This window comes from Clostridium estertheticum (genome assembly GCF_011065935.2).
GTDB lineage: Bacteria > Bacillota > Clostridia > Clostridiales > Clostridiaceae > Clostridium_AD > Clostridium_AD estertheticum_A.
Map to the genome: position 1 here is coordinate 2,913,225 of NZ_JAAMNH020000001.1, position 57,671 is coordinate 2,970,895.

Here is a 57,671-nt window from a genome sequence, read left to right on the forward strand (position 1 = left end):
TACAAACTTAACTATTGAGTCTGCACTAGAGGCAGTAAAAAATAATGTTAATTTACTAATAACACATCATGATGCTTGGGAGTGGATGTCTGGAATGAAGGAAGACGTACTTGATATTTTAAAACAAAGTCACATAACGCATTTCTATATTCATTTACCATTAGATGATGCTGAATTTGGTAACAATACTTCAATATTAAAAAAACTTGGATTTAAGGTTATAGATAAATTTTCAAATGATGATGGAATGTATTGTGGAAGGATAGGAGAAATAGATGAACCTATTGAGTTTGAAAAACTAGTGAATAGAATAGAACTGTTATTAGAAGAACCAATACGGAAATGGAGAAATAATGAACGATTAATAAAGAGAATAGGAGTAGTAACTGGTGCGGGTTTTTCTGCTATTGATATAAAAGATGCTGTTAAGTTAGGTTGTGATGCATATTTTACTGGAGAAAAGATACTCTATACTGTTCAATATGCACAATACAGTAAAATAAATCTTTTAGTTGGCAGTCATACATTTACTGAGATATTTGGATTGGAAAGTTTAGTTAAAATAATTAATGAAAGATATCCTATGGTAGACATTATAAGGATTAAAGAAGAGCATATTGAGTAAGTTCGACAACTAATAAGATCTTATTGATGCTATTACCTTTTATTCTTATGGTTGGATTTGTGGTTATGTTAATTAAAATAGAAAAAAGACACTTATTTCCCGCACTTGGGTTCAAAAAAGGCATATTGCCAAACAACTTTTGATCGCATTTCCTATTTCTGCAGCTACAGTACTTCTTTTTGTAGCCTCATAACTACCTCAAATAAGTAATTCTAAAATTCTAGGCTTTGGAAGTGGATTTGGTGTTACCGCAAATCATTTAGCAAAGAACGGGAGAATAAGCCAACTATATCAGATTTAATAGAATATTGGAATAGAGAATTTGTTAATTGCACAGTTGGAATGATGGGAATGGAAGAGGTTTAAAGACATAATTTGGATTTACCACAATTCATAGAAATGGTTGAAAAGCAAAAACCAATTGTTATAGTTAAGTGAAGTAAGGGGATTCTTACTTAAGCACCCATAAGTTTTATTAAATTAAGCTGGATTATTAACTTTTTTAAAGGAGTTGTTTTTTGAGTTTATATATGTTTATTGCATCTGATTTTCCAATGCCATTTGTAGATTATAGTAGAACTAAATATTTTAAATTTAAAAAAGGAGTTAAAATTAATGTTGATGATGATGGAATAATTTATCATTATACAAATGATAGCGATAGAAATTCTCCTGATTTATTAATACCTTGTCGTCAAGAAGAAGCAGATACCATTGTTGTTGATTCAGAAGAAAGTCTTCAGGAAATACAAATCTCTAAAGGATACAAATACGATTATACTCATGCATAATTAGGCGAATTAATCTTTATAAACTGAGGAGGAAAACTTATGGAGTATTTTGATATTTTAAATAAAGATGGAAGTAAAAGCGGTCAAATAGCACTAAAAGGTGCCCTAATGTCAAATGGTCAATATTATTTAGGCGTACATGCATATATACATAACTCAAAGGGAGATTTCTTGCTACAAAAAAGATCGGAAACAAAAGATTTTTTACCCGGTGGATGGGATATACATATGGGACATGTTATCGCTGGGGAAACAAGTGAAACAGCTATCACTAGAGAAATACAGGAAGAATTAGGTATAAAGATAGAAAATATAACCTTCATAAAAAGGATAACTTGGGAAAAACATAATCATTTTATTGATATCTATGCAGCATGTAAAGATATTAATATTTGTGATTTAACATTGCAAAAATCCGAGGTAGAAGATATTAAATATATTTCAAAAAATGAAATGATAAAATTAATAAAAAGCATGGATTACAGACCAGAAGAGTATAGAACTATAATGGAGAATTATGTTAGAGAAATTCATTAAGGATTTTGGATTATAGGTATATTACATAGCTAATTTGAATGGCAGAGGTGGGTAGTTATGAAGGAGGTTAGGTACGAGGGGGATTATTAAATGAAACATTTTATTTTAGAAAATGGAGATTCAGTTGTAATCAGGGAAGCAAAGGTTTCTGATGCAAATAAAATTTTAGAATATGTTAATACAATCAGTAGTGAATCAGATTTTTTAACTTTTGGACAAGGAGAATTTATAAAAAGCGTTGAACAGGAAGAAAAACATCTTGATAATACATTGAGACAAAACAACGCTATTTATATAATTGCTGAAATTGATAAGAAGGTAGTTGGAAGTTTAAATTTCTCAGCAGGTTCAAGACCAAGAATAGTACATACTGGAGAATTTGGTGTTAGTGTTTTAAAAGAATATTGGGGAAATCGGATTGGAACGGAACTAATAAAATATTTAATTGAATGGAGTAAACAGTCAGGGGTGATAAGAAAAATAAACTTGATAGTTAGGGATGATAATTTTTCAGCGATCCACGTATATAAAAAATTAGGATTTACTCAAGAAGGAATAATAAGTAGGAATTTACAGATTAACGATAGATTCTATGATGCTTTATATATGGGGTACAAAATTGACTAATATGATTATATATTTGATAAGAAATGGTAAAGATTATTTATGTTGCGGAGAGGATGATAAATATTTTGGAGAAAAGTTATGATATTTTGGGGAATACAGTTACAGTAACAGTTGATAGACCACTAGGTACATATCATCCCAAACATAGAACTATTTTTTACACTGTAAATTATGGCTATGTTGAAGGGGTTATTGCTGGTGATGGTGAGGAACAGGATGCGTATATTGTAGGGGTTAACGTTCCTGTGAAAAGTTTCAATGGCAAGGTAATTGCTGTGATTCATCGGTTAGATGATGTGGAGGACAAATGGGTTGTTGTCCCAGAAAATATGGTATTAACAGAAAATGAAATTAAGAAGGCAGTCCAATTTGTAGAAAAGTTTTTCCAATCAAAATATTATTGTTTATATACTTAACGCCACTAGTTTAGAAAAATTACTGAATAATAGAAAATAAGAAGAATATTTATTTATTACTTTTAATTTGGAGGTTAAAAATGCTGAGTTACCGTAAATTTGATAAAGAAAGTGATTATAATATAATGCGCCGTATAGTGCAACATAATTGTGTGCAAACTGGGCATCTATATCCCCAGTTACATGTAGGCAATCTGGATTTTGAAAGATATGCTTTCGAAGAAATTCCAGATATATTGTATAAGACAACTTTGCTTGTGACTGACGATAAAATAGAATTTGGGTTTATCACATTCCAGGAAGATGAGTTTTCCATAAGTGTTCTTTCGAATTTTGAACACTTTAAACAAGATATACTGGATTATATAGAACATAATTGTTATATGAAGGGGACCACTATTACAACAGAGGCTAATGCTGAAGATGACCTGTTAAGTAGTATTTTGGAAGAACGGGGGTATACCAAAACTGAATATTTCCGTTTTTGCGGTATATGTGATTTATCTAAAATACAGCCATATCCTTCATTGCCGCGTGGATTCAGCCTACGTCTAACGCAGAAGAAAGATGTATCAAGACGTGTAGAATTATTTGGCCTCGCTACTGGAGGAATAGGAACAACCTCAGAAAGATATGAAAGAATGATGAATTCTCCCTCATACGGTGATGCAATGGATTTTGTAGTTCAGATGTACAATGAAGAAATCATTGCTTACTGTACAATTTGGGACGACCCTGTCAGTAAGATAGCAATATTAGAACCTGTTGCCTGCGTAGAGGAACATCGCCGTAAAGGCATTATGAAAAGCACTTTATTATATGGGATGAATGTGTTGAAAGAGCGTGGAACTAAATATATATACGTAGGTACAGGAGGCAAAAACATTGCTTCACAGACGCTGTATAAGAGTGTTGGTTTTTTAGAATATGGGGCAGACTGTGAATGGCAGAAGACACTATAATATTTTAAAGTGATTGCATCTAAAGAACTATTTTCAATTTCTAAATCCGATATCGCAGATCACTTTAATATAGAAGATGAAATAATCACTGATATTATCCATAAATGATCTTGGAATTGAGGTTATACCTGAAAAACCAAATGGATATAAATTTGAAAGCTTTTTATTTGATATATTTGCTAATTTGAAGGATATGGCTGCTATATAAGTTAAGTGTGAAAAGAGTTTGATCCTCTAACTTCATATTTTGGTGAAAACATTGTCTTGGATAAAGCAATGGATAAGATTCTAATGGATAGTATTATAGAATTATAAACTCTACAATGTAGATAAAAAAGCAATTGATATTAAGCCTAAATAAGACACGGTGGCAACCACTTTGTTGCACCGATTTAATAAAGGGGGATTTACTATGGAAGATGGTAAAAAAATTTACTTTGCAGTTAAGGCATTTATATTAAATGAAGGTAATTTCTTGATTATGCATAAAAGTAGAGTAGAGGAAGATATTTGGGAACTACCAGGAGGTAGAATGGAGTTTGGAGAATCTGCTGAAGAAACTTTAATAAGAGAATTATTAGAAGAAACAGGACTTCTAGTTACTCCCATTAAATTGTTAGATACATGGAATTGTGTGTTTGACAATTATCAGATTACTGGAATTATCTATTTATGCAAAATTAAAAATACTGAACTCAAGTTGTCGGATGAACATGACAATTATAAATGGGTAAATGCAGATGCTGGATCTATAATTAACATGTATGATGTTTTTAAGGAGAAAATGATAAATTGGAATTGGGATGAGATTAAATCATTTAAATAATCTAAATTTATAGTTAAATCGCATAATTCTTAGAGTGTCCATCAAAATGATTTTGATGAATGAACATCTGTAGAATAAGACGTACAAAAAATATATAAATTAAATAGGAGTGAAACTAAATATGAAAAATTATGTTATTGAGGAAAGCACAAGAGAAGAATATAATTTAGTTGATAAAGGGATAGTTGAATATAATTTATCGAAAGTTCCTTTTACACAAGAACCATCTTTTATTCCAATTAATAAAGTTATAAAAGGAGCAAATGGAGAAGTGCTTGCAGGAATAAATAGTATATTATATTGTTGGAATTGCTTATATATAGATGTTTTGTGGGTTAAAAAGGAGTTTAGAGAAGAAGGTTATGGTACGGCACTTTTAAATGAGGTAGAGAAAATTGCAAAAGAAAGAGGGTGCAAATTAATTCATTTAGATACTTTTGATTTTCAAGCAAAAGATTTTTACCTTACACAAGGATATGTGGTTTTTGGTGTGTTAGACGATTGCCCATTGGAACATAAACGATATTATATGAAAAAAAATATATAATTCACATTTTTCCATATTGTGATGAGGTGTAGTATTCAAATTGTTTATTAATACAGAAAATTAATACAGAATGAAGGTGGTAAATCTATGGAAATAGAATTTTACGAGTTAGGAAAATTTGATGAAGAAAATTTGAAATTCGCAGTAATAAGCGCTGTATATCAGGGGAAATGGATTTACGTTAGAGAAAATCAGAGGAACTCTTGGGAGATTCCTGGCGGGCATAGAGAAATAGGTGAAAGCATTGAAGAAACAGCTAGAAGAGAGCTGTTTGAAGAAACTGGTGCGAAAAAATTCAATCTGAAACCTGTTTGTGAATATTCTATTTACAATTTTTCTATGAATAATTCTAATGAGAAATCTTATGGAAGGTTATTTTTTAGTGAGGTAGAGGAGATAGGAGATTTACCAATTTCAGAAATAAGTGAGATAAAATTATTTGACGGATTACCAGAAAATCTAACCTATCCTGAACTTAATTCACTTATGTATAAAAAAACACTTCATTTAAAATAAATACATAGAGGGGTTAACTAATAGGTATTTCCATGAAATGAAGACATAATTAAATATAATATAAAAAATAAGCTTAGAAGAAAGTGATTGCAAGAGAATGATTTGAAAATATATTATCAAAGAGGGGTAGAACATAATGAGTAAAATGAATTTTGAATTTGACAACTTTCCTCAACTTGAGAGTGAAAGATTTATCTTAAGAGAAGTGAAAGAACAAGATTATATATCACTTTATGAAATATATTCAGATGAAGATGCAGTAAAATATCAGCCGATATGTACTATGAATACAATAGAACAAGCAGAGAAATCTGTACAAGCCTTTTTACAAGGATTTAAAAATAAAAAATTTATCAGATGGTGCATAGCTACTAAAGAAAATGATACAGTTGTTGGTTTAATTACACTCCATGATTTTAATATTTGCAACTCTCAAGCAGAGATAGGATTTATGCTTAATAAAAAGTACTGGAGACAAAATACAATGGGAGAGGTATCACCTGAAATCATTAAATTTGCCTTTGAAATAATTGGACTAAATAGAATAGAAGCATTAATACATCCAGATAATATTGCTTCAATTAAATTAAGTGAAAAGTTAGGATTTCTGAGAGAAGGATTTAAAAAGGAATCTGCTTATAATAAGAGAACTGATGAATATGAAGATAGATTAATATTTGGGATAACTAAAAATAATATTAAATAAGGTTCAGTTTTAGAACGAACCGTCTTAGTAAAAAATGATTGCTCATAAGTTATTGGATTAATAAAAGGTTTTATCTTGGAGAAGAGGTGATTTGCTTTGGCATTTTCTGATGAGTATTTTATGCTAGCAGCAATTGAAATGGCACAATATGCTAGAGATAAAGGGGAGGATCCTTTTGGAGCTGTGCTTGTATATAATGCACAAATAGTTCATAAATCATATGATCGTAGCATTGAGTTGTGTGACCCCACGTTTCATGCAGAGTTAGCCTTAATTAGTGAATATTGTAGGTTAAATCACAAGTTTAATTTACAAGGATATTCACTCTATTCAAGTGCAGAACCCTGCGTTATGTGCTCAGGATCAATCAAATGGGCACGCATTTCCAAGGTGATATTTAGTGTATCTCAAAGTATGCTTCAACAAATGAGTGGTGGTAGGACAAAGCCAAGCTGTGACAGCATACTTAACACAGGTAAGAAAAAAATAGAGGTCATAGGTCCATTTATGTCAGATGAGGGTTTAAAAGTTTTTGATGGATATACATTTATACCAAAGAATGACCGGATTAAATAATAATTTCAATTAATCAGATTTAACTTAATAACTCATGGTATAAGTTATTTGCATCTTTGTATTTTCTCTTGCTTTCAAGATGTTTTATTAGTAAAAGCGTTATCTTATAATGAATATCTAAATATCCTGTATCTCTATATAATGGTAATATAATATCTGTTACTTGTTTATAAAATATATCTTCATTAAAGTTAAAAATACTTAAAGATAAACAATAAAGATAATTGTAATGCACTGAATTTTTATATGAATCAGTTAAGAATTTATCGAATATTTCTTTATAATTGAAAACATCATTTAATTTTTTATGGGCTTCTATGCAGATACAAGCACCAAGTATGGGTTGTTCACTTGCATGCCATGCAGATTTTGTCCAGCGTTTATCAGTTTCCCATGAGTTTAATGGCTTCATAGCAAGATGACAATATTCAATACTTTTATCATACTTACCCATTTCCAAATATAGTTTAGCCAGGTTAGTATATACAGCAAAAATATTTTTATCTAGAGTAAAATAGTCAGAACCATTAGCTACAGAGGTTAAATGAAATTCCGCCTGTTCGTACATTTTTAAAAAAATATAACTTGAACCTAAAAAACTATGACACTCTAGGGAATTCCTGTATCGTCCTGAAAGTGAATAACTATTTAATGCCTTCTCCAGATAAATAATACTTTTTAAATGCTGCCAGTTTAGAGAATAAGCCACACCCAAGCGATAATTAATCCATGGTGTTTCCTTGATTTTGTAAGCTTTCTCTAATCTTCTGATGCCTTCAGTGTGGCTTATATATTCATAGAGAAATCTTCCTGTACTTAACATATATACATATTGAAGATTTTGGTCTAAACTGCTGTAAACTTTATCTAGCATATTAATAGAAGATTCCAGTTCATTATAGCTTTTTCTTTCCACTAAAATATCGTACATTAGAGAATAAATATTAAATTCTATGTTATAAGGTGAATTACGTATAAGCGCTTCTAAAGTAGATAACTCATTATAAGTAATTTCAGCAGATTCATAGTCAAAACTTTCTACTTGAAACATCAATGTATGAAATTTTTGACGGATTAACCCAATATCCTTTGCGTCTGTTATATTAGTAATTCTTAGCTTTTTTAACAAAGCCTCTATTAACTCACTTCTAAGTTTCTTTTTACCATTTTCGAAATAGCTTAAGTGGCTGGTAGAACATATTCCACGGGCTAAAGCTTCTTGACTAATACCTTCTTTAATCCTATTGTATTTAATCCAAGCTGATAAAAAGTCGTATTCAAATTTATTACATAATATGTAAACAAAGTTATCCATAAACACCATACCCCTAAAATTTGATATATATGACTTAAAACAGTCATATTACATATAAATTATAACACTTAAATAAGATTTATTTAACTTATTTTTCAATATTAATGTTTTGCTATTGTAAGATTATTCTATTACAATTAAATTATAGAATTAAAAAGGTGGTTTTCGTATGATTAAAGATAGTAATTTCTCGAAAAATCAAAGTGAAACATTTGATTTGGCATCAGATTATTATGATAAATTTAGACCTAGTTATCCACAAGAACTTATAAACTGTATCATTAGTGAAACAGGTATTGACACTAATTCAAGAATACTTGAAATAGGTGCTGGAAGTGGGAAGGCAACAGAATTATTTGTTAACAAAGGGTTTAATATGTATTGCATAGAACCTGGAGAAAACTTAGCGGCAGTAGCAATGAAAAGATTTGGACCTACTAGCCTGGTTGAATATTGTACATGTCGTTTAGAAGCTTGGGAGGAGAGGAAGGGATATTTTGATTTAGCAATTTCAGCACAAGCCTTTCATTGGGTTCCAAAGCCTATAGGCTTTCTAAAGTGTGCAAGTGCATTAAAGTCTAACGGATTTATTGGATTGTTTTGGAATCTCTATCTAACCTATAATGAGCCAATCGACGCTGAACTTAGTGAAACAGGAATGTTTCTTTTACAGTCTGAAGCATCTTGTGAGGAACGTATCAAGTCTCATATAGAGGAAATAAAATCAAGTGGTTGTTTCAAAGAAGCTATAGTATATAGATTCCCATGGGCTCAAAGATATACAGCTGACGAGTATATAGGATTTATGAAAACAGGTAATACATATCTAAGTGCTAGTGAAAATGATAGGCAAGCAGCTGAGGTTAAGGTGAGGGAACTTATAAATAGATATGGTGGATTCATAGTAAGACAATATCTATGTGTGCTGTTTCTTGCGCAAAAACGTTAAATTATTTCTAATTCACTTTTATGACAAATTAACATTGAGGGGTGTAATATGAGAGAAAAATTTATTAGTGCACTAGAAAGTAACGATTTAGATGAAATGAGAAAATACCAAAAGGAGATTTACACAACCATAGCTCAATAGGTGGTAATAAAAGATACATCGAAGAATGGGCTGGTGTAAGTATACCAAAGCCGCCTAATTTTAAGGGTCTTGATGATATGCAGCAGTGGTATAGACAAAATATTAAACTCTTGCTAAAAGGAACGTTAGGTTATGAAAAACTAATAGAAGCAGCCTTTGTACAGGCAAAGATGGATGGTGTTAAGGTACTTAATATGAGTTTCGGTATTGGGGAAGTAGTTTGGTATGACAACTCTGTAGATAATATGGTACAAGCATTGAAAAGAATTCACCAAAGTTTTGCTCCAGAGATTCTTTTCATGCCAGAAATAGCATTGAGCTCATTTACACCTATTGATGAAATAAATGAAAGGCTAAATCAGTTTTTAGCTCAGAATTATTTCAAATCCATTGATATGTATGGAGATGAATTTGCTGTTCCAAGTTTTAAAAAAGTATATAGAAAAGCTAAAGATAAAGGCTTGATTTTGAAAGCACATGTAGGTGAATTTGGAACAGCTGAATTAATTAGAGAGGCTGTAGAAGAATTAGAACTTGACCAGGTACAACATGGAATAGCTGCCGCAAATTCTCAAAGTGTCATGAGATGGTTATGTGACAACAAAATACAGCTTAATGTATGTCCGACAAGTAATGTTTTACTTAGTAGGGTAGAAAGTTATAAAGTTCATCCCATTAGAAAACTATATGATAATGGGATTAAAGTAACTATAAATACTGATGATATGCTTATTTTTGATCAAAGTGTTTCTCAGGAATTTTTCAACCTTTATAATGCTGGTTTGTTTAAAGCAAATGAACTAAATGAAATAAAAGAAAATGGTCTAGCAGTAGTTTTCAAAACATAAATTAAATCCCAATCTTCATGTATTGCACCACTACTTATTAAGTAGTATGAATAATATTCAAAGATAACTGGAGTAGGACTGGCTTAAAGTGGTGGGCCTAAACTTTGTATAATAAAATATTGACGTCCGCCTTGACTGGTGGACTATTTTTATATAGTAATGTGTAAATTTATGACTTATAATCTATATATAGGTTAGTTAGTTGAGGAGCGAAGTGTTAGTAAAATAAGGCGAAGAATATTTATAATAAACATAGTATGAAAGGAGAATAACTATGACATTTGATGAATTATATGATATTGCAAAAAATACATTAAATCCTAAAAAACTTTCGAAAAAATCTTATTCAGGTTCAGTTGCTGCAGCAATTTTGAGTGAAAGTGGAAGAGTTTATACTGGTGTATGTATTGATACACCAAGTTCTATGGGGTTTTGTGCAGAGCATGCTGCCATTGCTACTATGATTACTGCTGGCGAGAGCAAAATAGTAAAAGTGATTGCAGTTTATAAAGATGGAACAATAATTCCACCTTGTGGAAGATGTAGAGAATTTATTTGTCAAATTCATGATGAAAATCATAAATGTGAGGTAATGATGAAAAAAAATATAATCCTTACTATTGATGACTTATTACCGTATCATTGCGAATAGTGAAATTTTCAAGCAAAATAGCTACAAATGAAATTGAGGATTCAAAAAATCTTCTTGAAATTGTATTGAAAAACTATGATAAAAACAAACAGGATTTTCAAGCTTTATTTTTAAAAGATTCTGTAAAATATATTGGGGAAGCTGGTATTTTAACTTATAACAACCAAAATAACAGAGCGGTAATTGGATACAATTTACTACCTGAATATTAGAGTAATGGGTATGCAACTGAAATAACAAAAGCTCTAGTGAAATATTTATTTGAAGATACTAAGACTGAACGAATTGAAGCCTTAGCAATGGAGGCTAATAAATCATCGACAAAGGTGTTGAAAAAGTCAGGTTTTGTTCTAGAGGGATTATTGAGACATTATGCTTATATTAATAAGCAATATTTTAATGTATGTTACTTTGGACTGATTAGGCATGATTATATATATTAGTAAATAACAAATCATACCCTTTGGTATGGCAACTCAATTATCTGCTAATATAAATTAACTTACAAGGTTACTTTTAATGATTTACAACAGATATCTTTTAACCAATTCGATGTTGAAGACTGTCGTCAATCTCGTCGTGCTAGGGAGTAGGAACATGGGCAACACGAACTACTAGACGAATCCTAAAAAAATTATTTAAATTTTGGAGGAATACAATGAACACTAGTAAGCCTTTAGTTATTGCAATTTCAGGTGGTGGAAAGACCACTATTACAACTCATTTGAACAAAATATTGACTAGCTCTAAAGCGTTATTCTTTGATGATTATGAATTTGATGGACCTGATGACATATGTGATTGGGTTGAGAGAGGAGCAGATTATAAAGAATGGAAATTGGCACCTTTGGTTAATGATTTATTCTTATTACTTTCTGATCCATTACAATCATTAGAGTACATATTACTTGATTATCCATTTGCTTATATACATAGTGAAATGTGCAAATATATAGATTTCACAATATTTATTGATGCACCGCTTGATATAGCGATGGCGAGACGAATATTGAGAGATTTTAAAGAAAGTTCTATAGAACATGTACTAAATGACCTAAATATTTATTTATCTCAGGGTAGATTCGCTTACTTAGAGATGTTAAATACAATAAAACCTAATTGTGACCTTATAATTGATGGTTCGTTACCCATAAATGTGATTGTAAATCAGATTTGTAAAAGAATCAATGTAATTTCTAAGCAAACAGAGAGTAATTATAATTGACACTTTGGTGGTAGCGGAACTGCATATAATAATATACTTCAGTTCGCTTTGCATTAGAAAACTATAAAGCCCTCTTGACATCCTAAGTTCGGTCACACTAAGGTTCGCAGGTGCCTGTAGTAAGAAACGTTATATGAAATATAAGCTTAGTAATTGAAATGATATAGTTTATGATTATTGCAGATAAGGAGTGAAGATACGATGGTAATTGTACATTTAATTGATAATAAAGAATGCATTAATGAGGTAGCTGGCTGGTTATATAAAGAATTTGTTCAGAATATTAGAAATGATATAGATTTAGATTACGTAATTCGAGCTTTACATAATCGTAGAAAAGATTCTATTCCTATTACCTTAATAGCTGTTGAAGATAATATTTGTCTTGGAACTATAACATTATTTCAGAATGATTTGAAGACAATGCAATTGACTCCATGGCTAGGTGCACTTTATGTTAAGGATATATATAGAGGTAGGGGAATAGCGGAAGAACTAATGAATGAATTAGAAGTGGTTACAAAGAAATTTGGATTTAAAGATTTATATTTGAGAACAGAGCATACAGCAGCTTATTATAGAAAACTAGGCTGGAAATATATATGTAAAACAAAAGATGAACTTGGAATAGATACAGAAGTTTTCAAGAAAGAATTATAAGATATATTTGATAACGTTATGTGAAGTTAATTTATATGGAGGTATTAAATATGAATTTGGAAGAATTAAACCCTAAGAAAAGATTTAGTAGTAGAACTCAAAATTATGCCAAATATAGACCAAGTTATCCTAATGAAATAATAAGTTATTTACATGAATTCACGGGGCTTAGCAAAACCTCAGTCATTGCTGATATAGGATCAGGGACAGGAATTTGTACTAAAACATTTTTAGATAATGGAAATACTGTGTATGCTGTGGAACCAAACGAAGATATGAGACAAGTAGCAGAACATTTACTCGAAACTTATGATAACTTTCACTCTATTGATGGATCTTCTGAGAATACTAAGTTAAAATCTGAATCAGTTGATATTATTATTGCTGCACAGGCCTTTCACTGGTTCGACCCAAAACCAACAAAGGAAGAGTTTTTAAAAATACTTAGACCTAATGGTGTAGTTGTTTTATTATGGAATATTAGAAATGTAAAATCAGATGGATTTATGCACGAGTATCTAGAACTTATAGAAAGATATGGAGAAAACTATACTAGTGAGTCAAATGGTGACATTATGCCAAAGTTTTTTGATTATAGAACTGTACATAAAAAAGTTTTTAATAATCCTCAATTAGCTGACTTTGATAGATTAAAGGGAGAACTAGCATCGTTTTCTTATATTCCAAATGAAAGTAATCCTAATTTTCAACCTATGATATCAGAGTTACAAGATTTATTTGATAAGTATAATAATAATGGAAATGTGGTTTTAGAATATGAAACCCATCTATACTACTGCAAAGTTAAATAAGAAAAGAAAGTTTACATGTTTCATATTTTACGAATAAAATCAAAGATTCATGTTGGGATAGTTAACGAATGTTATAAGCTGATTGTAAAAAAAAATTGGGGGAATAAAATGACAACTTTTTATTTAGTTAGGCACGGAGAGCCAACATATAAACCAGTTGATGAGAGAAAGTTTATTGGACATGGAAGAGATTTAGCACCATTAACTAAAAATGGAATTGAGGGAGTTAAAAAAACAGCTAACGATAGTCGACTTAAAAATTGTGAAATAATTGTTTCATCACCTTATACAAGAGCATTACAAACTGCTGCGATTTTATCAAAAGAATTAGGAATAGATTTAGAGGTTGATATAGATTTACACGAATGGGTGCCAGATATTATAAACTTTCAACATAAAACTTCTCAAGATTGTTTTGATTTATGTAAGGATTTTGATTTATATAATGGAACACCTCCAAAAGATGAACTTAAAGTATGGGAAACAGCAGAAAGTATGAAAAAAAGAATAGATAGCGTTTTAAAAAAATATACAAAGTATCAAAAGGTAATAGTGGTAAGTCACGGTATGCTTATAAGGACTATTAGAGATCAAGCTGTAATTGCACATGCAGAAATTATTGAATATTGTACATAGTAAACACAAAATCTTATTTAAATTATTATATTAATCATTATTTTTTTAGTTGCCGTCAAAGAAAGGAGATTTGAATATGAAAAAATTATCAAAAACTCTGTTAAATCAAATAAATAGCTTTATGAATACAGTAGCTAGACCATTGGAAAAATCTATATTCAATTATTATTTTAATAATTCAAGTGTTGATGATATCTTAGGTTCATTAGAAGCATTTCAAAACTTAGATGGAGGATTTGGTAAAGGTATCGAACCGGATTTTAAACTTATTGAGTCTTCACCCATGGCAACATCCATTGGCTTAAGATATTTAAGTAAGCTAGATAATAGTGATAAGGCACAAACTATGATAGCAAAAGCTATTGAATATCTTGAGTCAACTTTTGATAGTAATAGAAATGGTTGGTATAGCGTTCCAAGTAATGTTAATAGCTATCCTCATGCACCTTGGTGGGAATTTAAAAATGATATAAATATGACAGTTATTGATTATTCATGGGGAAATCCTACAGCTGAATTGATAGGCTATCTTTATAAGTATAAAGAATATCTTAATAATCTAGATATTTATTCATTAAAAAACTATGCTATATCTAATTTGAATAAACGTACAGAATTTAACTCAGAACATGAAATATTTTGTTATATTCATATGTATAATGTTCTAGACGAAGAATTTTCTAGCCAAATTGAAAATACACTAAAATTAGCTGTTTCTCAATTGGTTAACATAACCCAATCTGAATGGATAAATTATGTACCCACACCATTAAAATTTATAAACATTGATTCTATGAACTTTTTTGGAATAGAGCGTAAATTTATTGATCAGAACTTAGATTATTTAATAGATAAACTTGTAAAAAATGGTAAGATTTTGCCTGCATGGCAGTGGGACAAATATTTAGAAGAATGGGAAATTGCTAAGATTGAATGGATGGGAATCCTAACTCTTGATGCTTTATTATCGTTACGTAAGTTTAAGCGGATATAGATACAGTTAAATTAACTGTATCTAAAAAACAAGATTAAGTGTAAATCAACAGCATATTCTATGTAATTCTACTGGAGGATTTTATATGACAGTAAAAAAGATTCATATTATTGGGGGTTCTGGAAGCGGTAAAACATATATTTCTTAAAAAATTTCAAGGGATTTACACATAAAGCATTATGATTTAGATGAATTATATTGGGATAATTCAAGTGGCTCTTATGAAACAAAATCAGATATAAATAAAAGAAATGAAAATTTACAGATGATTTTATCAAAAGAATCATGGATAATTGAAGGAGTTTATTATAGTTATTAACTTCATCAGGGTTTGAAAATCCTAAAATAGGAAAAGAGTTCTTAAAGTTGATTAATAATAATCCATCAATTACCAAAATTTTATTTATTCCAACTGCTTCAAGAACAGAAGAAGAGTTATACTATGTAGAAAAGTCAAAGGAGGAACTTTTAGCAGTTGGAATAAAAGAAGAAAATATAATAATATATAATCTAGATTCCACAATTCCTGATGAAATATTAAATGAAATAAGTGTAGTGTATGTCTGTGGAATACTTTTTACCTACTTTATAAACTTAGAGAAGCAAAATTCGAAACCGTATTAACTAAGTTAATACAGCGTGGAATTTTATATGTAGGAGTAAGTGCTGGTAGTTTGCTAGCGGGACCCAATATTAATATACCTGATTATTCAGATTCAAATGATATTGGTATAAGTGATTTTAACGGATTAAACATTACTAACATAGTAGTCATACCTCATTATTCAGAAGAACAAAAGGAGATAATAAAGGAAGCGAGGCAAAAGACTAAGTATTCAATCATGCATTTAACAGATAGACAAGCCTTGCTTATAGTTGGTGATGATAAAACAATAATTGAATAGATTTAAATTCTTGACTATTCACTATTTTAAAATTTTTGTATAGTCAATTTTGTAAAATTTATAACCACAATATTTACGAATACAGCATTGTAAAATTGAAAGTGTGGCTAGGTTAAGGAACGAATGGAATTAGAAATGCTATATGGACTCTATAATTAGTTCTAATTTTAGATAATAGGAGGTTTTCATGGAATTATCAGTGCTTGTGGGTCAATTCCCAATAACATTTGATATCAATATCAATTTAAAGAATATAATTTCGATTTTAGACGAAGCAGAAATAGACGATTTAGTTGTTTTACCTGAGGGAGCATTATCTGGTTATTCTGATGATATTTCGTTCCTTAAAAATATTGATATACATAAACTTGAACATGCAATTGAAAAACTTAAGCAAGAAGTTCTAAATAGAAAGATTCACCTAATATATGGGTCTTGTATCTTTGAAAATGGTAATTGGCTTAATGCAGGTATATGTCACTCATATACTGGTGCAGATTTTATATATAAGAAAATAAATTTAGCGGTTCATGAAAGAGGATATTTTCAAGCGGGAAACGAATTGTCAGTGTGTGAATTACTTATTAAAAACAGTATTGTACATATAGGAATTCAACTATGCAGAGAGATAAGATTCCCTGAGCAGTGGAGATGGTTAGCATTAAATGGTGCAGAAGTATTTGTATATTTAACAAATGCCGTTGGTGGAAGTGACATTGCTGTATGGAGAAGCCATCTTGTTAGTAGGGCTACTGAAAATCTAAGATTTCTTATAAGTTCAAATAATGCAAATAAAAATCAACATTGCCCTACTATGCTGATTTCTCCAAGTGGTGAGATAATTGAAGAAATAGTTTCAGACAGAGCAAATGTTTTCAGAAGAAAAATAGAGTTAGATAAAATATCTAACTGGTATATAAATCAATGTAGAAATGACGTTGTAAAATTGGTTAAAGGAAACGTTGACGTTAAAAAACAAATTACTGGATCTAAGGTTGAGGTAAATATTTTAAATCACATGCAATTATCAAACAATAAATAAACAAAGCGAGGATTTAATATGAAGAATGATATAAATGTTGTATTTTTCGACTTGTTCTTTACACTGGTAACACCAAAGTATAGTGATTTGAGAAATGAAAATGATGTACTAAGCATAACAAAAACACAATGGGAAAAATATGCTGAAGACAATGAATTATATGTAAAAAGGGCAACAGGCAAGGAAAAAAGTCCTCAAAAGATAATTGAAAGTATTATTCGAAAAATGAAGATAACGGTTAATGCTTGTGAGAAAAAAGAAATTCTAAAATTAAGAGAAGAGAGATTTGAAAAGTCATTAATTGATGTAGATGTAACAATTCTTGATGTTCTTTTAGATATAAAAAAGAAGGGGACGAAGTTATGTTTGCTTAGTAATGCAGACATAATTGATGTTATGCATTGGGAAAAATCTCCTCTAAATAATTTATTCGATGATACAATATTTTCATATCAAGTAGGCTATTTAAAACCTCAAACTGAAATCTACGAAATTGCACTAAAGAAAATGAATGTTAATCCAGAAAACTGCATGTTTATTGGAGACGGTGGTTCTGATGAATTAAAAGGTGCAAAACAATTAGGAATAAAGACAATATTATCAGGCTATTTACTAAAAAGAGACAAAGAAGAACATAACACAATAAAAGAATTTGCGGATTATTATATCGAAGATTTTAAAGAAATTAAAAATATATTATTTGAATAAAATGCACTGTTGTAGTTATGGCTATCCAGTAATCAAAGTCTAGCAACTAAAACGTTATAGACGTATAAGATGGCCATATAATAAATTACATGGAGGGGTTAATGGTGTCTATTTTAGGTATTTTGGGGACAATTCATAGTGAGGAAATGAGAAAAGATTTTAATTATTCGCTTGAAAAAATGGGGGAACTTATTGAATGGTTTAACCCAGATATTATTTGTGGAGAAGTTCGACCAGAAGATTGGCAAAAACATTGTAATAATAATGAATATGAAGGTTATCTTGGTCCTAATGAATATAGAAGTTTAATAATACCTTTATGCGAGAAGCATAATATTAAATTTATTCCTGTTGACTGGTATGAAGATGACTTAATAAATGTGGACTATTTTCAAGGTAAATCAGATTTAGAAGTCAATGCTTTAGAAAAACAATTTGAATCAATAATGAGTGGCTACATGGAAGTTGCTAGAAAAAGTATAATACCATTTAATTCATCGGATTTTAATAATATTGTAGAGAAAAAACAGGATTTTCAAAATAGCATAAACCCGGATGTACATAATGTATATTGGACATGTAGAAATCAGATTATGGTTGAAAGGATAAAAAAGGCTTTAGATATTAATAAAGGGAAAAGAGTTCTTTGCACAGTAGGAGCAGAACACACCTATTTTTATTATAGGAACTTGAAAGAAACCAATAGGGAAATAATTTACCCGTTAAAGTAACCTCTATTCTCTTTGGGAAATGGCTGAGGTAATTTGAAATCCTTACCTATACTATATATGACAGATTTGAATAGTTTCATTAGGCAACCGATTATATTTACGATTAATACTTATAGCACAACAAGGGATATTTTTATATTCAGATAGAGGAGAAGGATTTATGAAGATGATAGTAGCCGATGTATATGATGTTAAATTCATTGCAAAGGTTTGTAGAGATGCGAAAGTATTATATGATCCAATAATGCTTGGGGCTTTTGAATGACAAGCTAAAAAATATGAAGATAGTGGATTGCCTAATTATTACTAGATTAGAATAATTCATGAAAATAATAAAATTGGTTTTTATGCTAGTATGAACTTAAATGAAGAAGTTATATATATAGTAGTACTTTACGTATTAACGGATTATCAACGTAAAGGTTATGGAGGAAAAGTGTTAGATGAGATAATAATTTAAGCAAAGAATATCGGAATTAGAAGGTTAGTATTATTAGTACATAATAAAGCCGATTGGGCTATAAACTTTTATTTAAAGAGTGGATTTGAATTGGTTGGCAAAACAGAAGATGAAGTAATAGCCTTTGAAAAAGATATGAAGTCTGTTTATATTCCTAACACTTTTTTAATGTGTTATACATTGTAAGTTTCTTATCAAAACTTATAACTAGATTATACAAAGGGGAAGTTATATGATTCAAATAATAAAATAAAGCTGGATTTTATCCCTTAGAAGAGATAAATGAATTATGGGGAGAAAAAAAACCATGTTTGATTATGATTAAGAGTTTATAGGATAAAAATAATCTAAGGATATTTATAAATTAAGTGGGGGTAGGAGAATTATGAAAACACTAATTATTAGTGGTTCTCCAAGAAAAAATGGAGACTCAATGACTTTAGTTAATGAAATGGTAAAATATCTTGATGGAGAAGTACAAGTAATTCACACTTACGACAATAATATTAGTCCGTGTGTAGATTGCAGATATTGCTGGCATAACAAAGGGTGCTCTATTAAAGATGGAATGCAAGAGGTATATCAACTCCTTAATGAAGTTGATAATGTAATAATAGCTTCTCCATTATATTTTTCTGAACTTACTGGACAACTTTTAAGCTTTGCAAGCAGATTACAGCTATTTTTTGTTTCAAGATCCATACGAAAAGACAGCGAATTTATACAGAAAAAGAAAAATGGTGTGCTTATTATTTCAGCAGGTGGAGATACACGAAATTATGAGCGTTCATCAAGAACTGCAAATATTATTTTTCGCCAAATGAATACAACGTCAATTGGTAGTGTAAGTACGATACATACAAATACTATACCCGCCAAAGACGATATAGATGCTTTAGTTAAAGCTAGGGAACTTGCATTGAAATTAAATGAGCTACATAATCTATCATAAAATGTTAGTGAAAAGAATTATGAGATATTCTCTTCTTCAACTAACAAAAATAGTCCTCCTTGACTGGTGGACTATTTTTGTGTAGCAATGTGTAAATTTATGACTTATAATCTATATATAGGTTAGTAGTTAAACAATTACCAAGGCACATTTAACAGTGTTAGTACAGTTTCTCTAAGGATAGTGATCGTTGACAACACGAAAGGTTAGTGCAAATTCATGAGTAAGTACAGTAGAATATAAAATTATTAGAGCGTATTAATATAATTATGTTCGACAAAGATTATTTATACTAGAAGAGGTGTTATGATGAATTATACTGATTCTAAACCTATAACTGTAGGAGGAGGCTAGGAACATGAAGAGTGAATTTTCCATTAAAAATACTGGAAATATATTAGGCATTATTTCTTTTACAATACCTTTAATTAATTTTATGTTCATATTGAATTGGTTCTTAAAAATAACTTCATATCAAAAATTAGAAGGCATGCCTTTAATGCTAACACCTTTAATCTGTCCAATAGGGATCTTATTTGGTGTTTTGTCAATAAAAACTATGCCTAATAACCTTGCAAAATGGAGTATTATTTTCAATGCTATATTAATATCACTACCTTTTTTATATTGGACGTTAGGAACTTTAGTTTTTGGGCCTTAAAATCTATGTCACAAAATTCTTATATAGTGTCAGAAGCAATTATAAAATAACATTGTTAAAAACAAATCAAATATCAGTTTTATATTGATATTAAATATGTAATAAATATATAATTATATAGTTAATAAATGATAGTGAAAAGGTTGAAGGAGGAATAGTAATGAGTATTAGAGAAGAAAAGAAAATATGTCCACTTTGTGGACAAGATAATAATTGTCAACATGGGCAAGGTGGATGTTGGTGTGATACAGTTAAATTTCCAAAGTATATATTAGATTTGATTCCTAATGACAAAAGGGGTAAAGCTTGCATATGTAAGTCTTGTTTAGAAAAGTATCAGAAATAAATGATATAAGATAGTTTCAAAAGATAATATTTTCTAAATAGTTGGCTGTATGGGGATTTAATGAAGACGGAATTGATTTTTATGAAAAGATGGGAATGTCAACAAGAAACAGAGGAATGGAATTGAATTTATAGTAATTCTTTATATTTTGGGGGTGAAATAATGAATTTAGAAGCAGGTAAACTTACAGAAATACAAGCAAAAGAAATATCTAATTGGAAATATGATGGAGATTATTCAATTTATAATCTTCCTTCTTGGGAAACAATGCTTCAAGAGAAATATTCCCTAAGTGATGATGCGAAAAGAGAAAGGTATATAAGTTATGTAAATGAAAATAGTGAATTAGTGGGGTTTGTTCATTTACTAGATGGAGCTGACTCTGTATTCTTTGGAATTGGTGTCAACCCAAATGTTTGTGGTATAGGCATAGGGAAGCTGATTACGAAGATGGCTTTAATTGAAATTCAAAATAGAGTTCCTAATAAACCTGTTGTATTAGAAGTTAGAACATGGAACAAAAGGGCAGTGTGTTGCTATAAATCTCAAGGTTTTGAAATCATTGCTACAAAGCAGCAAGAAACCAAGCTTGGATTTGGTGAGTTTTATGTTATGAAATATAATTCTTCTCAAAAATTGTAGAATAAGATTTTATAGTTTATATTTTAATAAGTGGAGGTACTTATGATTAGTATTCAAGGTGACAAGATTTGTTTAAGAACATTTACAAGAGAAGAATATCATGAATATTGGAAATCCTATGTTGCAGATTCCATTATGGACCCTGATCTTTATGTTTATGATAAAAAAAGAGTAGATATAGGTTATGATTCTATTAGTGAAAAGGAGTCATGGTATCCGAGAGTAGGGATTTTTTTACCAACTGGAACGCCAATAGGTGAATTGTCTTTAAAAAGAATTAATCATGAAAAAAGCCAATGCGAACTTGGTATTGTCCTTGTCAATGGCAATTACAATGGGTTGGGATACGGAACGGAAGCTGTAGAATTGGCAATAGATTATGTGTTTAATACCTTGGAACTTAAATTCATATATGCTGATACAATGGGTTCTAATTTTAAAATGCAAAGTATATTTGGAAAATTTGGGTTTGAATTTGTAAATAGAGAAGAGCATTGTTACGATATGCATGATAGATGGGAAGATAAATTAAACTATATACTAAGAAATCCTAACATCACAAAAGGAGCATTATATAGTACCAAATTATCAGTTAAAAGGAGAAAAAATAATGCAATGTAAGGTAAAAAATGTATCTATAAACTATGAAATAACAGGTAATGGAAAACCAATTGTTATGCTACATGGTTATTATGTAGACCACAGATTAATGACTGGATGTATGGAACCTATTTTTAGATCTAAAGTGGGTTATAAAAGGATATATCTCGACTTGCCAGGTATGGGAAAATCAGAGGGTGCAGAGTGGATTAAGAGCTCTGATGATATGCTTGATATTATAATTAGTTTTATTGAAAAAATCATCCCAAATGAAAATTTCCTACTTGTAGGTCAGTCATATGGCGGATATCTTTCAAGAGGTGTAATTCACAAAATGGCGAATAGAATAGACGGTGTTTTATTAATTTGTCCACTTATTATACCAGATTATGAAAAACGAAGTGTTGAAGAGCATGTTGTTTTAGTAAAAGACGATAAGTTATTATCTAAATTGACAACAGAGGATGCTGAAGATTTTAATTCTGGGTTCGTGGTTCAAAGTGAAAAAATCTATGAAAGAAATAAAAATGAAATAATGACTGGTGTTGAAATTGCAGATAATACATTTTTACAGAGGCTTCAACAAAATGGCTATGCACTCTCATTCGATGTAGATAAAATAAATAAAAAAGTTGATAAACCTACCCTTATTTTGTTAGGTAAACAAGACGATTGTGTTGGCTATAAGGATTCATGGAATATATTGGAAAATTATCCGAGAGCAACTTTCGCTATACTTGATGGAGCGGGACATTGTTTGCAGATAGAACAGGAAAAATTATTTAATTCATTAATTAGTGACTGGCTTGTAAGAGTTAATAAGCCCTAGTATTCGTATAGTACAGCTAATTTTAAGTGGAGCTGCAGTTGCATAAATAACAAATTCTAGGGAAAGTTTGGGAGGTTATGAAATGAGTAATAATTCGATATTAGATGGTAATATAAAAATTATTGTTCAAAGAGTAGTAGCAGAAGGTTGTGGGGCAATTTTACTTACTGGTCCATCAAGTTGTGGTAAAGGTGAAATAGCTAAGGAACTGAGCAGTTTTTTATCAATACCAAAGGAAAGACATCTCTCAATGGGGGATATTTTACGTAGGACAATAAGAAAAGCACGTGAAAATGAAAACTTTAGAGATAGGCTTGCTACTGCATACAACATAAGTGATAGAATATCAGTATTTGAAGAAGCCGAAAACAGAGCAGAAAATATTTCAAAAGCTATAAAATATAAAAGTGAATTAATATTATTCTACGGGGGTAGAGAAACAATAAGTCAATTGGATTGGTTAGAGTTTTGTGTCATAGAAGGCTTATTAGTGCCTGATGAATGGACTGTAAATATTATAAATGCTACATTTGAAGACTCGGAGGAGTTTCAGAAAGAAATATTTATTCTAGATGGGTATCCACGAACAATTAAAGCAGCAGAAGAGCTATTAAACACTTTTGGTGAGTTTAATATCCCGATTATAAAAGTAATACATTTATCAATATCCAAAGATGAGATGATTAAAAGGGCTTTAGTAAGAAAAAGATTTGATGATAAAAAAGATAGTTTAGAGAAAAGATACCAGTTTTACATAGAAAATGTACAACCAAGTATTGATTATTTGAAAGTTCGTTTAGGATCATCCAAAGTTTCCTTAATTGATGCACATCAACCAGTTTATAACGATCTAGATATCATAGATATAGAAAAGTCTATAAAACAAGTTACTCTAAATGTTTTACAGTCATTAGGCTTACCTAGTTATCTATTAGATATGAAGAACTAAGAAGAGCGTATCTCGCAAGGGCTCGAGAACGTTGGTAACACGGAAGGTTAAGTGAAATTAAAAAATATAAGACTAACAATTTTTCCGAAATGGGGTTAATTAATGGGAAGAATTATATCAATTGGTGGAGGAGATTTTGGACATCTCAAAACTTTTGAAATAGATAAATATATCGTAAAATCTACCAATAAAGAAAAACCAAGAGCATTATTTATTCCAACTGCAAGTTATGACGCACCAACATATATTGAAATATTTAATAAGGTTTATGGTGAAATGTTAGGATGCCATACAGATACATTGTATCTTATAAACAACAATATTAATGAAGATGAAATAAAGGAAAAGATATTTTCTTCTGACATAATATATGTTGGTGGAGGAGATACAAAAAATATGCTAAAAGTTTGGAAAGAGAATAAAGTTGATTATTACTTAAAGCAATCATTTAATGGAGAAACCATTCTTTGTGGACTTAGTGCTGGTTCAATCTGTTGGTTTGAATATGGATATAGTGACTCTTCAAGCGAAGGGGACGAGTGTAAAAATTATATTAAGTTAGAGGCATTGGGCTTACTAAAAGGATTTCATTGTCCTCATTTTAATGAAGATAATAGGAGAGAGGGTTTCATAGATATGTTAAAACATAATGATATTTTAGGGATTGGGCTTGATAATAATTGTGCTTTAGAGGTATTTGATGATAAATTCAGAATATTAAAATCAGATAGAAATGCAAAAGCCTATAAGATATTTAATAAAAATAACGTTGTGATAACTGAAGAATTAACTAATATTGAATCATATTACTCATTAAAAAATTTTTATAATATTTTTTAGTCTACAATATTCAAGCAGTTATCTGGCTCGAAATAGTGAAATAAAAAACGAGGAGCTTAATATGGAAAGAATTGCAATAATATCGGATATTCATGGAAATATGCCTGCATTAGAAGCTGTATTAATAGATATTAAAAATAGAAATATTAAGTCTATTTTTTGTCTTGGCGATTTAGCTGGCAAAGGTCCTAGTTCTGCAGAAGTAGTAGATAAAATTAGACAACATTGTGAAGTAGTAATTAAAGGCAATTGGGATTATTATATGTCTGAAATAGATGATAATGACGTTTTAAAGTGGCACCAGAACAAATTAGGAGTTGAACGATTAAAATATATGAAGCAGTTACCAATCTATAAAGAGTTTTATATAAGCGGAAAGTTATTAAGATTATGTCATGCTTCTCCAAACGACCTTTTTCATAGAGTATACCTTTCAACTAAGCAAAGTGAACGGATGAAGTTGTTTGCAGCAACACCCACTCTTAATGCAGAAGCAGATGTAATTGGATATGGGGATATACATGGTGCTCATATAGATAATTTTGATGGAAAAACTATTTTTAATGTTGGAAGTGTTGGTAATCCACTTGAAATCCCCCAAGCTTCTTATGGAATAATTGAAGGGAAACTGAATGATAAATATAAATCATCATTTGCAATATCTCTTGTTAGAGTACCATATGACATAGATTTAGCAATTGAACAAGCTGAATTAACAGATATGCCAGATAAAAAAGAATATATTAATGAATTAAAGACAGCAATATATAGAGGTAAATGAGCAGTAGCATAGTAGTACCGGGGTTACTTAGTTTATAACACTAGATATTTTAAGGAGATGATTACTATGGATGAAAATATTTTAGACGAAGGTAAACAATTTCTTCTTTCTTATTTAAAAGATAAGAATATTGATTATGAAGTGAGTCACCCCTGGCGTAAAAGCTGGGAATTTGTTATTTTACACTCCCTTAGAGTTGAGGGTTATGTTAAGAAGATTTTAGATTGTGAGTCTCATGATTTATCCCATGATGAAGTTTTAAATACTCGGTTAGCTGCAATATTACATGATATAGGTAGAATGCATAAAAGAGAGGGACATGCCTTATTAGGAAGAGACATTGTACATGATTGGCTGATAAAAAATCAAACAATAGCTAATGGTATTAAAGATCCCAAGAAATTATTATATTTAATTGAAAAGCACTCAGATAAAGAAGATGATGAATCCGATTATTGCTTGAAAGTATTAAGAGATGCTGATGTGCTAGATGAAATTGGTGTTATGTCAATATTTATGGCTTCTAATTGGATAGATAGAAACAATCCATATTTTTTCAATTTACTTTCTGATAGAGTCAAGACATTCGAAATGAATTTCTGTGAAAATGGATTAAAGTTATTAAACACCGAAAGTGCAAAACTAATTTTGAATGAGAAAATAAAATTTATAACGCTTTTTAATAACCAATTAAACGATGAGTTATATGGAACAGAAATGTTTGACGGAGTTAATATAGCGGATTATTTTGGAGGCTAGCTATAACAATACCATTATGAAAATAATGATTATAGGAGCAAGTGGGTATTTGGGAAATACAATATATAAAAAACTAAAGATGTGTAGTAATGATGATATTTATGGAACTTGTTGCAAATCAAATAATCAGAATCTTTTAAAAATTGATTTATTAAATAGCATAGATATAAATAAATTACTTACATACAAACCTGACGTAATTATTATGAGTATTTATGATTTTGAAAAAGAAATGTCTTTAGCATTAATAGGGATAAATGAGATTGTTAATAGAATTTCTCAAGATACACGCTTAATTTATGTTTCCACTACAGTTGGAAAAGGAAAACAGCAGGTTGAACAAGTAAGTCCTCATATACGTATGCCTGATGAGCATTTATCAAAATATATTAATGGCAAGATTAAAGGAGAAAGTATAGTCGGTAAGCATTCTAATCATGTTATTGTGAGGCCTGGGAATATATACGGCTACGATTATGATAACCAAATGGATTTGAGGATGGAAAAATTACTGCAAGTTTCAAAAACGGGTGAAACATATTCTAGAACAGCTAATATGTATGCAAGTTTTGTTCACGTACAAGATTTGGCAGATGCTATTATTGAGCTTACATATAGCGATTTTAAAGGAATAATTAATATATCAGGAGAAAGACCAGTAAGCCATTATGATTTTAATATGTCTCTAGCAAACCTATTGGATATTGACAACAGCTTTATAATACCTGACTATAACCCAAATGAAATGTATCATAGTTTAAGCAATGATAAAAGAAAGTTAATAATCACCGCATTAATACGAGACATATGATTATTATTAATACTATAGGTATAAGTTTAGTTATTTAACCTCAAGTCTTAAAAACTGTAGAGGCATCTAATAACAATAGCTTGCAGTTCGCTGTGGCAGCCAAGGAGACAAGTTATGTATTCAAGCGTATACTTTTACCTAAATTTAATAAATAGGTTAGAAAGAATTTTAAATGACTATTAATAAGGAATGGAGATGGTAAATATGTTTAGTAAATTTTCAAGAACAGATATTATATATGCAAAGAAATTCTCCGAAAACTATGAAAATAATGAAATTATTAGGTTCTACGATGATAATTTAAAGGACATGTATATGCACAATTTCACATTTATCAAAAAGAGTGTTTGTAAAGATAATTTTAGAAAGATAATATTCGACGAGTTAGAAAAAAGAAAAGTTGAAAACGCAAAGTTCTTAAGAATAGAGTTTAATTTTTCTATTGAGGATGATTTTATTAATAATTTGCCTGTAACTCCAAAAGTAACAAAATATGATTACATGTATATTAATCCTCAAATGTGCGATTATTTAACTGGAAATGAGGAGTGTAACTTAACCAAAGCCTTATCAGAAAAAGTATTAAACGATGGAATAGAAGTTGATATTTTAGCTAATCAATTAGCTATGGGGAGTGAATTTGCACGGAAAAGAATATATAGAAAATCCGAGGTATATAAACAGCACAATTCAAATTTAGATTTATATGTTTGTGATTATAATGGAATATCAATAGGAAAATGTGAATTTATGTTAAATAATGATATTGCTAAAATAGAAGATTTTGATATCATAAAAAACTATCAAAGAAAAGGATTTGGAACTTCTGTAATAAAACACCTATTAGAAGAGGCAAAAAATCAATGTATAGAATTTGTTTATCTTATTACTGATAGTGGAGATTCTGCAAAGGAAATGTATAAAAAATGTGGTTTTAAAAAGGCAGGAGAAAAGACGGAACTATTCTTTGATTTAAGTTAATTCCAATCTTCAATGACTCTGTAAGTCTTATTCTTCTTATGCTGAAGAAAAAGGAGGATTTTCAATGTTTTTACTACAGATGGCTGGTTTTCCTGGCTCAGGAAAATCAACGTTAGCTAAAGAAATTTCAAAATACATAGATGTGGTAGTTATTGATAGAGATGTTATAAAATCTTCAATGATAGAATCCGGAGTTGCATTAAATATTGTTGCTAACGCATCATATAACGTTGTTTTTTCATTATGCAAATATTATTTGAGTCTTAATAAAAATGTAATTATTGATACACCTTGTTATTATAATGATTCATTAGATAATGGTATTAGTATTGCACATGAATATAATGCCGAATACAAATTTATAGAATGTAGAGTGGAGGATTTTGAAGTAGTTAACAATAGATTACGGTCTAGAAAAAGAAGCATTAGTCAAATTGAAGCGGCTGAAAAAAATAGATTTTTAGGGGCAATTGACAAATCAAAACGACCAACTAAAACTAATTACTTAGTTGTTGATAGTTCATTAAAAATAGAATCATATATTGAGAAGGCATTGAACTATATAGAATTAAGAGGTGACTTTTATGAAATTAGATGATAGTAATCAGTTGGATATCGATGATGTAATAATAAACTATCATGAAAAGGGTCAAGGTGATGTTTTAATATTTTTACACGGTAATAATTTGGATAGTGGTATTTTTGTTAATTTATATGATTATTTTTCCGAAAAATATAAAGTTGTAGCTGTTGATAGTAGGGGACACGGATCAAGTGAATCTGGGGAAGTTCCATATTCTATTGGCTTATTTGCAGATGATATCATTACCTTTTGCAGCAAAAAAAAGTTCACGAATATACGTGTTGTTGGGTATAGTGATGGAGCAAATATTGCATTAATGATAGCCAAAAAGTATCCTCAATTGATAGATAAATTAGTTATTATTTCAGGCAATTATAAAGTAGAGGGTATTAAAAAATGGCTTAGAAATATATTAAAGTTCTTGATAATTTTATTAATGCCTTTTTCAAAATACTTTAATCCAGTTAAAATACAAAAATGGAAGTTTGATTTAATGCTAGATGATATGGGTATTTCAGAAATCGATTTAAAGCAAATAATAAAGCCAACACTTGTACTTTCGGCTGAAAATGATCTTATTTATGAGGAACATACCTTTGATATACATAGAAATATTAAAGGCTCTTTTCTTAAAATCATAAAAAAAACTAATCATTCTAATATAATATTTAATAATCAAATTATTAAAATTATAGATGAATTTCTTAATTAATTTAAAAATCGAAGCTGGTAAGTATAAGGACATTCCAATGGAGTTTTAGTAACAAGACAAAATAGAATGGATAGGTGAAAATAATTATATGAATAATTATTGGGACAATGTATGGACAAGTGTCGATGTTAAAGATTATAAAAAATATATAAATTTAAATGATGATTATAAATTTATAGATATTTTTAAGCAACATAAAATTTCGAATATATGTGATGCTGCATGTGTTTTTGGAAAGTATAGTGCTATTTTTAGCAAAAATAATTTCAAAGTTAGTGGTTTTGATATTTCAGAACAATCAATTATTCTCACAAAGAATATGCTTACGACATTGAATCTAGGATTTATGGATTTTTGTGTATGTAGTATAACTGATATAAAATACCGAGATGAATGTTTTGAGGGAGTCATTGCACATGCAGTACTTGACCATCTTAACACTACTGAAGCAATTAAAGCATTAAATGAACTGTTCAGAATAACAAAGAAGAATGGGCTTATATATCTTTCATTTGATGGACTTTCGGATAATGATATTGAAGCATGTCATGAAGTACTAGCAGATGGAAGTTTTAAATACATAGATGGTACTAGAAAAGGTATGATATTTAAATATTATATTAATGAAGAAATAAAAAAATTGATTATGGGGAAAGAAATATTATATTTTAACACAAAGCAAAATGGCGAAAGAGAAGTAATTTTGAGAAAAATATAAGTTGAGCATAAGCAAATATGCAAAAATGATGGAGGGATAGCTATGAAACTAGAATTATTAAGAGCTTGTAGTGAAATGGAAGATCAATATTATGATTTTATTAATGATTGGGAAAAAGATGGAGACGCAATTGTTCCATATGCTGCAAGATTATTAGACATGGATTATAAAACATGGTTGGATCATACATATAAAATTGAAACTGTAAATACTGGTTTTGTTCCTGCACACACATACTTTTTAGTTATAGATAATAAAAAAATTATTGGAGCAGTAAACATTAGACATTATCTAAATGACTACTTATTTAATTTTGGTGGGCATATTGGTTATGGCATTCGTCCCTCAGAGCGAAAAAAAGGATATGCATCATTGATGTTATCTATGGCTTTACCGATAGCAAAGGAACTTGGAATTGATAAGATTTTGATTACTTGTGATAAAAATAATGGAGGTTCAGCTAAAACAATTATAAATAATGGTGGAGTTCTAGAAAATGAAGTTCCTGAAGATGGAGAAATAACTCAAAGATACTGGATAGAGGTTTAACTGTATGAAGGGTGCAATTATGAAAAGAGATAGTATAATTCTTGATTTAGACGGTACTCTATGGGATTCAGTCGATAGTGTTATAGATTCATGGAATGAAACTATAAGTAACTATAGTGAGGTACAAAATAAGTTAATTTTATAGCTTATGAAAGCTCAGGTAGAACTGGATTGACCAAAGGAGAAAATATAAATTTGATAATAGAGAAAAACAGTTTGATCAACCCAATATATATTGGGGACACTGAAGGAGACTTAAAATCTGCAAGATTTGCTGGTATACCATTTATTTATGCCAGGTATGGTTTTGGAGAGGTTAAAGAATATGATTATGTTATTGATAGCTTTGACGAACTTTTAAAGTTGGTGTAAAAAATCAAGTTGGATTTTAACATAGCAGAGATTAGGAAACTGCTTCAAAGCTTTCATAATATGGTTAAGATGGGTAAAAAATTAAAGTAGTATAAAGGGGGTCAAAATTGTGAGACAGCCATTTAATATATTAGTTTTTCCATTTTATAGTGATAGTAATAATAACATAAAATACGCAATATTTAAGAGAAGTGATGGAGATTTCTGGCAAGGAATAGCAGGGGGAGTTGAAGATGAGGAAGGAATGCTTGAAGCTGCAAAAAGAGAAAGTTATGAAGAAGCTAGAATAAAAAGCGATTGTGAATTTATTAATCTTGATTCTATTGCTTCTGTTCCAGCAACGGTATTTGATTGTCATTTATCTTGGGGGCCTAATGTATATGTTGTAAAAGAAACTTCTTTTGGAGTAAGAGTAAATGAGAAAAACTTAGTTATATCAGAAGAGCATACAAGCTTTGAATGGTTTACTTATGAAGAAGCAATACAATTACTAAAATGGGATAGTAATAAAATATCTTTATGGGAACTTAACCAGCGCTTGTTAAAGCCTAAAGTATGATAATACTTATTATAAAGAGCATAAAACATCTGGACAAGCAGATTTTGTGATAAATAGTTGTGGAGATATCTATAAAATACCATCTACCTTGGCTAGATGGTATTTTTTTTAGTGGATATGTGTAAAAATATAACTTATAATCTAATTATAGGTTAGCGACTATAATCTTTAATACACTAAGGAGAATAATTATGACTATTGAAAATCAAAGAGAATACTTTAACAATACATATGAAAAATGGAAAGAAATATCTGATGAAAAAGGTAAGATTATAAATAAAGCTATAAATATTTTAGGTATATCGGAGGGAAATTCCGTTCTTGATGTAGCATCCGGAACAGGAGTAGTATATACAGTTTTAAAGAATATGCGATTAAGTAATTATGTGGCCTTAGATATATCAGAAAATATGTTGAAAGAATTAGAGCACCTATATCCTGGTGCAAAAACTATATGTGATGATTTTGATAAAGATATAGACTTAAAAGAAAACTTTGATTATATTTTAATATTTAATAGCATACCACATTTTAAAAACTTAAATATAGTATTTTCAAATGCTAGGAAACATTTGAAAATTGGAGGAATTTTTGCAATAGTACATTCAAAAACTCGAAGCGAATTAAAAGAACATCATAAAAGAATTGGATATAATTTGGCGAGAGAAGCAATTCCTAGTGATGATACTTTATATGAGCTTGTAAAGCAATATGATTTTAGAGAAGTCATAGTAAGAGATGATGATTTTTTCTATTTTAGTTGTAAAAACTCTACAAGGGGAAATTTCATATAAGTCAAATGTTCTAAGCATTCAATTCATCGTACTAATCCTGAAATTGTTATTAAAGTAATAAATGAAGTTATAAAGGAAACTAACTGAAAATTCGAGATTTTAAAGCAAGTGCATATGACAAGAGTTGTTGCAAGAATTTTCTTGTAATCACCGTCTCCGATGCGTTTGTAGAACGAGATGCTAGTATTAACTTTTTTTGTGTTAGGGGGTATTACTGTGATAAAAGCTATATTATTTGATTGGAACGGAGTTTTGGTTGAACCTAAAGAAGAAATGAGAACAAGAGCAAATTGTATTTATGATAAAATACTAAAAAACACTGCCTCTGAAGGCGAAATCATAGAAATTGTTAAGTGCTTTAAAAAGTATGAACCATTATGGGAATCATTGCCTATATTAAGAAAACACTTTAAAATGTGTGTTGTTAATAATGGTCCTAAAGAAACATTCAAATATTGGGATAAGTATTATGGATACTCTGAATATATGGATTTTGTTAATTCAGAAATTGAAGGTGCTGCGAAACCATTTCCTAAAATATTTGAGATAGCATGTAAAAGATTGAGGGTAAATACTGATGAGGTCATCTATATGGATGATAATTATGGATTCCCGGAAGAAACAAAAAAGTTAAATATGGATTTCATACATTGGGATTCAACCGAAAATGGATTTAAAAAGTTCAAAGAATATTTGAAAAAACATTTAGATATTGATGTATAAGATATTAAAATGATGAAAACAGAAAGGTAACAATTACTTTATTTGTTTTCAATCATAGCAACCAAATTGTAATTCAAGTGACTGGAGGGAATCAATAATGGCTACTAATAAAAAAGAGGTTGAGTGGGCAGACGTAAAAAAGAAATGTAAACTTAATTCTGAAACATTAAGGCAGGCAAAGGAAATGGGGTTAAATCCAAGAAGCCTGATTAAAAATATTCCTAATAAAAGTGAACAATGGAAAGCGCCAGTAAGTGTTTGGATTCAAGATATGTATGAAGAAAGACAAGCAAAAGCAAATAAGAAGAAAGCTCTAAAAGAAGAGAAGGAGAAAGCTTAATGGAGATAAAAGTTAGATATGATACTGTTTCTAAAATGATAGAACTTTGCAGAAAGCACAAGGAGGGAATGCTAAAGAGGACAGAATTAGAAGAATTATTAAATCATGATGATTATAAAGTAGAGTTTGAAAGATATAATCAAAAAGAGCTACCTATGTGTGGTATAAAAAAGGAGGAATTTATAGATTACTTTATGAATTTTTTCAATTTGAGTATTAATGACATAAAAAATGAAAGGTTAAAAATGCATCATGAACAATATACCTTCCTATTTGATAACTTAGATTTTTATGAGCAAGAGATTGAAAAATTAAATAGTTTGAATGTGGATATATTTGAAGAAGGGCTTAAATATACATTTAAGGGATTACCAAGTGAAGTGACTTTTGACAGATTAGACTTTATATTTACTATTAGTATAGGAAACAGTTTTGGCTGGTTTTATGAGCACTACTCACATTTTGATATAATCAACTTTTTTAGTGTATTTGACGTGAACATATTTAGAAATTATATAGGTCACGAAGTCCACCATGTAGGCTTGAATAAATTTATGGAAGAGATATATGAAGGCCATCTATCCCTGGAGGAGCATTTATATTTATTTCTTTCATTTGAGGGTTTAGCAGTAAAATATTGTAATAATGGACAAGGAGTATTAACTAATCCTATATATGATGGAGAGCCTAACATTGGAATGGACAATTTCACTTGGAATTACTTTGAGAATGATTTTGATGAAACGTTCAATAATTTTAAGCTTCAAATAAAGTCTATTAAAGAAGGTAAAATCAAAGATATTAACGAATTAAATGCTATTATTTCAAACTATTGGCTTACATTATACACAGATGAACAGGAGAAGAGTGAAATTCCCAAACTAAAGCATTCTAGAAACTACTATTTTGGCTGCAACATATGGGGCTTAATACATGACGTATATGGAAAAGATATGGTTTATGAAGTAATAAGAGATCCAAAGAAGTTCCCAGAGATATTTGATAAAGCTTTAAAAGAGATAGGAAAAGAAGACCTTTGTATATAACAAGAGGAGGAGATAACTATACCTTATGGTGCTATAGCAGAAATTGATTGCGGTAAGAAAAGTTTTTGCATTTTGGATGCAGCTGTAAGTTAAGTACCTTAAATTACATTAAAAAGAGGAAGGAAGAATAAAGTGAATAAACCACTTGGAATAATTTTCGATTTAGGAGATACGGTATTAGAGTATGAAGAAAATAATCCAAAAAAATGGACAAGAAAACTTCTTGAAATAAGTAATTATCCTAATAATGCAAGTATTATTCAATATTGATAAAATAAATGCATTTATTTTACATCGGACTTTTTACCGAGTATTTAATCAGAAGGAGATATTTATGAAAGTTATAACATTGTTTGAAAACAGAACTATCTCAAAAGAATATAAATGTAAACATGGGTTATCGTTATATATAGAAACATCTCATCATAAGATATTATTCGATACTGGAACAGATCAATCATTTGCCCATAATGCTGGCAAGTTAGGTGTGAACTTGGAAGATATAGACATAGCAGTTATATCACATGGACATTATGATCATGGTGGTGGGTTAGAAACATTTTTAAAACTCAATAGCAAAGCAAAGATTTACATTGGGAGGGGCGCATTTGATAATCATCTGGTAAAAGTGTTTGGGATTATTAAATACAATATAGGGTTGAAAAAAGAATTAATAAATAATAATAGGTTTGTGTTCGTAGATGGACTTATGAAAATAGATGATAAGCTTACTTTATTTGGTGATATTAAAGGTAATAAGCTGCTGCCTAAAGGTAATGATAAGTTATTAAAAGAGTTTAGTAATAAATCCATAAAAAAAGATGATTTTGACCATGAAATAAGCCTGTTGATTAATCATAATAATAAATACAGTTTATTTTGCGGTTGTGCGCACAAAGGTATTGTTAATATAATTGAGAGAACAAGAGATATTATTGATAGTGACTTGAATACAGTAATTGGTGGATTTCATTTAATGAGAATGAATATTAAAAATCCAGATTCTAAAGTATTTTTAAATGATCTTTCAGCCAATCTAATTAGCAGTAATGTCGATAAGTATTATACTTGCCATTGTACTGGGGAACAAGCTTATAGTTATTTATGTAATACCATGAGCAATTTAAATGAGTTAAAAACAGGAATGGTTATTGAAATATAGCTAGCATGGCTTAGAACTTTTTTAATGCTAAAAGCTGTATATAGTCTCTAAATTGGTTTTTAAATTCTTAAATAAATATGTATTTGTACTATATAACAAGTTAGAAAGGGTATGAAGTATTATGAATTTAGTTTTATATAGTAAATTAGAACCTGAAATAAATTTAAATACGCAAAAAAAAATAAATAACGTCTTATTAGAAATGGTGAATAATGATGCCGCAACAGTTGGATTAATTGAACATACCACAGATAAAGAAAATAAATATTATAAAAGAAATGTTGATTTCTACAAGAAATTAGGTATTTATAATATACTGCGTTTTGATCTAGATGAGCGGTATAATCAATTACTTGAAGAAAAATTATTTCAATGCGATATCATTCATTTGCCAGGAGGAAATACATTTTACTTTTTATATATGCTTAAAAAGCGAAACATGATATGCAGGTTGCAAGAGTATGTAAAAAATGGAGGTATAATAGTAGGCGTTAGTGCAGGTGCGCTTGTGGTTTCACCAACTATTCGTAGCGCACAGTTTGGGGATGAAAATGATGTGGGTTTGGATAATTTGTACGCTTTAGGGTTAGTACCTTTTGAAATAATGCCTCATTGGAATAGATGGTCCCACTATTTAACTGACTTACAAAAGTACTCCCTTAAGAACAATGTCATTATTTATACTGTAAGTGATGGTGAGGGGATAATAGTGCAAGAAGATTATGTAAAACTATATGGAGATATTGGAATGATAGAAAATGGAGTTTATAATAAAAAATAGTGAGGTGATAATTAGATGAATAAAATATTGATCTTTATCTTTGATGGAATGACAGATTATGAGATAGCATTTATTGCCCACCTTTTGAATTCAGATGCTGGCAAGGAAATAATCACTATCGCATATAAGTCTAATCCAATTATAGGTAAAACAGGATTTACATATAAACCATCGAAATTGGTCAAGGATGTATTGAACGAAGATGTAGAAGGGCTAATAATTCCTGGTGGATGGTTCGGAGATACTAAACCTGAACTAATTGAATTAATTAATAAATTAAATTCAAAAGGAAAACTAATAGGCGCTATATGTGGTGCCGGAACAGTATTCTTGGCAAAGGCAGGCATACTCGACAATGTTAAATACACTACTCCCGCTGTTGAATGGACTCAGAAACATATTGATGTATTTGGAGAAAAAGACCCATTTCCAAGAAACAATTTTATCTCACAAAGGGTCGTAAGAGATAAAAATATAATAACTGCGCAAGGGATAGCTTTCGTGGATTTTGCAATAGAAATATGTGATTGGTTTAAATTGTTTGATAATCAAGAGGAGCGGAATAATTTTACTAATAATATTAGGGGAGTATAAGGAGCAAATATAAATGAAAATATATAATAGGATTTCTATTGGACTATCCTGTGTTTTAATTGCACTATTATGTTCAAGTTGCAGTAAAAACACAAATCCACAAAGTCAACTGACAGAACCAAAAACTCAACCTGCTAATAATGGCAACGTGGAGGTAAAGAAAAATATATCTACGGAGCCAATATCTGAAAAACCTACTAAATCTTCCATAGAACCATTTATTGTTTTAAAGGATAAAATACATCCATCATTTCCTGAGTACAAATTTAAAGTTTATGGTCAGAAAAAGGACGCTTTATACAGTGCAAGCAAGATTGAAGTGTACAATGAAGTTGAAAAGAAAGTGCAAGAATTAGCGTTCAGTGCTACAAGTACTCCGGATGGTAATCAATTAGGTATAGTAATTGAAGATATGAACTTTGATGGGTATAAGGATATTAGAATACAGCAATTTCTCCCTGCTACGGCGAATGTACCATACTATTATTGGCTATGGGATAAAGAAACATCAAAATTCATAAAAAATAATGAGCTGGAAAAAATCACTTCTCCTGTATTTGATTCTGAGAGCAAATTAATCAAATCAAATGTTAAAGGAAATGCAGGCACATACTATGATTATGAGTATAAATATATTGATAGCAAGCCTACTCTTATTAGAGAGATTGAAAGAATCGCAGATTTAGAAAAAAACCTTTGGCATATAACTATAAAAGAATTAGTTGAAAAAGAAATGAGAGTAACAAAGAAATATGATGAAAAAATCAAATAAAGATGTTATTAGCAAGAGGTAGTGATATATTAATAACTAAAAAGAAGGAGCATTTAAATGGTGCAGATATTCAATGAAAAAAACATATCCTTTGAACTCAGGCAATCACCAATTCCAGAATTCTCATGGCATACGAGTCAGAAGTTGTCAGAAATAGTTAAGTCAAAACATCTACAGTTTGATGTAAGATCCCTTGATGCGGGCAAATACTCTTACCCATATCATTTTCACAGAAATTCTGAGGAGATATTTGTAATTTTATCTGGAAAAGCTACACTTCGAACACCAAGTGAATTTGTGGAACTAAATAAAGGTGATATTGTATTTTTTGAAATTGGACCAGAAGGTGCTCATCAACTTTATAATCATACAGAGGAACCATGTATGTTCATAGATATAGGTACTAATGTTGGCTTAGATGTCTGTGAATATCCTGATTCAGGAAAAATAAATATTTTACCATATCACGAAGTATACCAAAGTAATCGAAAGGTGGATTATTATAAAGGTGAAGATAAAGTAAGTGAAAAATGGCCAGATATAATGAGTGTAAGTAATTTAAATACAGAGAGATTAATATTAATACCAATGTCTTTAGATATAACCAAATCCCTTATGGAAGAGAATACTAAGGTCGTTGAAAAACTCGGACTAAATATGGAGAGCGATTGGCCAACAGAAGATACTAAGGATATTTTACCCATGGTTAAGAGTGCTCTAGAAAAATCAATCATTCCAACTGGATTTGAATGTTGGATGATTGTAAAAAAAGATACTATGAAAATAATAGGAGACATTGGATTTAAAGGACAACCTGATGAAAAAAAGGAGATTGAAGTAGGCTATGGTTTAGTAGAGAAAGAAAGAGGTAAGGGATTTGCAACAGAGGCATTATGTGAAATTTTAGATTGGGCCTTTTCTCAAAGGAATGTAGATGTAATTAAAGCAGATTGTTTAATAAATAATTTGGCATCTATACATGTATTAGAAAAGGTGAGAATGAAAGAAATAAATAGAGACCAGGAATTGATTTATTGGGAGCTTCAGAAAAATTCAAGATAAAAGTTTTTTAAGAAAGTTGAGGAGGGTAAAATGAGAGAAATAAATTTAGGTGTACCTACCATAGAAGAAGCAAAGTTGATTTTAGAAGAAGGAAGTAAATTGAATCCAGGGCCTTGGGTAGAACATTCCTTATTTGTAGGCAAAGCAGCAGAATTAATCGCTAAAGAAGATAAGGAGTTAGATAGGCATATTGCATTATCATTAGGGATGTTACATGATATTGGGAGACGATATGGCGTAACGAGTATGAGGCATAGTATAGATGGGTATAACTTTTCAATGAAGAAAGGGTATGATTTATTAGCGAGAATTTGTATTTCTCATTCTTTCTCTTATAAAAACATAGATGCTGTATTTGGAAAATGGGATTGTTCAGATAAGGAATACAAATTTGTTAAAGAATATTTGGATAATATTGATTTTACAGCGTATGATAAATTGATTCAGTTATGTGACGCATTAGCTTTACCAACAGGATATTGTTTAATGGAAAAAAGAATGCTAGATGTTGCTATGAGACACGGAGTAAATGAGTACACTATTGAAAAATGGAAGGCGATCTTTGAAATAAAGAATTTTTTTGAAGAAAGGATTGGCAAATCTATTTATAGTGTTTTACCCAATGTCGTAGAAAATACGTTTAAATTTTAATATGAAAGTTTGAAAGTTTTTATTTATTCTGAAGACAGTATATATTTAATTTGGAGGGATTTATGAATATTTGCATAGTTGAAAAAAGTATAAAAGAAATTGAACTTATAAAGCCATTGTGGGAGCAACTTAATTGTGTCCACTTTGAAAAATCAATTTATTTTAAAAGTAAATTCGAAAAATTCACCTTTGATAAAAGAGTAAAATCTATTTATGAAAAAGCACAAACTGGTACTATAAAGATAGATATGCTTTGGAATAGTGAAACTGAGAATTATGTAGGATATTGTTTAAGTTCAATTGAAGATAATTTAGGAGAAATAGAATCTATCTTTATCGAAGATCAATATCGTAAATTTCGCTTAGGTGGAAAACTTATGGAGAGTTCTTTGAGTTGGTTTGAGTTAAATGGAATAACAAATATTCAAATTGGTGTAGCATATTCAAACGATGAAGCATTGCCTTTTTATGAACGCTATGGTTTTTATATTGGAAACTATATCTTAAAAAGAAAGTAATGTTTTTATAGTAGTTCTTAATTTAAGTAGACATTAAATATGTAGAATGCATAGCAAAAAGGAGTAAGTATATGTATAAAATTCATTATGCAAATGTAGATGATGCTAGAATATTAGGAGAAATTCATTCGAAATCGTGGAAAGTAGCCTATAAAGGTATTGTTCCTGAAGATATATTAAATAATATGTCTTCAGAAAAAAGACAAAGATATTTTGAAAAGGCATTATCAGAAGGTTGGGAGGAAGATGCTATAATCTTTAAAGAGAATATAGGGGTAGGGCTAATATGTATTGGTAAATGTAGAGATGAGGATAAGGATAATTCTTATGGTGAAATATGGGGTATATATTTATTACCAGAGTATTTTAATAAAGGTATAGGTTCTAAATTAATATACTGGGGATTAAATGAATTAAGAAATAGAAATTATAAAAAAATTACTCTTTGGGTTCTTGAAGAAAACACACCTGCGCGAAAATTTTATGAAAAAATAGGATTTAATCATGACGGTACTGTTAAAGAAATTACTATTGGAAAAAAATTAAAAGAATATCGCTATGTAAAGATTATTGAATAATAATTTTGTGGAATTTATAGGAGAAAATTATGAATAGTAAACTTTTAGAGTCCAATGAAGATTATGAGTTAATCTCATTAACAGAAGATCATCTTCAAGAGCTTTTCAGTTGTAATGCTTAAGGCTGAATGTATGAATAAACACTAGTCACCGATTAATCATATTATAAAAAAACATCTAATATAACAAAAGTTTTTTAAAAAAATTTTAAAATGAGGTGATTTAAATGGCAACCTGGATTGCACATCTAAGAGTAGCAGAAAAGATTTTGAAAAAAGGATATAATTTTGAGCCAACCCCTTTTTTAGTAGGAAACATTGGACCGGATTCTGGTGTACCTAATGAAGATTGGAGTAATTTTAATCCTCCAAAAAAAATTACACATTGGGAGGGGCAAGATAAGAAAATTAATGCTCAAAGTTTTTTTGATAAGTATTTAAATAATAACGTAATAGGAGAAAGTAATGAGCTATTCTCTTTTAAAATAGGGTATTTTGTACATTTATTGACTGATATTGAATGGTCTAAACTATTTGATCAGAAGAAGAGGGAATTTTTATATAAAGAGGGATTAGAAAAGGATCAAAATTTTATTTGGACCATAAAAAAAGATTGGTATGGGCTTGATTTTATATATTTACAAAATAATCCACAGAGTATATTTAATACACTATTTAAAAATATAACCAAAGTCCCAGATTATCTAGATTATTTTCCAGCAGGAGCCTTTGAAGCACAAGTAAAATATATTAATGAATTTTATTTAGGAGAAAATAGTGAAACTAAAGATAATTTTATTTATTTAATAGAGGAAGAAATGGACAACTTTATTTATAGTGCCACAAAAATAATAGATAATATACTTGGTGGACTATTAATAAAGAAATCGTTTAGGAGGCAACTTACCAATGAGTTTTGATAATTATGCTAAAACCTGGGATACTGATAAAAGAATTAATAGAGCAAAGGTAATCTCAAATGAAATAGGAGATTCAATTGAGATTAATGAAAATTATTCTGCAATGGAATTTGGTTGTGGAACAGGTCTTATAAGCTTTAACCTTTATGATAAATTTAAAAGTATTACACTTATAGATTCATCAAAAGGAATGATAGAAATACTTAATTCTAAAATCAATAAATACGGAGTAACTAACATGGTTACTCATCATTTAGATATATCTATTAAAAATTCTTTAGGTATGAAATTTGATGTGATTTATACTTCTATGGTATTGCATCATATTAATGATATTAAAGCTATAATAAACAATTTTCACCAATTGCTTAATAAAGATGGCTATTTGTGTATAGTAGATTTGGATGAAGAAGATGGCAGCTTCCATAAGGGATATCCAGAATTTGATGGTCATAATGGCTTTAATCAAAATGAACTAAAAACTATTTTAATTAATTCTGATTTTAAAGATATAGAATCAAATACTTTCTTTTACGATGATAAAATTGTTAAGGACGAAAAAGTTTGCTATTCTTTGTTTTTGATGAAGGCAAGAAAATATTAGGATGGATTTCAATTATAGAATTTTCTTTAGCATTAGAATAAAAAGCAAGCGATTTTAAATACCGTAGTTGAGTATTTATTAGGATTAAAAACTTTTAAATAAGAAGTTCCTTAAAAAGCAGAAGTGACATATGATAAGAACATAGGTATATATTGCTCAAGTAAAAATAACAATGCATTCAATTTTCATTTACTTAAGATGATAGTGAAAAAATATAAATTAATTCAACATTATACAAGGGGGGAATTGCATGAATGAAAGTGGATTTAATAAATTGTATTGGGGATTTCTATTTATAATGCTGAGTTTTAGAATTCAAGGATTTGATATTTTACCTGATATAGTGGGTTATTTATTTTTTGCTTCCGGCTTTAGCCAGCTTATTTCAAATAGCAAGTATTTTAGCATAGCTGCAAAATACAATATGCCCATGATAATATTGTCCATATTATCAATTTATCAAGCCCCTGCACAAAGTGGAGGTATTAATTTAGGTCTACTAGGGATATTTAGTATACCAATTGCAATCGCTTCCTTTGTGTTGAATCTATTAGTTGTATATAATTTATTTATGGGAATTAATGATATGGCGAAAAAACGAGAACAAACTGATTTAGTTAAAGAGTCTGAAGAGAAATGGAACCAATATAAGCTATTACAGATTGCATCAGTATGTTCATTTATATTGATTTTCATACCTCTATTAGGCGTACTTTATATTATTGCGATTTTAGTAATATCAATTGTACTTACAATAAGCATATTAGGCTTTATGAAAAGATGCACTGAAAGTTTAGGTAATTAAAATATAATACATTTTCATCCACCTTAGCTGGTGGACTTTTTTATATAGAATTGTGTAAATTTATGGGTTATAATCTATATATAGGTTGATACTTGCGCAATGGCAAAGTCATCATCCAAAACAAAAGATAAAAGCTATCTTGAATTTTAGAACGTGAGCAACAGCACACAATTTATAGGGGGATAATATGAAAACAATTGATGATATTACGAATTTTATTTTTCTTGAGAGCAATCCTGAAAAAGCAGATATTATCTTTATACCTGGAGGATCTTATCTTGAATTAGCAGAAAGAGCAGCAGAACTTTGGATTAATGAATATGCGCCACTTATTCTTCCATCAGGTAAATATAGTATTAAACGTGGATACTTTCCCAAACCATTATCGAAATCAGAAATATATAGTGGTACATATAATACGGAATGGGATTTCTTAAAAGATGTTCTAATTAAAAATGGTGTTGATGAAAATACAATTTTAAGAGAAGATAATGCGCAGTTCACATATGAAAATGCAGTCAAATCTCGTGAGATTACTGATAAACTAAATTTACATATAAAAAAAGCAATAATATGTTGTAAATCTTTCCACGCAAGACGTTGCTATATGTACTACCAGTGGGCATATCCAGATACAGAAATAATTATTTGTTCAACTGAAGTACAAGGAATAAACAGGGACAAATGGTTTACTACAAAGAATGGCGTAGAGATAGTAATGGGTGAACTAACTAGATGTGGTTCACAGCTTAAAGATTATATTATGGAATTTACTAAAGATAAGTTGTGATGGAATCAGATTTCTTATAACGTATGGATATCAATAATTATGATAATATTGTTTATGTAAAAGAGAGGTAGTGCTATTATGTCTGAGGAAAATATACTTAACATCTTGAATGGACAGGTGATGTTTGATTACTTTAAACAGAATCATTTTGATAAAAATGGCGTTTATGTGCCTTTTAACGAAGCAATGTGCGTTGGTGAAGCTCAGCCTGATATCTTCTCCAATCAATTTAACGCATGCCGTTGTGAAGCCCATCATGTAACAATAGAGCAATATAATCAATTAACTCTTAAGCCTTTACAAACACTTTTTAAAAATCAATTTACGCGTATTTTCTTATGGTTTGATGATGATATGTTTTGTCAAATTAATCTTCTCACAATCCTTGCTTATTTAGATCAACTTAATTATAAAAACAAAATAACATTCAATTTAGTAAATCGAGAGTTTAAAATAATTGACTGTTTTGAATTTGGTGTACAAGGGTACGATGAAATATATAAACAAGTCATAATTAATAGATGTATGCCTGAAAATATCAATTTATCTATAATGAAAAATGGAATTAGGCTTTATCTTGAATATTTAAAAGAGGAAAATGAAATCACAACATATATCAAGCAACATGAAGATTTACAATTCAATAGCTTACTAACAGATTTATTAATAACATTTCCCGAATATGGGCTAGGAGATACTCAATATATACAACTAATTAAAATGAATAGAAATTAGAATACATGAAACAGCAAAAAATAACAGGAGGAAATAGAAATGAAGAAACAAAAAATATTTGTGATAGGGGATAGTGTGTCAATACATTATGGCCCATATCTTAAGAAACTTATAAATCATAAGTTTAATTATGATAGAAAAAGGGGTATAGAACAAGCGTTAACAGATTTGGACAAACCTATTGGAGCTAATGCAAGAGATAGTGGAATGGTTATGGAGTATTTAACAGCGGAATATATAAAAAATACAAAATACGATATATTGCTTATCAATTGTGGCTTACACGATGCTCGAGTAGATAGAGCTTCAAATAAAATTCAGGTTAAATTGGAAGATTACAAGATGAATTTAACTAAGATAATTGAAATATCAAAATCTATGGCAAATAGGACTATATGGGTTGGATTAACACCGGTTATAGATCAGATTCATAATTCTAGAGAAGAAGGGGTTTTAAGATATAGTAAAGATATTCATGCTTACGATATTGCTGCAAAAGAAATAATGGAGCAGAATAATATACCTTGTATAGATATGTATAGCTTCACTAAGAATTTAGGCATTGATATTTATTCAGATCATGTTCACTTCAAAGAAGAGATTAGGGAACTACAAGCAACACTTATTGCCGATTATTTGAATTGTATCTAAATAATAAAAGTTGAGGAGGGTTAATAATGATACCATCAAAATCAAAGATCCTTATTCTAGTTTTGTCATTTATATTGATATTATTAACTGGTTGTGTACCACCTGAGGCTAAGGTGAAAAAACCGGTGATTTATTTGTATCCAACTTCACAGCAGACCGTAAGTGTAAAATTAGAGTATAAAGGTGAACTTACTTGCACATACCCAGAATATAAAGATGGATGGAAAGTAAACGCTAGGCAAGATGGCACATTAACTAATCTCGCTGATAACAGAGAATACTCATATTTGTATTGGGAAGGAGTTTCTAATAATAAGTGGGATATGTCAAAGGGCTTTGTAGTTGCAGGAACTGAAACAGAAAAATTTCTTCAAGAAAAACTTGAGTATTTGGGATTAACACCAAAAGAATATAACGAATTTATAGTATATTGGCTTCCTGTTATGAAAGATAATAAATACAATCTTATAACTTTTGCTGGAAAAGATTATGAAGATATAGCAAAGCTTAAGATAACTCCAAATCCAGATTCTATATTAAGAATAATGATGGTTTTTAAGCCATTAAATAAATCCATTAAGATAGAAGAACAAAAGCTTAACCAATTCGTTAGAAAAGGATTTGCAGTTGTTGAATGGGGTGGAACTGAATTAAAATAATCTATCAGTGGATTTTAAAATTATTCTAACAGAGAAGGGAGTAACCTAATGATATTTTGCAAAGATGGCGAATTAACTATTCGTAGTTTAGAACGTGATGATAAACACTTAATAGTTAAGTGGCTTTCTGACAACCAAGTTCTTCAATATTATGAGGGAAGGGGAAATCCACATAATGAAAATATGGTAGAAGAAAAATTTTATAGTGAGGATATTTATGAAACAAGATGCATAATCGAGTATTTTCAAACACCAATTGGATATATACAATTTTATCCTATCAGTGAAGAAGATCGGGAAAAGTATGGATATGTAACTTTTCAAGATACTATATTTGGCACAGACCAATTTATTGGAGAAACTAAATATTGGGGACAAGGAATAGGCAAAGTGTTAATGGAATCAATGATTAATTTTTTAATAACAGTAAAAGGAGCAAAAAAGATAATACTAGACCCGCAATCATGGAATCAAAGAGCAATTAAATGTTATGAAAAAAGTGGATTTATAAAAGTTAAACTACTCCCTAATCATGAATTGCATGAAGGTGAATTGAAAGATTGCTGGTTGATGGAGTATGATGCAAAGCATATGTTGAGGTACAATATCTAAAGATAATAGTTAAATAAGGAATCATTATTTATAACTAATTTGGAGGTAACTATGAATATTTTTGAAGATGTTAGTGGGTATTCTCAATGGAGTATAGTTTCTGAAATAGAAAAAGGTTGGTCAAATGATAAAAAATATTATATTCAGGATAAATATGGACAAGAATTTTTACTGAGAGTATCCGATATTTCTGAATTAGAAAAGAAAAGTAGAGAATACGAAAATTTAGGTAAGATTTCAGAATTAAATATAAATATGAGTATGCCTTTAAAATTTGGAGTGTGCGGAAATAATAGCAAAGTTTTCTCATTACTCTCATGGGTTCATGGTGATGATGCTGAAAAAGTATTACCGACTCTTACGAAAGAAGAACAATATGGATTAGGGGTAGAGAGTGGTGAAATTCTAGCTAAAATTCATTCCATTCCAGCACCAGAAGGATTCCCGAACTGGAGTGAAACTTTTAATAGAAAGATAGACAGAAATATAAACAATTACAATAATTGCTATATAAAAATCCCAAATGGAGAAAAAATAATAAAATACATATTAGACAATAGAGATTTATTGAATTCAAGAAAACAATCTATTCAGCATGGCGATTACCATGTTGGAAATTTGCTCGTTAATAAAAATAATAAAATAGGTGTTATAGATTTTAATAGATATGGTTTCGGAGACCCTTGGGAAGAATTTAATAGAATTTCATTTTCACATAGTGTAAGCATACCATTTACTATAGGTCAAATAGAGGGTTACTTTAGTGGCAATGTTCCAAATGATTTTTTCAAATTGTTAGCATTATATATGGGTTCAAACGCTCTTTCTTCAATTTCTTGGGCGATACCATTTGGTGAAAAAGAAGTTAATGTAATGCTTACTAATTCAAATAATATGATGGAATATTATAAGGATTTTAAAACCTTTATTCCAACATGGTTCAAATCATCGAAATGCTATTAATCACATGTTAATTGCAAAATGATATGAAGAATTAAAATTACAATTGAAAGAAAAATATGAATTTGATAGGGATAGTTACACAATTGCAAAATCATCCTTTATCAAAAGTAATACAGAGCAAGCAAGAAAAGAATTCGGAAAACGGTACTAACTCCTTATAAAAATCATTTATAGGGGATATGAAAATATTTATAATGATTACAAATGAATATGATACAACTTTTTATTGTGAAAGGGGTATAAAAATGATAAGGGAAGCAATCGAAAATGATTTAATGGATATTTTAGAAATTTATAATGATGCCATTTTGAATACAACCTCAGTCTATGATTACAAGGCTCACACTATTCACGACAGAGAACACTGGTATGAAAAAAAGAAGCAAGAGGGATACCCCATATTGGTGTATGCCGAAAATAACAAGGTTGTTGGATTTGCAACATTTGGACCATTTAGAGCATGGCCTGCTTATAAGTACTCTGTTGAACACTCTATTTATGTTCATAAAAGGTACAGAAACAAAGGGATAGGAATGCTACTAGCTAAAGGGATAATACGAATTGCTAATGAAAGAGAATTCGCAACCCTGGTGGCTGGAATTGATGAAGCTAATGAAAAAAGTATACAAATGCATGAAAAGATAGGATTCAAGTATTCGGGTACTATAAATAAAGCTGGGTATAAATTTGGCAAATGGCTCAATCTTGCTTTTTATCAATTAGAGCTTAAAGGACCTAAAAACCCAATCGAGAGTTAGAACATAATAGTAAAATAAATGGAGCGGGGTAACAATTATGATAATTTGGATTAATGGAGCATTTGGTTCAGGAAAAACTCAAAGTGCTTATGAATTGCATAGGCGAATTCCAAATTCATTTATATATGATCCGGAAAATATAGGACTTTTTATAAGAAAAAACATACCAAAACAATTAAACAGTGGAGATTTTCAAAATTACACAATGTGGCGTGAGTTTAATTATTCTATGCTAAAATATATTGCAAATAAATATAAGGGTACAATAATAGTCCCAATGACCATAAGCAATCCGCAGTACTTTAACGAAATTGTTGTTCAATTAAGGAATGATGGATTTTTGATAAATCATTTTGTGTTATGTGCTTCAAAGGAAACCTTACTTAAACGGCTAAGAGGCCGTGGTGAAGGGAAAAATTCATGGGCCGCACAACAGATAGATAGTTGTATAAAAGGATTTAGTAACGAAACGTTTAAACAACATATAGATACAGAAGATTTATCTATACAAGGTGTAGTTGAAAAAATAGCATTGTTATCAAATATAACCTTATTATAAATCTTCTACGATAATGGAGTAGATAGTGATGTTAATAATGAAAGGAAGGAATATATGTTAGCAGTAAAATTGGTTGAATCAATAAAAAAAATTGATGAGCTAAGAGGAAAATATATAAATGACTTATCATATTCACAAGAATTCTATATAGAAGATATGGTTAGAAAGTCTAGTTGTTATCAAATTTATTTGAATAATAATTTAGTAGGATATTTTTTTGTAAATCAAGAAAAAGTGCTAGTTGAATTTTATTTAGAAAAAAAAGAGATGATGCAATCTCAATATATATTTAAGTTCTTAATAGAAAAACACTATTTTGCTTCCGCAGAGGCTAAATCATTTGATCATTTGTTGATGGCTTTATGTTTAGATTTTAAGAAAAATAGCAGTTGTACAGGATATTTGTTTAGAGATTTTAATAATGTTAATTGTTCTTTGAGTATATATGACAATTTACATTTTGAGATTGCAGAGCAAGAAGATGTGAAAAAAATCACAGAAATCAGTGAAGATTTTTTTCTAGAGTTAGAAAGTAATATCTATAGGCAAGAAGTTTTCACACTGTATTCTAATGATAATTTATTGGGGGCAGGTATATGTCAGAAGATTGTTGGAAGTTTAAGTTATTATGATATAGGAATGGTTGTTTCAAAAGAGCACCAGAATAAAGGTGTAGGTACCTATATTATTTCTAAACTAAAGGAACATTGTATTAGTAAAGATTTAGTGCCTGTATGTGGATGTGATTATTATAATTATGCATCAAAGAAAACACTTGAGAAAGCAGGATTTATAACAAAGCATAGAATAGTAAGATTTGAATTTCAAGATTTATAAAGTTATGTATAAGGGCCTCGGCCTTCGGAAGGATAGACGTATAATACTTACCAGCCATTTCATAAGGGGGATAATATGAAAAGATTTATGATTGGTCAATTTGAAAGATTCGATATTAAAAAGCAGAATAGAGATTTTAGAGAAGATTTTTTTGGAGTTGAAGTTACTCAAATGGAGTCACTTGGTGAATTGCAAATATTGAAAGAGAATATTAATAATAGAAATTTAAAAATAGGCATTCATTTTCCACTGTTAAAAGATCAATGGAGAGCTAGAGATCCTCAATATCTATCTAAAGATAATAAGACTTATGAAGAATCAATAAACTACATGAACAGTGAGTTTGCAAGAGCAGAGGAATTTAATCCGGATTATATTTTGCTTCATTACCCAAAGCCTGTTATTTTAGATGAAAATGTTGATTGGTCATCCTGGAGATTCTATGATGATACTGAACATTATTATGAATCAGAGATATCATATAAGTATTTTGAAGAGAGAAGTAGAGTTTTTTTCAAAATATTATCTGAGCAAGGTAAAAAATATAATTTTATCCCAGTTTTAGAATTGGATGGATTGAATAGATATGTATATGGAACAAATTTGCTTGAAGGTTTATTAGATGAATACTCAAATATAAAATTATGCCTTGATTTTGGTAGAATACACATACAAGATTGTATTGATGATAATTTTAGAGGCCAAGATATAATTAGAAAATTTGGAAGATATACACATTTGGTACACTTGTGGAATGCTAAGGTTGATTCAAATGGGCATTACCCGGCGCTTAAATCTCTGAAGGTAGAAGATGGATGGGGAGATATGGAACCTTACTTTAAGGTTATGAATGAGGAGAATGATAATTATAAGGTGTTATTTGAACATAAGTCTGACTTAATAAGTGATATAGAGCTTGAAGATTGTTATCAGTGGATTGGTGGGCTTGTTAATATGTAGTCTGCAGGTCTTGTGACATAAGATGTACAAAACTAATAACTACTAAAGAATACAGGGATGCAATTTGTACAATTACATTGGGGGACAAATAGAAAGTAGAGGTTTAAAATGGAAAAAGGAAAAATCATATTTTTAAATGGCACATCAAGTTCTGGAAAAAGTTCATTAGCAATAAAAATACAAGAAGTTTCAGCGGAGAAGTTTTATCATGTCCAACTTGATACATTCTGCGATATGTTACATGAAAAATACTTTGATAATGACTCTGCGAATACTGAAAACTTAGTTGCCGCTATAATGCATAATTTTGTTTTGGCTTTATGTAAAAATGGAGAAAATGTAATAGTTGATACAGTTATTGAAAATCATCATGAAAATTGGTTAAAAGAATGTGTAGAATTATTATATGATATGCCTGTTACGTTTGTAAAAGTAAATTGTCCTTTACATGAACTTGAAAGGAGAGAATTAGAACGTGGAGATAGGAACATAGGACAGGCAAAAGGACAATTAAGCAATATGAATTTTAATGATATTTATGATTTAGAGGTAAATACATATGAAAATTCAACTGAAGAATGTGTAAGAATTATTAAAAATGAAATGAAATTAGAGAATGAACAAAATGCATTTATAAAAATATATGAAAAATATCGGAAACATTCCTAAAAAGATAATGTAAAGAACTATAAGCACAAAATTAGAGAAGGCTAAGGAACATTAATAATTCTAATTTTATATTTTCTTATATTACTTAGAGTAAAGAGGGGGGGAAGTACAGTGACAAAACTTATACTCATACGACATGGGGAACCTGACTATAGTTTAGTAACAGAGCGAAATTTCAAGGGCCATGGTATAGATTTGGCTCAGCTTACGCCTATAGGAATAGAACAAGCAATGGCTGCTTCTAAAGATAAAAGATTAGAGGGAGCAAGCATTATTGTATCCTCACCGTATACAAGAGCATTACAGACGGCAGCAATCATTTCTAAAGAAAGGTCACTTGATATAAGTATTGAGGTTGACATTCATGAGTGGGTACCAGATTTAACATTTAACAATATATCTAATGAGGAAGTTAAAATTGCCAGTGAGGAATGCACTTGTTGTAGAGGTGAATATGCTGATGACGATACAAAAAAATGGGAAAAAATTAGTGTAGTTGCAAGTAGATCTTTTAAAGGTTTAGAAAAGTATTTAAACTATGAAAAAATAATTGTGGTAACCCATGGTATCGTAATGAGACAGTTTAAATATCATAACGACATTCCATATTGTGGAATCATTGAAGTTGATTTTTATAAAGATTTTAAGTGGTGTGGATGGGTTGAAAATATTGATAAATAAAAAATTGTATGGAAGATTCAAAAGGAGAAGCATTGCAGCAAATTAGATTTATTGGGGAGGGAAATTAAATGAGTAAAATCAAAGAATTATTAGATGATTATATCAAGAGAGAAGGATTAGCACCTGGTATATCATTGGCATTGATAAAGGATGGAGAGTGCATTTATAAAAAGTCACATGGACTTGGAAACTTAGAAAATAAAATCGAAATCACTTGTAAAACAGCTTTTTATCTAGCTTCACTTTCAAAGAGTTTTACTGCTGCAGGGATAATGCTGTTACATGAAAAAGGAAAGTTAGATTTGTCAGATAAGATTCGAAAATATTTTACTGAATTGCCAGATTACTGTGAAGATATAAAAATTATAAACTTAGTTAAGCATACATCAGGTTTAAAGGACTATTTTAATAGTTATTTTGAAAACAAACAAAATATAAATCAAATAACTAATAGGGATGTTTACAATTTTATATTGAAAGAAACTTCACTAAACTTTCCTGTTGGAGATAAAGTTGAATATTCAAATAGTGGATATGTTTTATTAGCTTTGTTAATAGAAAAAATCAGTGGTAAGTCTTTTTCAGATTTCTTAAAAGAAAACTTTTTTCTACCATTAGGCATGAAAAACACCTATGTTTTTACTGAGAATAAACCACTAATCCCAAATAGAGCCTACGGTTATGAGCAGATAGAGGATAAATATTACTGCTATGATTATTATGTATTAACAACAGGTGATGGAGGAATATATTCTTGCATGGATGATTTAATATTATGGGTGCAAGCTTTTGATAATGAAAATATTTTCACGAAAGAAACAATAGAAACAATGTTTTTAAGAGAGAAGCTTAATAATGGCGCACCATGTATATATGGATTTGGTTGGTTTACCTTAGAGAAGGATAATAAAAAAGTAGTGTTTCATGCAGGCCAGCTAGGTGGATTTACCAACATCATGATAAAATTGCCTGAGGAGAATTTTTCAATAATAATTTTAACAAATTATTTCAGAGACTCATTCCAGAAAGTTTTTAAAACTGTTCATGAGTGTGCAACAGAAACAAATGCTGAATATTGCAATGATAACGGTTATCGGGGTTCAACTAACAATGCATTATAATTTATCTATTCCGGCTTAGGGGGAGTTTCATATGAATTATCCATCATTAAATCATAAAAATTATATAGAATCTGTTTATAAGTTCTGTGAGAAAAATCAGATTTCAATGATATTGAAAGGTTCTTTAGCAAAGGGTGTAGCAACAAAATACTCTGATATTGATTTGATAATTTTGGGGAATATTACAAGGAATGAAGTTGATGAAATAATTACTCTTTATGACAGACCTATAATGACTAATTTTACAGAAAACCCTAAAGGAATATTAATTTTGGTCTATCCAGATAATATCTCCGTGGATTTAGATATAAGGGATACAATATCGCAAGAAGATTTGATAAACAGCAAAGTTCTTTTAAAATACGATAAAAACTATATAGTTAGTGTCGAACCAGTTATTAGAAGAAGAGTCACATCAGATTATATGCCCAATAGACCTATTTGGTATAGGATATTAAGATTACTACATAAAGGGATTATTAAGTATCTATCTAATAAAACTGATAGAGCATATAATTTTTTATCAGAAATTAAAGATAATCTTGACGCTTTAAATATTAATAATTTGAAATTTAATGGCAGCTTTGAAGATGATATACAATGCATCTTTAATGAATTTTGCAAAAGGTTCGAAGTTGATTCGCAGATAAAGGTTTTATTCAATAATCTTTTTAAAGAATTTTAAAATACAGATATGGGGGGCATAAGCTATGAACTTTGAACAAATTATTTACAAAAGACCCAATATTGAGAGATTTGAAGAGCAAATGGACGAATACTTAAAAGAGTTTATATTAGCGAAATCTTTTAATGAACAAGCTAAAATAATTGAAAGTATTAATGTTTTAAGAAACGAATTATTAACAGGTATAACTGTGGCTGATACCAGGTATATGATTAATATAAATGATGAAGAATATAAAGAAGAACAAGAACACATACAAAAAATATGGATGGGTTATCAAGGGATAGTATCAAAATATTATAAAGTTCTTATAGAATCAAAATACAAAGCAGATTTAGAAAATGTGTATGGTAAAAAGCTTTTTAATATTGCAGCAGTAGCAAATAAAACTTTTAGTACTGAAATAATAGAAGACTTAAGTGAAGAACAAAAATTAGAAAATGAATATATTAAGGTGATTTCATCAGCAAGAATTAGTTTTAACAATCAGGAACTAAACTTAGATGAAATAGAGGCATATTTATCATTTAAAGATAGAGACATGAGAAAAAGTGCAAGCGAAGAGGAATTCAAGTTTATGAAAAGTCGTGAGACTGATTTAGATAATATTTTTGATTCCTTAGTTAGGGTTAGAACTCAAATAGCAAAGAAACTAGGATACAAGAATTTTATAGAACTTGGCTATGCAAGACTAGAAAGAACTGATTATAACGAAGATATCATAAAACAATTTAGAGAAAATATAGTAAAATACATAGTTCCTATATCTATGAATTTATTGGAGAGACAGCGAAAAAGGTTAAAACTTGATTCACTTAAGCATTATGATGAGCCTTTTAAATATAATTGTGAAAATGTGATACCGAAAGGAAATGCTGAGTGGATTAAAGAGAAATCAGGCAAGATACTGCAGGAGTTATCTAAGGATGCCAAAAGCTTATTTGATTACTTAGATAGTAATAAATATATGGATTTAATTACTAATAAAAATAAGGCTAGTGGTGCATATACCACATTTTTAAGCTCTCCTAGAATACCATATATTTTTGCGAACTTAAACGGAACACAGAACGATATTAGGATATTAATGCATGAATTTGGCCATGCCTTTCAAATGTATAAAGGTATTAGAAATGATATACCAGAATACCTTATACCAACAAAGGAAGCCGCTGAAATTCATTCCATGACTATGGAGTATTTAACATTACCATGGATGGATATAATTTTTGGAGAAGATGCAGATAAATGTAGGTTTGCTTTTTTAGAGGAAGCAATACTCGCTATGCCACGTAGAGCTTGTGTTGATGAGTTTCAACATATTGTATATTTAAACCCTAATATGATAATTGAAGAAAGAAAAAAAATGTGGAGAGATCTAGAGAAGAAATACTTTCCATTAAAAGACTATGACAGTAATTCTTATTTAGAAGAAGGCAACGCATGGCATTTGCAAATACAAATTTTCAGACGTCCTTTTTATTCAATTAATTATAATCTAGCTCAGCTATGCGCAATACAGTTATTTAATAGAGCAGAAGAAGATAGAACTAAAGCATGGGAGGAATACGTGCAGTTATGTGAACTTGGAGGAAGTAAGTCATTTGTTGAATTAATTGAAAGCTGCAATATTATATCTCCATTTGAAGAGGCGTCATTTATAAATGCATGCAAGGTTGTTGAAAAACATGTGAATAAAATAGATGATTTGAATTTTTGATTAAAGTAGTTAAACTAAATTTAATACTAAAGCAAAGGGGGGATAAATTATGAGCAATTATATAATGATAAGTAATTATATGAATGAAGATAAGTATAGAATAAGCTTTAATAAATTAGCAATGAATACTTTTAAAATTGATTTTGAGAGTTGGTACCAAAAGAATCTTTATTATAATAGGTATCTTTGTTTCTCCTATATTTATGAAGATGAGGTAGTTGCTAACGTATCCATAAATAAGATGAATTTACTTATAGAAGGACAAAAGAAAAAAGCCTTGCAGTTAGGGACTGTGATGACACATCTTAACCATAGAAACAAAGGATTATCTGCATCACTTATTAAATATATTATAGATAAATATGAAAGTGAGTACGATATTATTTATCTTTTTGCTAATGATAGTGTTTTAAACTTTTACCCAAAGTTTGGATTTAAGAAAGTTATTGAATGTGCTTATGAACTAGATACAAATCAGGTAAATAGAAAAGAAAGCTTGATAAAGAGACTTAGAGGCGATGATAAAAATGATTACAAAACCATATTAAGAATTGCAAAAGATAGACAACCTGTTTGTCAAAAGTTTGGAGTCATCAATGATATTTGGCCTTTACATATTTACTGTATGTATGAATATAAAGATGATATATACTACTTAGAAGATGAAGATGCTATAGTAATTACAAGAAGGGAAGATGGATGTTTACATCTATATGATGTATTAAGTCTAAAACCTATTGATTTAGATAGTATTGTAGAAAAAATTGTAATACCGAATGATAAAAAAATTGAATTTCATTTTGTACCTGAAATTAATAAATATGCCGTGTTAAAAACTTTTAAGGAAAGAGAAGATGAAACATTTGTAATAACTAAAAATACTTCCTTTAATGAAGCATTATTTCCAATGACTTCTCACACATAATAATGAAGGAGGATAACCCTTTGGGTACTTGAAGATAATGCACGTGCAAGGAAGTTTTATGAAAGAATGGGTTTCATACATGATGGTGCAACACGAATTATTAATGTTGGAAAAAGTTAAAGGATTTACAATATATAAAATGCGTATAAAAGGTTCTATTAACTCTGCAATAAAAGAATAAATATAGATAATAAAAAAGAAACAAATTTTTATGAACTTAAAGAGATGTATGATGCAATTTTGTATATAAAGGATAGTAATAATACCAATTTACTTATATTCTAGCGGGAGGGGGATTATGTATATGAGACAAGAAAATGAGGTAATAGAACAAATATTAGATTTTGCACATAGTGAAGATAGAGTAAGGGCTGTTATGCTTAATGGTTCAAGGCTAAATTCCAAAGCACCTAAAGATATTATGCAAGATTATGATGTGGTGTTTTTTATAAGAAGTTTGGAAGATTCAAGTTATAAAACAAACAGAGAGTGGATTAGTAGATTTGGTGAACTAGTTATTTTGCAACAAAACGATTTTGAAAATGGTTCATATATTTTTCTAATGCAATTCAAAGATGGAATTAGAATAGACCTTAGATTTGAAAACATCGATAGAATAGCTACTGAAGCTAGAAAAGATACACTAAGTAAAATACTACTTGATAAAGAAAATAGGAGAATTGAATTACCTTTACCAAATGATAGTATACACTATGTACAAAAACCAACTGAAAGTGAGTTTAATAGTGTACTCAATAATGCATGGTGGATTCAAACTTATGTAGCAAAATCGCTATGGAGAGATGAATTGCCTTTTGCTAAATATACTTTTGATGTTATTCTGATAGATTGTATACAAAAGCTTTTATCATGGTATATTGGCGAAGAATATAATTGGAATATAAATGTAGGGAAATATTGCAAATGGTTCAAAAATCTCTTGTCAGAAGATATGTATAATGAATTTATAACCCTGTATCCAACTGTTAATTATGATGAAATGTGGCAATCACTTTTTCATGCAGGTGAATTCATACAAAAAATAGGTAAAAATTTAGCTGAAAAGCTCCAATTTACTTACCCTATAAAAGATGATATGAATGTTACGAAATATATACAAAAAATTAAAGTATTACCAAGAGAATC

Annotated in this window: 77 protein-coding genes and 3 pseudogenes (2 of these 80 cut by a window edge); 79 read left to right on the top strand and 1 reads right to left on the bottom strand. The window is 29.7% G+C overall.

Going from position 1 to position 57,671, the window contains the following annotated elements:
* The 11 genes from G9F72_RS13750 to G9F72_RS13800 form a co-directional block, all read left to right on the top strand.
* Positions 1-625, top strand: the 3' portion of a protein-coding gene (locus G9F72_RS13750; protein WP_164955226.1) for a Nif3-like dinuclear metal center hexameric protein. It extends 131 nt beyond the left edge of the window; 625 of the gene's 756 nt are visible here — the last part of the coding sequence; the start codon falls outside the window, past its left edge; it ends in the stop codon at positions 623-625.
* A 518-nt stretch (positions 626-1,143) separates the two neighbouring features.
* Entirely contained in the window at positions 1,144-1,416 is a 273-nt protein-coding gene (locus tag G9F72_RS13755; RefSeq protein WP_164955227.1) for a hypothetical protein, read from the top strand.
* A 39-nt stretch (positions 1,417-1,455) separates the two neighbouring features.
* On the top strand, positions 1,456-1,953 hold the full coding sequence (locus tag G9F72_RS13760; RefSeq protein ID WP_164955228.1) for an NUDIX domain-containing protein: 498 nt from the start codon (positions 1,456-1,458) through the stop codon (positions 1,951-1,953).
* Between the two features lie 90 nt (positions 1,954-2,043).
* Complete coding sequence (locus tag G9F72_RS13765) at positions 2,044-2,580, top strand: GNAT family N-acetyltransferase (RefSeq protein ID WP_164955229.1); 537 nt, start codon at positions 2,044-2,046, stop codon at positions 2,578-2,580.
* A gap of 65 nt (positions 2,581-2,645) precedes the next feature.
* Positions 2,646-2,996 carry an inorganic pyrophosphatase gene (locus G9F72_RS13770; protein ID WP_224676130.1) on the top strand — a complete coding sequence of 117 codons (351 nt, stop codon included), beginning with the start codon at positions 2,646-2,648 and terminating at the stop codon, positions 2,994-2,996.
* Between the two features lie 80 nt (positions 2,997-3,076).
* Entirely contained in the window at positions 3,077-3,958 is an 882-nt protein-coding gene (locus tag G9F72_RS13775; protein WP_164955231.1) for a GNAT family N-acetyltransferase, read from the top strand.
* 412 nt (positions 3,959-4,370) lie between these two features.
* Entirely contained in the window at positions 4,371-4,784 is a 414-nt protein-coding gene (locus G9F72_RS13780; protein WP_164955232.1) for an NUDIX hydrolase, read from the top strand.
* Positions 4,785-4,905: 121 nt separating this feature from the next.
* On the top strand, positions 4,906-5,331 hold the full coding sequence (locus G9F72_RS13785) for a GNAT family N-acetyltransferase (RefSeq protein ID WP_164955233.1): 426 nt from the start codon (positions 4,906-4,908) through the stop codon (positions 5,329-5,331).
* A gap of 87 nt (positions 5,332-5,418) precedes the next feature.
* The gene (locus tag G9F72_RS13790) at positions 5,419-5,847 is read left to right on the top strand and encodes an NUDIX hydrolase (RefSeq protein WP_164955234.1); all 429 of its coding nucleotides are present in this window, start codon (positions 5,419-5,421) and stop codon (positions 5,845-5,847) included.
* Between the two features lie 136 nt (positions 5,848-5,983).
* Positions 5,984-6,553, top strand: coding sequence for a GNAT family N-acetyltransferase (locus G9F72_RS13795; RefSeq protein ID WP_164955235.1), 570 nt, complete (start codon positions 5,984-5,986; stop codon positions 6,551-6,553).
* A gap of 96 nt (positions 6,554-6,649) precedes the next feature.
* Positions 6,650-7,129, top strand: coding sequence for a nucleoside deaminase (locus G9F72_RS13800; RefSeq protein ID WP_164955236.1), 480 nt, complete (start codon positions 6,650-6,652; stop codon positions 7,127-7,129).
* Positions 7,130-7,148: 19 nt separating this feature from the next.
* Here the strand turns inward: G9F72_RS13800 and G9F72_RS13805 are convergent, their stop codons facing one another.
* Positions 7,149-8,444 carry a helix-turn-helix domain-containing protein gene (locus tag G9F72_RS13805; protein ID WP_164955237.1) on the bottom strand — a complete coding sequence of 432 codons (1,296 nt, stop codon included), beginning with the start codon at positions 8,442-8,444 and terminating at the stop codon, positions 7,149-7,151.
* A gap of 169 nt (positions 8,445-8,613) precedes the next feature.
* On the opposite strand from G9F72_RS13805, the gene G9F72_RS13810 reads away from it, so the two are divergent.
* From G9F72_RS13810 to G9F72_RS14135, 68 genes and pseudogenes are all read left to right on the top strand, one after another.
* Positions 8,614-9,393, top strand: a complete 780-nt coding sequence (locus tag G9F72_RS13810; protein ID WP_164955238.1) for a class I SAM-dependent methyltransferase — start codon at positions 8,614-8,616, stop codon at positions 9,391-9,393.
* Between the two features lie 218 nt (positions 9,394-9,611).
* Positions 9,612-10,382: an adenosine deaminase gene (locus tag G9F72_RS13815; protein ID WP_224676131.1), complete on the top strand. Its 771-nt coding sequence runs from the start codon at positions 9,612-9,614 to the stop codon at positions 10,380-10,382.
* A gap of 274 nt (positions 10,383-10,656) precedes the next feature.
* Positions 10,657-11,034, top strand: coding sequence for a cytidine deaminase family protein (locus G9F72_RS13820; protein WP_164955239.1), 378 nt, complete (start codon positions 10,657-10,659; stop codon positions 11,032-11,034).
* A complete protein-coding gene (locus tag G9F72_RS13825; protein ID WP_164955240.1) occupies positions 11,034-11,246 on the top strand; it encodes a hypothetical protein in 213 nt (70 codons plus the stop codon). Before G9F72_RS13820 ends, G9F72_RS13825 begins: the two co-directional genes overlap by 1 nt.
* A gap of 15 nt (positions 11,247-11,261) precedes the next feature.
* Positions 11,262-11,477: pseudogene (locus tag G9F72_RS27630) on the top strand (GNAT family N-acetyltransferase); the annotation flags it as partial.
* Positions 11,478-11,692: 215 nt separating this feature from the next.
* Positions 11,693-12,259, top strand: coding sequence for a hypothetical protein (locus tag G9F72_RS13835; protein ID WP_164955242.1), 567 nt, complete (start codon positions 11,693-11,695; stop codon positions 12,257-12,259).
* A 201-nt stretch (positions 12,260-12,460) separates the two neighbouring features.
* Positions 12,461-12,919, top strand: a complete 459-nt coding sequence (locus G9F72_RS13840) for a GNAT family N-acetyltransferase (RefSeq protein ID WP_164955243.1) — start codon at positions 12,461-12,463, stop codon at positions 12,917-12,919.
* 50 nt (positions 12,920-12,969) lie between these two features.
* Positions 12,970-13,731: a class I SAM-dependent methyltransferase gene (locus tag G9F72_RS13845; protein WP_164955244.1), complete on the top strand. Its 762-nt coding sequence runs from the start codon at positions 12,970-12,972 to the stop codon at positions 13,729-13,731.
* A 108-nt stretch (positions 13,732-13,839) separates the two neighbouring features.
* On the top strand, positions 13,840-14,367 hold the full coding sequence (locus tag G9F72_RS13850; protein WP_164955245.1) for a histidine phosphatase family protein: 528 nt from the start codon (positions 13,840-13,842) through the stop codon (positions 14,365-14,367).
* A 76-nt stretch (positions 14,368-14,443) separates the two neighbouring features.
* Positions 14,444-15,361: a hypothetical protein gene (locus tag G9F72_RS13855; protein ID WP_164955246.1), complete on the top strand. Its 918-nt coding sequence runs from the start codon at positions 14,444-14,446 to the stop codon at positions 15,359-15,361.
* 366 nt (positions 15,362-15,727) lie between these two features.
* Positions 15,728-16,266, top strand: a pseudogene (locus tag G9F72_RS13860) (Type 1 glutamine amidotransferase-like domain-containing protein).
* Between the two features lie 187 nt (positions 16,267-16,453).
* Positions 16,454-17,308 (top strand): carbon-nitrogen hydrolase family protein, encoded by an 855-nt coding sequence (locus tag G9F72_RS13865; RefSeq protein WP_164955247.1) that lies wholly within the window; start codon positions 16,454-16,456, stop codon positions 17,306-17,308.
* Between the two features lie 18 nt (positions 17,309-17,326).
* Positions 17,327-18,016 (top strand): HAD family hydrolase, encoded by a 690-nt coding sequence (locus G9F72_RS13870; protein WP_164955248.1) that lies wholly within the window; start codon positions 17,327-17,329, stop codon positions 18,014-18,016.
* A 101-nt stretch (positions 18,017-18,117) separates the two neighbouring features.
* The gene (locus tag G9F72_RS13875; RefSeq protein WP_164955196.1) at positions 18,118-18,747 is read left to right on the top strand and encodes a hypothetical protein; all 630 of its coding nucleotides are present in this window, start codon (positions 18,118-18,120) and stop codon (positions 18,745-18,747) included.
* Between the two features lie 319 nt (positions 18,748-19,066).
* A complete protein-coding gene (locus G9F72_RS13880; RefSeq protein WP_411955955.1) occupies positions 19,067-19,207 on the top strand; it encodes a GNAT family N-acetyltransferase in 141 nt (46 codons plus the stop codon).
* A gap of 385 nt (positions 19,208-19,592) precedes the next feature.
* Positions 19,593-20,159 (top strand): flavodoxin family protein, encoded by a 567-nt coding sequence (locus tag G9F72_RS13885; protein WP_164955250.1) that lies wholly within the window; start codon positions 19,593-19,595, stop codon positions 20,157-20,159.
* Positions 20,160-20,517: 358 nt separating this feature from the next.
* Entirely contained in the window at positions 20,518-20,820 is a 303-nt protein-coding gene (locus tag G9F72_RS13890) for a hypothetical protein (RefSeq protein WP_164955251.1), read from the top strand.
* A gap of 160 nt (positions 20,821-20,980) precedes the next feature.
* Positions 20,981-21,166, top strand: a complete 186-nt coding sequence (locus G9F72_RS13895) for a cysteine-rich CWC family protein (protein WP_164955252.1) — start codon at positions 20,981-20,983, stop codon at positions 21,164-21,166.
* 162 nt (positions 21,167-21,328) lie between these two features.
* Entirely contained in the window at positions 21,329-21,808 is a 480-nt protein-coding gene (locus G9F72_RS13900) for a GNAT family N-acetyltransferase (RefSeq protein WP_164955253.1), read from the top strand.
* A 42-nt stretch (positions 21,809-21,850) separates the two neighbouring features.
* Positions 21,851-22,429 carry a GNAT family N-acetyltransferase gene (locus G9F72_RS13905; protein ID WP_164955254.1) on the top strand — a complete coding sequence of 193 codons (579 nt, stop codon included), beginning with the start codon at positions 21,851-21,853 and terminating at the stop codon, positions 22,427-22,429.
* The gene (locus tag G9F72_RS13910; protein WP_164955255.1) at positions 22,419-23,237 is read left to right on the top strand and encodes an alpha/beta fold hydrolase; all 819 of its coding nucleotides are present in this window, start codon (positions 22,419-22,421) and stop codon (positions 23,235-23,237) included. Before G9F72_RS13905 ends, G9F72_RS13910 begins: the two co-directional genes overlap by 11 nt.
* An 82-nt stretch (positions 23,238-23,319) precedes the next feature.
* Positions 23,320-24,186, top strand: coding sequence for a nucleoside monophosphate kinase (locus G9F72_RS13915; RefSeq protein WP_164955256.1), 867 nt, complete (start codon positions 23,320-23,322; stop codon positions 24,184-24,186).
* A 102-nt stretch (positions 24,187-24,288) separates the two neighbouring features.
* Entirely contained in the window at positions 24,289-25,026 is a 738-nt protein-coding gene (locus G9F72_RS13920) for a peptidase E (protein ID WP_164955257.1), read from the top strand.
* 61 nt (positions 25,027-25,087) lie between these two features.
* Positions 25,088-25,807, top strand: a complete 720-nt coding sequence (locus G9F72_RS13925) for a metallophosphoesterase family protein (RefSeq protein ID WP_164955258.1) — start codon at positions 25,088-25,090, stop codon at positions 25,805-25,807.
* Positions 25,808-25,873: 66 nt separating this feature from the next.
* Positions 25,874-26,566 (top strand): HD domain-containing protein, encoded by a 693-nt coding sequence (locus tag G9F72_RS13930; RefSeq protein ID WP_164955259.1) that lies wholly within the window; start codon positions 25,874-25,876, stop codon positions 26,564-26,566.
* Between the two features lie 16 nt (positions 26,567-26,582).
* A complete protein-coding gene (locus G9F72_RS13935) occupies positions 26,583-27,377 on the top strand; it encodes an NAD-dependent epimerase/dehydratase family protein (RefSeq protein WP_224676132.1) in 795 nt (264 codons plus the stop codon).
* Positions 27,378-27,581: 204 nt separating this feature from the next.
* Complete coding sequence (locus tag G9F72_RS13940) at positions 27,582-28,358, top strand: GNAT family N-acetyltransferase (protein ID WP_164955261.1); 777 nt, start codon at positions 27,582-27,584, stop codon at positions 28,356-28,358.
* Between the two features lie 64 nt (positions 28,359-28,422).
* Positions 28,423-28,956 (top strand): AAA family ATPase, encoded by a 534-nt coding sequence (locus G9F72_RS13945; RefSeq protein WP_164955262.1) that lies wholly within the window; start codon positions 28,423-28,425, stop codon positions 28,954-28,956.
* Positions 28,943-29,653 (top strand): alpha/beta fold hydrolase, encoded by a 711-nt coding sequence (locus tag G9F72_RS13950; RefSeq protein ID WP_164955263.1) that lies wholly within the window; start codon positions 28,943-28,945, stop codon positions 29,651-29,653. Before G9F72_RS13945 ends, G9F72_RS13950 begins: the two co-directional genes overlap by 14 nt.
* A gap of 88 nt (positions 29,654-29,741) precedes the next feature.
* Positions 29,742-30,371: a class I SAM-dependent methyltransferase gene (locus tag G9F72_RS13955; protein ID WP_164955264.1), complete on the top strand. Its 630-nt coding sequence runs from the start codon at positions 29,742-29,744 to the stop codon at positions 30,369-30,371.
* 42 nt (positions 30,372-30,413) lie between these two features.
* Positions 30,414-30,920: a GNAT family N-acetyltransferase gene (locus tag G9F72_RS13960; protein ID WP_164955265.1), complete on the top strand. Its 507-nt coding sequence runs from the start codon at positions 30,414-30,416 to the stop codon at positions 30,918-30,920.
* A 19-nt stretch (positions 30,921-30,939) separates the two neighbouring features.
* Complete coding sequence (locus G9F72_RS27430) at positions 30,940-31,065, top strand: hypothetical protein (RefSeq protein ID WP_318010950.1); 126 nt, start codon at positions 30,940-30,942, stop codon at positions 31,063-31,065.
* A pseudogene (locus G9F72_RS27435) lies at positions 31,059-31,292 on the top strand (HAD family hydrolase); the annotation flags it as partial. The gene G9F72_RS27430 and the pseudogene G9F72_RS27435, both read left to right, overlap by 7 nt.
* A 109-nt stretch (positions 31,293-31,401) precedes the next feature.
* Positions 31,402-31,851: an NUDIX hydrolase gene (locus G9F72_RS13970; protein WP_164955266.1), complete on the top strand. Its 450-nt coding sequence runs from the start codon at positions 31,402-31,404 to the stop codon at positions 31,849-31,851.
* A 191-nt stretch (positions 31,852-32,042) separates the two neighbouring features.
* Positions 32,043-32,645, top strand: a complete 603-nt coding sequence (locus G9F72_RS13975) for a class I SAM-dependent methyltransferase (RefSeq protein ID WP_164955267.1) — start codon at positions 32,043-32,045, stop codon at positions 32,643-32,645.
* Positions 32,646-32,861: 216 nt separating this feature from the next.
* Positions 32,862-33,368 carry an HAD family hydrolase gene (locus G9F72_RS13980; RefSeq protein WP_164955268.1) on the top strand — a complete coding sequence of 169 codons (507 nt, stop codon included), beginning with the start codon at positions 32,862-32,864 and terminating at the stop codon, positions 33,366-33,368.
* Between the two features lie 97 nt (positions 33,369-33,465).
* A complete protein-coding gene (locus G9F72_RS13985) occupies positions 33,466-33,708 on the top strand; it encodes a hypothetical protein (RefSeq protein WP_164955269.1) in 243 nt (80 codons plus the stop codon).
* Positions 33,708-34,754: a DUF5700 domain-containing putative Zn-dependent protease gene (locus tag G9F72_RS13990; protein ID WP_164955270.1), complete on the top strand. Its 1,047-nt coding sequence runs from the start codon at positions 33,708-33,710 to the stop codon at positions 34,752-34,754. The genes G9F72_RS13985 and G9F72_RS13990 overlap by 1 nt, the downstream gene beginning before the upstream one ends.
* A 132-nt stretch (positions 34,755-34,886) precedes the next feature.
* The gene (locus tag G9F72_RS13995; RefSeq protein ID WP_164955271.1) at positions 34,887-35,024 is read left to right on the top strand and encodes a hypothetical protein; all 138 of its coding nucleotides are present in this window, start codon (positions 34,887-34,889) and stop codon (positions 35,022-35,024) included.
* Between the two features lie 64 nt (positions 35,025-35,088).
* Positions 35,089-35,916: an MBL fold metallo-hydrolase gene (locus G9F72_RS14000; protein ID WP_164955272.1), complete on the top strand. Its 828-nt coding sequence runs from the start codon at positions 35,089-35,091 to the stop codon at positions 35,914-35,916.
* A 121-nt stretch (positions 35,917-36,037) separates the two neighbouring features.
* Positions 36,038-36,697, top strand: a complete 660-nt coding sequence (locus tag G9F72_RS14005) for a Type 1 glutamine amidotransferase-like domain-containing protein (RefSeq protein WP_164955273.1) — start codon at positions 36,038-36,040, stop codon at positions 36,695-36,697.
* A gap of 15 nt (positions 36,698-36,712) precedes the next feature.
* Positions 36,713-37,291 carry a DJ-1/PfpI family protein gene (locus tag G9F72_RS14010; protein WP_164955274.1) on the top strand — a complete coding sequence of 193 codons (579 nt, stop codon included), beginning with the start codon at positions 36,713-36,715 and terminating at the stop codon, positions 37,289-37,291.
* A gap of 13 nt (positions 37,292-37,304) precedes the next feature.
* A complete protein-coding gene (locus G9F72_RS14015; protein WP_164955275.1) occupies positions 37,305-38,063 on the top strand; it encodes an XAC2610-related protein in 759 nt (252 codons plus the stop codon).
* Positions 38,064-38,120: 57 nt separating this feature from the next.
* A complete protein-coding gene (locus tag G9F72_RS14020; RefSeq protein ID WP_164955276.1) occupies positions 38,121-39,125 on the top strand; it encodes a GNAT family N-acetyltransferase in 1,005 nt (334 codons plus the stop codon).
* Positions 39,126-39,155: 30 nt separating this feature from the next.
* Positions 39,156-39,776, top strand: a complete 621-nt coding sequence (locus tag G9F72_RS14025; protein ID WP_164955277.1) for an HD domain-containing protein — start codon at positions 39,156-39,158, stop codon at positions 39,774-39,776.
* A gap of 62 nt (positions 39,777-39,838) precedes the next feature.
* Positions 39,839-40,294: a GNAT family N-acetyltransferase gene (locus G9F72_RS14030; RefSeq protein ID WP_164955278.1), complete on the top strand. Its 456-nt coding sequence runs from the start codon at positions 39,839-39,841 to the stop codon at positions 40,292-40,294.
* Between the two features lie 71 nt (positions 40,295-40,365).
* Complete coding sequence (locus G9F72_RS14035; RefSeq protein WP_164955279.1) at positions 40,366-40,872, top strand: GNAT family N-acetyltransferase; 507 nt, start codon at positions 40,366-40,368, stop codon at positions 40,870-40,872.
* A 226-nt stretch (positions 40,873-41,098) separates the two neighbouring features.
* Complete coding sequence (locus G9F72_RS14040) at positions 41,099-41,791, top strand: zinc dependent phospholipase C family protein (protein ID WP_164955280.1); 693 nt, start codon at positions 41,099-41,101, stop codon at positions 41,789-41,791.
* Positions 41,781-42,395: a class I SAM-dependent methyltransferase gene (locus G9F72_RS14045; RefSeq protein ID WP_164955281.1), complete on the top strand. Its 615-nt coding sequence runs from the start codon at positions 41,781-41,783 to the stop codon at positions 42,393-42,395. Before G9F72_RS14040 ends, G9F72_RS14045 begins: the two co-directional genes overlap by 11 nt.
* 250 nt (positions 42,396-42,645) lie before the next feature.
* Complete coding sequence (locus tag G9F72_RS14050) at positions 42,646-43,200, top strand: hypothetical protein (RefSeq protein WP_164955282.1); 555 nt, start codon at positions 42,646-42,648, stop codon at positions 43,198-43,200.
* A gap of 187 nt (positions 43,201-43,387) precedes the next feature.
* Positions 43,388-43,990 (top strand): YdcF family protein, encoded by a 603-nt coding sequence (locus tag G9F72_RS14055; RefSeq protein ID WP_164955283.1) that lies wholly within the window; start codon positions 43,388-43,390, stop codon positions 43,988-43,990.
* Positions 43,991-44,068: 78 nt separating this feature from the next.
* A complete protein-coding gene (locus G9F72_RS14060; protein ID WP_164955284.1) occupies positions 44,069-44,725 on the top strand; it encodes an AraC family transcriptional regulator in 657 nt (218 codons plus the stop codon).
* A gap of 39 nt (positions 44,726-44,764) precedes the next feature.
* The gene (locus G9F72_RS14065) at positions 44,765-45,376 is read left to right on the top strand and encodes an SGNH/GDSL hydrolase family protein (protein ID WP_164955285.1); all 612 of its coding nucleotides are present in this window, start codon (positions 44,765-44,767) and stop codon (positions 45,374-45,376) included.
* Between the two features lie 26 nt (positions 45,377-45,402).
* Positions 45,403-46,035: a hypothetical protein gene (locus G9F72_RS14070; RefSeq protein ID WP_164955286.1), complete on the top strand. Its 633-nt coding sequence runs from the start codon at positions 45,403-45,405 to the stop codon at positions 46,033-46,035.
* A gap of 48 nt (positions 46,036-46,083) precedes the next feature.
* Positions 46,084-46,647 carry a GNAT family N-acetyltransferase gene (locus G9F72_RS14075; RefSeq protein ID WP_164955287.1) on the top strand — a complete coding sequence of 188 codons (564 nt, stop codon included), beginning with the start codon at positions 46,084-46,086 and terminating at the stop codon, positions 46,645-46,647.
* 51 nt (positions 46,648-46,698) lie between these two features.
* The gene (locus G9F72_RS14080; RefSeq protein ID WP_164955288.1) at positions 46,699-47,610 is read left to right on the top strand and encodes an aminoglycoside phosphotransferase family protein; all 912 of its coding nucleotides are present in this window, start codon (positions 46,699-46,701) and stop codon (positions 47,608-47,610) included.
* Between the two features lie 179 nt (positions 47,611-47,789).
* Positions 47,790-48,368 (top strand): GNAT family N-acetyltransferase, encoded by a 579-nt coding sequence (locus G9F72_RS14085; RefSeq protein ID WP_224676133.1) that lies wholly within the window; start codon positions 47,790-47,792, stop codon positions 48,366-48,368.
* 37 nt (positions 48,369-48,405) lie between these two features.
* Positions 48,406-48,927 carry an AAA family ATPase gene (locus tag G9F72_RS14090; RefSeq protein ID WP_164955289.1) on the top strand — a complete coding sequence of 174 codons (522 nt, stop codon included), beginning with the start codon at positions 48,406-48,408 and terminating at the stop codon, positions 48,925-48,927.
* Positions 48,928-48,981: 54 nt separating this feature from the next.
* A complete protein-coding gene (locus G9F72_RS14095; protein ID WP_164955290.1) occupies positions 48,982-49,764 on the top strand; it encodes a GNAT family N-acetyltransferase in 783 nt (260 codons plus the stop codon).
* Positions 49,765-49,839: 75 nt separating this feature from the next.
* Complete coding sequence (locus G9F72_RS14100) at positions 49,840-50,724, top strand: TIM barrel protein (protein ID WP_164955291.1); 885 nt, start codon at positions 49,840-49,842, stop codon at positions 50,722-50,724.
* 108 nt (positions 50,725-50,832) lie between these two features.
* On the top strand, positions 50,833-51,393 hold the full coding sequence (locus G9F72_RS14105; protein ID WP_164955292.1) for a chloramphenicol phosphotransferase CPT family protein: 561 nt from the start codon (positions 50,833-50,835) through the stop codon (positions 51,391-51,393).
* A gap of 111 nt (positions 51,394-51,504) precedes the next feature.
* On the top strand, positions 51,505-52,074 hold the full coding sequence (locus G9F72_RS14110; RefSeq protein WP_164955293.1) for a histidine phosphatase family protein: 570 nt from the start codon (positions 51,505-51,507) through the stop codon (positions 52,072-52,074).
* Between the two features lie 68 nt (positions 52,075-52,142).
* Complete coding sequence (locus G9F72_RS14115; protein ID WP_164955294.1) at positions 52,143-53,195, top strand: serine hydrolase domain-containing protein; 1,053 nt, start codon at positions 52,143-52,145, stop codon at positions 53,193-53,195.
* Positions 53,196-53,226: 31 nt separating this feature from the next.
* The gene (locus G9F72_RS14120) at positions 53,227-53,880 is read left to right on the top strand and encodes a nucleotidyltransferase domain-containing protein (RefSeq protein WP_164955295.1); all 654 of its coding nucleotides are present in this window, start codon (positions 53,227-53,229) and stop codon (positions 53,878-53,880) included.
* Positions 53,881-53,905: 25 nt separating this feature from the next.
* A complete protein-coding gene (locus G9F72_RS14125) occupies positions 53,906-55,600 on the top strand; it encodes a M3 family oligoendopeptidase (protein ID WP_164955296.1) in 1,695 nt (564 codons plus the stop codon).
* A gap of 49 nt (positions 55,601-55,649) precedes the next feature.
* Complete coding sequence (locus G9F72_RS14130; RefSeq protein ID WP_164955297.1) at positions 55,650-56,525, top strand: GNAT family N-acetyltransferase; 876 nt, start codon at positions 55,650-55,652, stop codon at positions 56,523-56,525.
* A 12-nt stretch (positions 56,526-56,537) separates the two neighbouring features.
* Entirely contained in the window at positions 56,538-56,645 is a 108-nt protein-coding gene (locus tag G9F72_RS27635; protein WP_411955956.1) for a hypothetical protein, read from the top strand.
* 184 nt (positions 56,646-56,829) lie between these two features.
* Positions 56,830-57,671, top strand: partial view of an aminoglycoside 6-adenylyltransferase gene (locus tag G9F72_RS14135; protein ID WP_164956041.1) — the 5' portion only. The gene runs 16 nt beyond the window's last position; only the first 842 of its 858 coding nucleotides appear in the window; its start codon is at positions 56,830-56,832; its stop codon lies beyond the right edge, outside the window.

Coding starts and splice junctions, on each gene's coding strand:
- G9F72_RS13760 (WP_164955228.1), top strand. CDS start 1,456: ATGGAGTATTTTGATATTTTAAATAAAGATGGAAGTAAAAGCGGTCAA.
- G9F72_RS13765 (WP_164955229.1), top strand. CDS start 2,044: ATGAAACATTTTATTTTAGAAAATGGAGATTCAGTTGTAATCAGGGAA.
- G9F72_RS13775 (WP_164955231.1), top strand. CDS start 3,077: ATGCTGAGTTACCGTAAATTTGATAAAGAAAGTGATTATAATATAATG.
- G9F72_RS13780 (WP_164955232.1), top strand. CDS start 4,371: ATGGAAGATGGTAAAAAAATTTACTTTGCAGTTAAGGCATTTATATTA.
- G9F72_RS13785 (WP_164955233.1), top strand. CDS start 4,906: ATGAAAAATTATGTTATTGAGGAAAGCACAAGAGAAGAATATAATTTA.
- G9F72_RS13790 (WP_164955234.1), top strand. CDS start 5,419: ATGGAAATAGAATTTTACGAGTTAGGAAAATTTGATGAAGAAAATTTG.
- G9F72_RS13795 (WP_164955235.1), top strand. CDS start 5,984: ATGAGTAAAATGAATTTTGAATTTGACAACTTTCCTCAACTTGAGAGT.
- G9F72_RS13805 (WP_164955237.1), bottom strand. CDS start 8,444: ATGGATAACTTTGTTTACATATTATGTAATAAATTTGAATACGACTTT.
- G9F72_RS13810 (WP_164955238.1), top strand. CDS start 8,614: ATGATTAAAGATAGTAATTTCTCGAAAAATCAAAGTGAAACATTTGAT.
- G9F72_RS13815 (WP_224676131.1), top strand. CDS start 9,612: ATGCAGCAGTGGTATAGACAAAATATTAAACTCTTGCTAAAAGGAACG.
- G9F72_RS13820 (WP_164955239.1), top strand. CDS start 10,657: ATGACATTTGATGAATTATATGATATTGCAAAAAATACATTAAATCCT.
- G9F72_RS13835 (WP_164955242.1), top strand. CDS start 11,693: ATGAACACTAGTAAGCCTTTAGTTATTGCAATTTCAGGTGGTGGAAAG.
- G9F72_RS13840 (WP_164955243.1), top strand. CDS start 12,461: ATGGTAATTGTACATTTAATTGATAATAAAGAATGCATTAATGAGGTA.
- G9F72_RS13845 (WP_164955244.1), top strand. CDS start 12,970: ATGAATTTGGAAGAATTAAACCCTAAGAAAAGATTTAGTAGTAGAACT.
- G9F72_RS13850 (WP_164955245.1), top strand. CDS start 13,840: ATGACAACTTTTTATTTAGTTAGGCACGGAGAGCCAACATATAAACCA.
- G9F72_RS13855 (WP_164955246.1), top strand. CDS start 14,444: ATGAAAAAATTATCAAAAACTCTGTTAAATCAAATAAATAGCTTTATG.
- G9F72_RS13865 (WP_164955247.1), top strand. CDS start 16,454: ATGGAATTATCAGTGCTTGTGGGTCAATTCCCAATAACATTTGATATC.
- G9F72_RS13870 (WP_164955248.1), top strand. CDS start 17,327: ATGAAGAATGATATAAATGTTGTATTTTTCGACTTGTTCTTTACACTG.
- G9F72_RS13875 (WP_164955196.1), top strand. CDS start 18,118: ATGGTGTCTATTTTAGGTATTTTGGGGACAATTCATAGTGAGGAAATG.
- G9F72_RS13885 (WP_164955250.1), top strand. CDS start 19,593: ATGAAAACACTAATTATTAGTGGTTCTCCAAGAAAAAATGGAGACTCA.
- G9F72_RS13890 (WP_164955251.1), top strand. CDS start 20,518: ATGAAGAGTGAATTTTCCATTAAAAATACTGGAAATATATTAGGCATT.
- G9F72_RS13895 (WP_164955252.1), top strand. CDS start 20,981: ATGAGTATTAGAGAAGAAAAGAAAATATGTCCACTTTGTGGACAAGAT.
- G9F72_RS13900 (WP_164955253.1), top strand. CDS start 21,329: ATGAATTTAGAAGCAGGTAAACTTACAGAAATACAAGCAAAAGAAATA.
- G9F72_RS13905 (WP_164955254.1), top strand. CDS start 21,851: ATGATTAGTATTCAAGGTGACAAGATTTGTTTAAGAACATTTACAAGA.
- G9F72_RS13910 (WP_164955255.1), top strand. CDS start 22,419: ATGCAATGTAAGGTAAAAAATGTATCTATAAACTATGAAATAACAGGT.
- G9F72_RS13915 (WP_164955256.1), top strand. CDS start 23,320: ATGAGTAATAATTCGATATTAGATGGTAATATAAAAATTATTGTTCAA.
- G9F72_RS13920 (WP_164955257.1), top strand. CDS start 24,289: ATGGGAAGAATTATATCAATTGGTGGAGGAGATTTTGGACATCTCAAA.
- G9F72_RS13925 (WP_164955258.1), top strand. CDS start 25,088: ATGGAAAGAATTGCAATAATATCGGATATTCATGGAAATATGCCTGCA.
- G9F72_RS13930 (WP_164955259.1), top strand. CDS start 25,874: ATGGATGAAAATATTTTAGACGAAGGTAAACAATTTCTTCTTTCTTAT.
- G9F72_RS13935 (WP_224676132.1), top strand. CDS start 26,583: ATGAAAATAATGATTATAGGAGCAAGTGGGTATTTGGGAAATACAATA.
- G9F72_RS13940 (WP_164955261.1), top strand. CDS start 27,582: ATGTTTAGTAAATTTTCAAGAACAGATATTATATATGCAAAGAAATTC.
- G9F72_RS13945 (WP_164955262.1), top strand. CDS start 28,423: ATGTTTTTACTACAGATGGCTGGTTTTCCTGGCTCAGGAAAATCAACG.
- G9F72_RS13950 (WP_164955263.1), top strand. CDS start 28,943: ATGAAATTAGATGATAGTAATCAGTTGGATATCGATGATGTAATAATA.
- G9F72_RS13955 (WP_164955264.1), top strand. CDS start 29,742: ATGAATAATTATTGGGACAATGTATGGACAAGTGTCGATGTTAAAGAT.
- G9F72_RS13960 (WP_164955265.1), top strand. CDS start 30,414: ATGAAACTAGAATTATTAAGAGCTTGTAGTGAAATGGAAGATCAATAT.
- G9F72_RS27430 (WP_318010950.1), top strand. CDS start 30,940: ATGAAAAGAGATAGTATAATTCTTGATTTAGACGGTACTCTATGGGAT.
- G9F72_RS13975 (WP_164955267.1), top strand. CDS start 32,043: ATGACTATTGAAAATCAAAGAGAATACTTTAACAATACATATGAAAAA.
- G9F72_RS13985 (WP_164955269.1), top strand. CDS start 33,466: ATGGCTACTAATAAAAAAGAGGTTGAGTGGGCAGACGTAAAAAAGAAA.
- G9F72_RS13990 (WP_164955270.1), top strand. CDS start 33,708: ATGGAGATAAAAGTTAGATATGATACTGTTTCTAAAATGATAGAACTT.
- G9F72_RS14000 (WP_164955272.1), top strand. CDS start 35,089: ATGAAAGTTATAACATTGTTTGAAAACAGAACTATCTCAAAAGAATAT.
- G9F72_RS14005 (WP_164955273.1), top strand. CDS start 36,038: ATGAATTTAGTTTTATATAGTAAATTAGAACCTGAAATAAATTTAAAT.
- G9F72_RS14010 (WP_164955274.1), top strand. CDS start 36,713: ATGAATAAAATATTGATCTTTATCTTTGATGGAATGACAGATTATGAG.
- G9F72_RS14015 (WP_164955275.1), top strand. CDS start 37,305: ATGAAAATATATAATAGGATTTCTATTGGACTATCCTGTGTTTTAATT.
- G9F72_RS14020 (WP_164955276.1), top strand. CDS start 38,121: ATGGTGCAGATATTCAATGAAAAAAACATATCCTTTGAACTCAGGCAA.
- G9F72_RS14025 (WP_164955277.1), top strand. CDS start 39,156: ATGAGAGAAATAAATTTAGGTGTACCTACCATAGAAGAAGCAAAGTTG.
- G9F72_RS14030 (WP_164955278.1), top strand. CDS start 39,839: ATGAATATTTGCATAGTTGAAAAAAGTATAAAAGAAATTGAACTTATA.
- G9F72_RS14035 (WP_164955279.1), top strand. CDS start 40,366: ATGTATAAAATTCATTATGCAAATGTAGATGATGCTAGAATATTAGGA.
- G9F72_RS14040 (WP_164955280.1), top strand. CDS start 41,099: ATGGCAACCTGGATTGCACATCTAAGAGTAGCAGAAAAGATTTTGAAA.
- G9F72_RS14045 (WP_164955281.1), top strand. CDS start 41,781: ATGAGTTTTGATAATTATGCTAAAACCTGGGATACTGATAAAAGAATT.
- G9F72_RS14050 (WP_164955282.1), top strand. CDS start 42,646: ATGAATGAAAGTGGATTTAATAAATTGTATTGGGGATTTCTATTTATA.
- G9F72_RS14055 (WP_164955283.1), top strand. CDS start 43,388: ATGAAAACAATTGATGATATTACGAATTTTATTTTTCTTGAGAGCAAT.
- G9F72_RS14060 (WP_164955284.1), top strand. CDS start 44,069: ATGTCTGAGGAAAATATACTTAACATCTTGAATGGACAGGTGATGTTT.
- G9F72_RS14065 (WP_164955285.1), top strand. CDS start 44,765: ATGAAGAAACAAAAAATATTTGTGATAGGGGATAGTGTGTCAATACAT.
- G9F72_RS14070 (WP_164955286.1), top strand. CDS start 45,403: ATGATACCATCAAAATCAAAGATCCTTATTCTAGTTTTGTCATTTATA.
- G9F72_RS14075 (WP_164955287.1), top strand. CDS start 46,084: ATGATATTTTGCAAAGATGGCGAATTAACTATTCGTAGTTTAGAACGT.
- G9F72_RS14080 (WP_164955288.1), top strand. CDS start 46,699: ATGAATATTTTTGAAGATGTTAGTGGGTATTCTCAATGGAGTATAGTT.
- G9F72_RS14085 (WP_224676133.1), top strand. CDS start 47,790: ATGAAAATATTTATAATGATTACAAATGAATATGATACAACTTTTTAT.
- G9F72_RS14090 (WP_164955289.1), top strand. CDS start 48,406: ATGATAATTTGGATTAATGGAGCATTTGGTTCAGGAAAAACTCAAAGT.
- G9F72_RS14095 (WP_164955290.1), top strand. CDS start 48,982: ATGTTAGCAGTAAAATTGGTTGAATCAATAAAAAAAATTGATGAGCTA.
- G9F72_RS14100 (WP_164955291.1), top strand. CDS start 49,840: ATGAAAAGATTTATGATTGGTCAATTTGAAAGATTCGATATTAAAAAG.
- G9F72_RS14105 (WP_164955292.1), top strand. CDS start 50,833: ATGGAAAAAGGAAAAATCATATTTTTAAATGGCACATCAAGTTCTGGA.
- G9F72_RS14115 (WP_164955294.1), top strand. CDS start 52,143: ATGAGTAAAATCAAAGAATTATTAGATGATTATATCAAGAGAGAAGGA.
- G9F72_RS14120 (WP_164955295.1), top strand. CDS start 53,227: ATGAATTATCCATCATTAAATCATAAAAATTATATAGAATCTGTTTAT.
- G9F72_RS14125 (WP_164955296.1), top strand. CDS start 53,906: ATGAACTTTGAACAAATTATTTACAAAAGACCCAATATTGAGAGATTT.
- G9F72_RS14130 (WP_164955297.1), top strand. CDS start 55,650: ATGAGCAATTATATAATGATAAGTAATTATATGAATGAAGATAAGTAT.